Below are 55,441 nucleotides of genomic sequence, written 5' to 3'. Positions count from 1 at the left end.
GCCAGCTGCGAGCTGTCCTTCCACTGCCGCGAGCAGGCACGGGCCTGCGGCGCCGTGGAGGCGCTCGGCCGCGGGGTCCGCGCCGAACTCGGCTCGCTCACCGACGTCGAGCAGGTGCTGGCGGCCGCGCTCGGCGACCGGCCGGACGGCGGCGACGGTGAGGCCGCCGCACCCGACGATCCCGCGGTGGCCGCGCTGCGGCGTGCCGCCGCACTCCGTGCGGAGGCGCTGGGATGTCGCTGATCTCCGTGCTGGCCAGGGCGGAGGCGATGGCGACCGGGTGGGCGACCCCGCTCGCGACGGTGCGCCACCGCCATCTGTCGGACCGGCCGCTGGTCCTCGTGCCGCTCACCACCGCCGGCGAGGTCGGCGCCCCCCTGGGCGCGCTCGTCGGGACCGCGCGCGAGGAACCCCGGCTGCTGACCGTGGCGCAGCCGCGCGACCGCGACCTGCGCTTCGCCTTCCTCGCCGAGCTCGCCCAGATCGTGCTGCCCTACCTGGAGAGCTTCGCCGACGACACCGAGACCGAGCCCGCGACGCGCAACCGCGAGGAATCCGAGGTCTGCACCGACGCGCCCCAGCTGGTGGTGGCCAATTCCGCGGCCGTGGAGTACGTCCGGCTGCTCGGCCGCTCCACCCGCTTCCGCCGCACCGCCGAGGACGACCCGGACGAGCCGCACCCCGTGCCCGCCCGGGTGCCGCTGCTCGGCCGGTGGTTCACGCACTACGGGGAGCGCGCCCGCACCCCCGGCTCCTCGCTCCTGCTGTCCGCGACCGAACTGCTGACCCGGCACTGGGCCACCGGCCAGAGCAATCTGGAGGACCAGCACCTCGGCGCCTTGCTGGCCTGGATCGACCGCCCCTCGGCTCCGCCGGGGGGACCCGCGTCCGAGGGCGTGACGGGCGCCGAGGCGGCGCGCCGCGCGGAGAGCGTGCGCGGCACCGACGGACTGCTGGAGTGCCCGCCGGCCGGCCCCGCCACGGACCCCGTGTTCGACAACACGGTGCTCGCGCCCGCGACGGCCCGCTTCGACGTGGGCATCCCGGGCGCGGCGGACGAGATCGCCACGCTGCTCGCCGGGCAGATGCGGCCCACGTGGGACGCGATCTGGCGCTCCCTCGACCTGCTGCGCGAACTCCCCGAGGGCGCCCACGTCGAGGAGCGGTGGAAGCGCGACCGCTGGTCGTACACCTCGCACCGGGACCGGGTACGGGCCGGGGAACCGCCGCAGCCGCGCCGCGACGACGCGGTCTCCGCGGCCCAGAAGCTCGCCGGGCGGGAGACCGCGCAGGTGCGGCTGGAGGCGCAGGAGGCGCTGGACGACCCGCTGGAGATGGCGGGGCGGCGGCTGGCCGGCCAGGCGTTCGCGGGCGAGGTGGTGGACGTGCGGATGGCGATGAGCGAGGGCAAGATCCCCAAGCCGCGCCCGCTGGTGACCGTGGCGACCGAGGACCGGCCGCATCTCGACCCGGACGCCAAGGTCTACCGCGCCCTGCCGGACGGCCGCACCCAGCAGGCGCAGTTCCTGGAGTGGTCCGGGCCGGGCACCGTGCTCCTGCGCGTGGTGAACGGCATGGGCCGGTCCAAGGTCCCCGACCCCGGCACCGTGCCGGAGCCCGGTGACGCCACGTGCTGGACGCTGTTCGAGCACGCCCCGCGCGGCGGCGCCGGGCTGCCGGAGCCGGAGGACACCCCGTGGACCCACGGCGGCCCCCCGGGCGCCGTGACCACGGCCACCGCTGCCGCCACCGGCACCACCACCGCAGCCGCGCTCGCCGAGAGCGCCGACCCCGCGACCGCGGAGGACTACCTGTGAGCCCGAGCCCGGTGAGCGAGGCGGCCCGCGCCGCCGATGCCGCGACCGAGCGGATCCTGCACGACACCCTCCACGGCACGCACCGCGGCGTGGTCGTGGACTCCCCGCCCGGCGCGGGCAAGTCCACGCTGGTGGTGCGCGCCGCCCGCGAACTGGTCGCGGCGGGCGAGTCCCTGATGGTGGTCGCCCAGACCAACGCCCAGGTCGACGACCTCGTGGACCGGCTGGCCACGGCCGACCCCGGCCTGCCCGTCGGCCGGCTGCACGGCGGCGACTCCCCGCCTGACCCGGCGCTGGACCGGCACCCGTCCGTGCTGAAGTCGACCAAGGCCGCCGACCTGACCGGCGCCAAGGTGGTGATCGCCACCGCCGCGAAGTGGGCCTTCACCGCCGCGTCCAAGGACGTGGAGCCGTGGCGGCACGCGATCGTCGACGAGGCGTACCAGATGCGCTCGGACGCGCTGCTCCAGGTCGCCGGGCTGTTCCAGCGGGCCCTGTTCGTGGGCGATCCCGGGCAGCTGGACCCGTTCAGCGTGGTCGGCTCCGAGCAGTGGGCGGGGCTGAGCTACGACCCCTCGGCGAGCGCCGTGGTCACCCTGCTGGCCCACAACCCGGGGCTGCCCCAGCACCGGCTGCCGGTGTCCTGGCGGCTGCCCGCCTCGGCCGCGCCGCTGATCTCCCGCGCCTTCTATCCGTACACCCCGTTCCGCAGCGGCACCGAGCCCGGCGAGCGACGGCTGACCTTCGGCGTGCCGGGCGACGGCTCCGGCCCCGACCGCGTGCTGGACGAGGCGGCGCTGTCCGGCTGGGGCCTGCTGGAGCTGCCGGCCCGCCGCACCCCGCGCACGGACCCCGAAGCGGTGCGCGCGGTCGCGCTGGTGACCCGGCGGCTGCTGGACCGGGGCGGGGTGGCGCACTCCGAACGCGGCACGGCCCCGGTCGGCCCGGACCGTATCGCGGTCGGCACCGCGCACCGCGACCAGGCCGCGGCGGTCCGGGCGGCGCTGGCGGACCTCGGCGTCCAAGGTGTGACGGTGGACACGGCCAACCGGCTGCAGGGCCGGGAGTTCGACGTCACCGTGGTGCTGCACCCGCTGTCGGGGCGCCCCGACGCCACGGCCTTCCACCTGGAGACCGGCCGGCTGTGCGTGCTGGCCTCGCGGCACCGCCACGCGTGCGTCGTGGTGTGCCGGGCGGGCGTGCCGGAGCTGCTGGACGAGCACCCCTCGACGGAGCCGGTGCAGCTCGGGGTGACGGTGAAGTTCCCGGACGGCTGGGAGGCCCATCACGCGGTCCTCTCCCACCTCGCCGAACACCGCGTGACCTGGCATCCCTGACGCGTCCCCGCCCCGTCCCCGCCTCGCGGAGGTCCTCTTGCGCGAGGCGGGACAATGGAAGGCGCCGACGATCCTGGAGGTACGTTCATGTCCGAGCCGCAATCGGCTCACAGCGCGGCGGGCAAGCCGTCCGCCCCCCGGCTGAAACCCGCACAGCTGCTCTTCGAACCGGCGGCGATCGCCGAGGACGAGGAGCACTTCTTCGACCTGGAGTCCATGGAGGACCCCAGGCAGTTGCTGGCGCGCTCCACCGAGCTGGCCCTGGCCTTCCGTGCCGCCGCCGACCGCGCCACCGAGTTCCAGGCCATGGCCGCGGCCCAGCTCGCCGACCCCAAGCGCTTCGACCGGCTGGTGCCGGCGGCGATCGCCGAGCAGGCGGGCTGGTCGGAGGACTACGCGAAGCGGATGATCGAGTTCGGCCAGGGCCTGCTGCAGGGCGGTTCCACCGGCTCATAGCGCCCGCATATATGCGCGGGGCAAGGTACCCGACCACCCTCCCGCGCGTCCCACCTTCTACCGGATTGGCGTAACGAAACGTTTACGCACGGTAGTTGTATGTGTCATGAGTGATGGGCAGTGGCACACATGGCCGGGGGGCATGATCGATCCTGCTTCCTCAGGCATACCCGACGCGGCCGGCTTCGCGGCGAACCGGCACGCGCAGTACGTGACCCCCGACGGAGCGGACTGGCTGGCCTCCGCCAGCTCCTTCCCGCGCAGCGTCCGGGCGCTGTGGTCCGCCCGGCCCACGGCTCCCACCGTGCTGCCCTGCGGCACGGCCTTCGACGTGGTGAACCTGCCCGCGCTCTTCGGCCGCCGGGTCCTCGAGCAGCTGTGGTCCGCGGGCCCGGGCTCCGGACCGGCCGCCGAGTGCCGCGGGCGCATCCTGCTGCTCGTCGCACCCGGCGCCGCGCAGCGACTGCGCACCTTGCTGTCCTGGGAGGAGTGGGGCAGGGCCGTACCCTCCCCGCTCTGCCACGGCGAGGGTGACTCGGTGGCCCTGCCCCCGCCCTACGCCGACTGCACCACCGCCCGCTCCCGCTGGCTCGTCGCCCCCGACACGCTCCGCCCCTGGCTCCCGGGCGCCTCCGAGCTGCTGTGGGCCTGCGTCCGGGCGGCCCGCTGAGCGGCCGGCCGGGTCCCTGAATATCGATTTTCACCCGCCCGCAAGCGGATGCTAATCTCTACGACGTGAGCGAGCGCCGCTAGCTCAACTGGCAGAGCAGCTGACTCTTAATCAGCGGGTTCGGGGTTCGAGTCCCTGGCGGCGCACCATCATCGACGGGCGTCCTCCCTCCGGAGGGCGCCCGTCGTCGTGTGCGCGGCGGCCCGCACCTTCTCGGTCCGCCACGGGTGGCGGTTGGTGATCCGCACCGTCCAGCCGTCGTCGGCCGGGTCGTGGGCGAGGACGTCGACGGTGAGGCCGGAAGCGGGGTCGGCGAAGTGCTCGCCGGGCCGGAAGGGCGCGTCGTTGAGGGAATTGAACGAGGCGCTGCTGTACTCGCAGGCCGAAGTGGCCGGGTGGGCGTCGCGGACGGTGACGGGGCCGTGGCCGGAGTCGACGTCCGTGCGGATCTGGTAGACGAGCACCCCCTCCCGGCAGGCCTCGGCGTCGTTGCCGCGGGCGGCACGGGCCTCCACCACGTAGGCGCGGGTGCGGCCGAGCGGGATGACCGCCGCCTTGCGGCCACCGGGGACCTCGACCGGGGACAGCCGCACCAGGTGCGTCGCGGCGTCGCGGACGCAGAGGATCTGGGCGTCGTCGAGCCAGCCCAGGCGCCACTTGTGCCAGGCGAACAGGTCTCCTTGCAGTCCCCAGTCCAGGGACATGCCGTCCCACTGACCGGCCAGGACGTCGGTGCGGCCGAAGCGGTCGACGGCGTACAGGTCGGGCAGTCCGAAGGCGTGGCCGTTCTCGTGGCTGAGCACGCGCGGGCCCGACTGGTCGTGACCGTATATCAGCGACACGCGATCAAGGCGGGCGCCGTCGTCGGTGGTGGCGGCGGAGGCACCGGTCCAGGTGACGGAGAGGACCGCCTGGTCGGCGGGCGGGCCCGCGTTGGGCGTGACCAGGACGTTGACCAGGCTGTAGCCGGAGAAGTCGATCGACTTGTCGGCGACCCGCAGCAGGTCGCGCATCATGGCGGTGTGCGCGTTCCAGCCGTAGCCGCGCCCTATGCCGTACGCGGTGAAGGGGCGGGGCATGCGGATCCAGTGCAGCACCGGCGTGGAGTCGTAGCGCAGTCTGCCGTACGAGGCCCGGTGGAACCACTGCCGCACCGCGGGGAAGAACTCGCCGTAGCGCTCCTTCGCGGGGTAGGGGGCGGGCTTGTCGGGGAAGTCGACCATGAGGGTGAGGGCGCGCACGTCGCCGGTGGCGGCGGCGAAGTCGTGCCCGCCGTCGCTGAACCCCTCCGACATGGCCGTGCCCGGCGCCGCGCGGAGCGCGCAGGGCCGGTCGGCGGGCGGCAGGCCCGCGGCCGTACCGCTTTTGGTGACGGCGCCGCTGCCCGCCGCGAAGAGCAGCACGCAGGCCGATACGGCCAGCGCCCTGGATCCGCGCACCGCCTAGCCCTGCGTGACCCGGACGGTCCAGGAACCGTCCTGGTGCCGGCCGAGGACGTCGATCCGCGAGTCGGAACCGACGTCGTACCCCTCGCCCACACGGAAGGGGGCGTCGGCCAGCGGCGGATAGACCGAGGCCTGCGAGCAGCCGGAGGTGCGCGGGTGGCCGTCGATGACGTCTATCGGGCCGTCGCCGGACTGGACGTCGGCGCGCACCCGGTAGAGCAGGACGCCCTCGGCGCAGGTGAGCCGGTCGTTGCCGGTGGCGGCGCGGACCTCGGCGGCGACGACGGACTTGAGGCCGGCGGGCACGACGAGGAGCTTGGTGCCGCCCGGCCGTTCGACGGGGGTGATGCGGTAGGTGTGCGTGCCGCTGTCGACGACGCAGTGGACCTGCGAGGAGCGCAGCCAGCCGAGCTTCCACTTGTGCCAGGCGAAAAGATCCGGCGCCAGCCCGAACTGACTTCCCATGATGTCCCAGTCCCCGACGTGGGTGTCCCAGTCGGCACGGCTGCCGGCCGGCGGGCGGTAGTACAGGTCGGGCAGGTCGAAGGCGTGACCGGTCTCGTGCGCCAGGACGTTGACGTCCGGCGGGTGGCTCTCGAAGACGGTGACGAAGCGGCGCAGTTCCACGCCGTCGGCGTGCAGCGGCGAGCCGAGGCTGACCACCTTGGTGGCGTCCGGGTCGACGCCCGGGGCGTCGGGGTCGGCCACGAGGTACACGACCTTGTAGCGGCGGAAGTCCACGCGCCGGTCGGCGGCCGCCAGGGCGTCGCTGAGGAAGCGTGAGCGCACGGGGGCGTTCCAGTCGCGTGCTATCGAGTACGCGGTGGAGGGCAGCGGCATGCGCAGCCAGACCGGCACGACGTGCGGCCGCAGCCGGAAGGCGCCGTAGGAAGCGCGTTCGAAGTACTGCGCGGTGGCCGGGAAGTGGTCGGCCGCCAGCTGGTCCGGGGTGAGGCTGGGCCGGGCGTCGGGGAAGGACAGGAAGATCATCACCGCGTCGACGTCCGCGTGGGCCCGCGGGTAGGAGGGGTCCCAGGACGAGACGCCCTCGGAGTGGTGGGCGGTGCCGCGCGGCAGTACGCACACCTCGCCACCGGCACCGCCGGCGGAGGGTCCGGTGACCAGGGTCCAGGCGACGACGGCGGCGAAGACGCTCATCGCCGCGACCGCGGCGCGCAGTACGTGCCGGGCGGCGCGCCGGGAGTCACCCCTGCGAACACGCCGATGCGCACGTATGGGTAGCCCTGGCAACGGCACGTGGACCTCCCGGACGGTGTCGGGACACCCACATCACGCTGCTATGTTTTGTGGTGTTTCGCCCCGTTCTGCTGCTCCGCCCGGGTTACCGTCCGATCACTACAGTGCGTAATGAGTAACGAAAAACGATCAATTCAATTCGTGACGCGACGAGAAATGACCAACGCCACACCCCGCACACCGAGAATCACCGCTACGGCGGTGGCCTGGTCATTCGGGAAACCTCTATGATCGGCACATTTCCAGCATGAACACCGCCTCTTGGCGGTCATCCGATCCCTCCACGACCATGTGTGCGAGACGACAGCTATACGGGAGTCAGCGATGGGCGGACCCTCGGGAGGCCCCGACCTCGACCCCGAGATGACGGCCCCCACAGTCACTCAGTGTCATCCTCCGGCCCCGGAAAGATCGGCCTCGGAGGGTCACGACTACCGCGCCGCCTTCAACGTGGCGCGGTTGCCGATGGCGCTCATCGGCCCCGACGGACGGGTCCGCGAGGCCAATCCGGCGCTCGGTCAGCTGCTGGGCGCCGACCCGGTGCGGCTCACCGCGCTCACCGCCGCGGAGCTCGTCGGCCTCGCGGGGATCGGCGGTCCCGACGGTCCCGACGACCGGCCCGTGGCCACGCAGGCGGGGCACACGGCCGGCGCAGCCGCCGGGGCTCCGGATGACGCGGAGAACTCAGAGAACGCAGAACACGCAGAGCACGCGGCGGAGGCCGGGAACCCCGGGAACCCCGCGAGCGCCACGAGCTTGGAGTACGCCGAGTACGAGGCCGTACTCACCGGCCGCCGCGAGGAGTTGCGCCGCACCCGGCCGGTCCGCGGGCCGGACGGGCGCACGGTGTGGGCCGAGGTGGTCGTCGTACCGGTCCCGGGCGGCGTGCTGCTGTCCGTGGAGGACCTGGGCGAACGGCACGAACTGCGCGAGCAGTTGCGCCATCTGCGCATGCACGACCCGGTCACCAAACTCCCCAATCGCCAGCTGTTCTTCGAACGCCTGGCCACCGCGCTGGAGGGCGCCGGCAGCCGGACCGGCCGGATCGGCCTGTGCTATCTCGACCTCGACGGCTTCAAGGCCATCAACGACACCCTCGGCCACCGGACCGGCGACCGGCTGCTCAAGGCCGTCGCCGAGCGGCTGACCGACTGCGCGGCGCGCCTCGGCCGCAGCGGGACACTCGTCGCCCGGCTAGGCGGCGACGAGTTCGCCGTCCTCGTCGAGGACTCCACCGGCACCGGGCAGGCCACCGCCCTCGCCGAGTCCGTACTGACCGCGCTGCAACGTCCGTTCGACCTCTCCGGGCACCGGCTCGCGGTGTCCGCGAGCATCGGCGTGGTCGAGCGGGAGGCGTCGGGGACCACGGCCACCGGCATCATGCAGGCCGCCGACACCACGCTGTACTGGGCGAAGGCGGACGGCAAGGCGCGCTGGACGCTGTTCGACCCCGAGCGCAACGCGCACCGCATGACCAAGCAGGCGCTGTCCAGCACGCTCCGGCAGGCGGTGGAGCGCGGGGAGTTCGTGCTGGAGTACCAGCCGCTGGTCGAGCTGGGCAGCGGCAGCCTGCGCGGGGTGGAGGCCCTGGTGCGCTGGGAGCACCCGCACTTCGGGCTGCTCGGGCCGAACCGGTTCATCCCGCTGGCCGAGGAGAACGGGTCGATCGTCCAGCTCGGCCGCTGGGTGCTCGCCGAGGCGTGCCGCCAGGCGCGGCAGTGGCAGAAGGACCACCCGGACGACCCGATCTTCGTCAGCGTCAATGTGGCGGTGCGCCAGGTCTGGGACTCCGACCTGGTCGCGGACGTGGCCGAGATCCTGGACGACACCGGGCTGCCACCCGAGCTGCTGCAACTGGAGCTGACGGAGTCGGCGGTGATGGGCTCGGCGGGCCGGCCGCTCCAGGCGCTGCACGCCCTGCACGAGATGGGGGTGCACATCGCCATCGACGACTTCGGCACGGGCTACTCCAACCTGGCCTACCTGAGCCGGCTGCCGGTCTCCGCGCTGAAGCTCGACGGCACCTTCGTACGCGGCTTCCGCGACACCCTGCACCCGAACCCGGCCGACGAGACGATCGTCGAGGCGCTGGTGCAGCTCGCCCACCGGCTCGGGCTGACCGTCACCGCCGAGTGCGTGGAGAACGCCGAGCAGGCGGAGCGGCTGCGGCGGATCGGCTGCGACACCGGCCAGGGCTGGCTGTACTCGCGGCCCGTTCCCCCGGAGCGGATCGCCGAGCTGCGGCGCGACGGCACCGGGGAACGGTCGCCCGGGCAACGGGGAGAACCAGGGGAATCAGGGGAACAAGGGGAATAAGCGGAGTCGCTCTCCGGTTGTGCTTCGCCGTACGCAGCAGCGACCGGCCACAGGAGGCGACGGAGCGACGTGGAGACGAACGACCCCGTACGAGGCACCACCCACGGCACCGCACCCGTGCCCCTGTCCGTGCTCGACCTGGCGACCGTCGGCGCGGGCCTGACCGCCAGCGACGCGCTGCGCACCGGCGTCGAGCTGGCCCGGCTCGCCGAGGCCCGGGGCTACCAGCGCTACTGGGTCGCCGAGCACCACTCCATGCCCGGGGTCGCCTCGTCCTCCCCCGCCGTGATCCTCGCCCACCTCGCCGCGCACACCGAGCGCATCCGCCTGGGTTCGGGCGGCGTCATGCTGCCCAACCACGCCCCGCTCGTCATCGCCGAGCAGTTCGGCACGCTGGAGGCGCTCGCGCCGGGCCGTGTCGACCTCGGGCTCGGCCGCGCGCCGGGCACCGACGGCGCGACCGCGGCCGCGCTGCGCCGCACCGACCGGCTGAACGAGGGCGCCGACGACTTCCCGCAGCAGCTCGCCGAGCTGGTGCGCTTCCTGGACGACGACTTCCCCGCCGGCCACCCCTACGCGCGCATCCACGCCATCCCCGGCCCCGTGCAGGGCACCGCCCCCGGTGGCGTGCAGTCGACCGCGCGGCCGTCGGTGTGGCTGCTGGGTTCCAGCGGCTTCAGCGCCCGGCTGGCGGGCGCCCTCGGTCTGCCCTTCGCCTTCGCGCACCACTTCTCGGCGGCGAACACGGTCCCCGCGCTGGAGCTGTACCGCGAGTCGTTCCGGCCCTCCGCGGTCCTGGACAAGCCGTACTCCGTCATCGGCGTCGCCGCGCTCGCGGCGGACGACGAGAAGGAGGCCGCCCGCCAGGTGCTCACCGGGGCGCTGTCGATGCTGCGACTGCGCATGGGACGTCCCGGACTCGTCCCGACCCCCGAAGAGGCCGAGGCCTACGAATTCAGCCCCGCCGAGCGGGAGTTCGTGGACTCCTGGCTGGTCAACATCGTCCACGGCACGCCCGAGCAGGTCCGCGACGGACTGAACGCGCTGGTGGAGCGCACGGGCGCGGACGAGCTGATGCTCACGGCCAACGCGCACAGCCCGCAGGCCCGCCTGCGCTCGTACGAACTGGTCGCCGACGTGTACGGGCTGCCCAAGGCCTGATCCGCGGCGGAACGGCCGAACAGGACGGGCCGGGGGGGGCCACCCCCGGCCCGCGTCACACGTCGACGGCGACGTACTTGATCTCCAGGTACTCGTCGATGCCGACGAAGCCGCCCTCGCGCCCGGTCCCGGACTGCTTGACGCCGCCGAAGGGCGCCGCGGGGGTGGACACCACCCCCTTGTTGAGGCCGAGCATGCCAGTCTCCAGCTCCTCGGCGTAGCGGATGCCGCGCCGCAGGCTCTCGGTGAAGACATAGGAGACGAGGCCGAAGACCGTGTCGTTGGCCAGCCGGATCGCCTCGTCGTCGTCGGTGAACGTGACGACAGGTGCGACGGGCCCGAAGATCTCCTCGCGGAGCATCGCCGCGTCGGCGGGGACGTCGGCCAGCACCGTCGGCGGGTAGAAGTAGCCCGGCCGGTCGGAGAGCGGCTCACCGCCGGTGATGACCCGGGCCCCACTGGCCACCGCGTCGCGCACCAGGCGGTCGACCTTGCCGAGGCCGGCGCTGTCGATGAGCGGCCCGACCTGCGCGCCGGGCTCGGTGCCCCTGCCGACGACCATGGAGCCCAGTTTCTCGGCCAGCCGCCCGGTGAACGCCTCGGCCAGGTCCCGGTGCACGTACATGCGGTTGGCGGCGGTGCAGGCCTCGCCGATGTTGCGCATCTTGGCGATGGCCGCGCCCTCCACCGCCTTCTCCAGGTCCGCGTCCTCGCAGACGATGAGCGGCGCGTTGCCACCGAGCTCCATGGAGGTGCGCAGCACGCCCTTCGCGCTCTGCCCGATCAGCTTCTGCCCGACGCCGGTGGAGCCGGTGAAGGAGAGCTTGCGCAGCCGCGGGTCCTCCAGCAGCGGGGTGGACACCTCGCCCGGCCGCGAGGTGGTGAGCACGTTGAGGACGCCGTCGGGGAGCCCGGCGTTGCCGAGGATCTCGGCGAGGGCGAGCATGGACAGCGGCGTCTGGTGCGCCGGTTTGACGATCATCGTGCAGCCGGCGGCGACGGCGGGCCCGATCTTGCGGGTGCCCATGGCCATCGGGAAGTTCCACGGGGTGATCAGCAGGGCGGGTCCCACCGGCTGCCGCATCACCCAGATCCGGCCGTTGCCGTCCGGAGCGGTCGCCCAGCCGCCGTCGATGCGGACCGCCTCCTCGGCGAACCAGCGGAAGAACTCGGCTGCGTAGAGGATCTCACCGCGGGACTCGGCGACCGGCTTGCCCATCTCCAGGGTCATCAGCAGCGCGAGGTCGTTCTGCCGTTCGACGATGAGCTCGTAGGCGCGTCGCAGGATCTCCCCGCGCTCGCGCGGCGCGGTGGCCGCCCAGCCGGCCTGCGCGGCGGCGGCCGCGTCCATCGCGGCGCGCGCGTCCTCGGCGCCGGCGTCCGGCACCGCGCACAGCGCCTGCGCGGTCGAGGGGTCCTCCACCTCGTACTCCCGGCTGTCGTTCGCCGGCCGCCACCGGCCGCCGATCAGCAGCCCCTTCGGCACCCGTTCCACGACCAGTTGCTCGCGCTTGCCGTTCCGGTCGGTGCTGTCACTCATCGCGGCTCCCTGCCTCTCGCGGACGTCCGGGCAGTCGGGTACCCCTCCACATTCGCATGAATGCCTCCCGTACGCCGGGGTAGGCGCGGCCCTCGTGTGGTCGGCGTACCGCACGGAGACGAACTACCGGAGGTCTGGCACATGACGGAGCGCAGCGACAGTACCCGGCGGGGATTCCTCACCCGCACCGCGGCGGCGGGCGGCCTGGCGATGGTCCCCGGGCTGCTGTCCGCGTGCAGCCGCACGCAGGTGGGGACGGGCGCGCCCGTCGGGGACGGGGACCTGCTCGCGAAGCTCAGAAAACAGGGGTACGTGCGGGTGGGCTTCGCCGGCGAGGCCCCGTACGGCTACCAGGACGGCGGCAGGCTGGCGGGCGAGGCCCCGACCCTGCACCGGGAGATCTTCAAGGCCCTGGGGGTGCCCGAACTGCGGCCCACCCTCACCGACTTCGGGGCGCTCATACCCGGACTGAGCGCCGACCGCTTCGACGTGGTGAGCGCCGGGATGGCCATCACCCCGGACCGCTGCCACAAGGTGATCTTCTCCGAGCCCGAGTTCGTCTCGCCGACCTCGCTGATGGTCCGCGAGGGCAACCCCAAGGGGCTGAGCGACCTGGCCTCCTGCGCCCGCGAACAGGCCACCGTCGGCGTCCTGACGGCGGCGGTCGAGGCGGACTACGCCGACGCCGCGGGGGTCCCCTCGTCCCGGGTGAAGGCGCTGGCCAAGCAGCAGGACGGGGTGGACGCGCTGCTCGCCGGGCGGATCGACGCCTTCGCGCTGACCGGCATCTCACTGCGCTGGCTGGCCCGGACCAACAAGGGAGCGGCCGTCGAGGTGCTGGACCCCTTCCTTCCGGTGGTCGGCGGCAAGAAGCAGTACAGCCCGGGCGGCGCGGTGTTCCGGCCGGACGCGACGGGGCTGCGCGACGCGTTCAACGGGCAGCTGAAGAAGATCACCTCCGACCCGGACCACTACACCTCGCTGATCGGCCGGTACGGCTTCACCAAGGCGGAGGTGCCACCGGCGAACCTGCGGACCGCCCAGCTGTGCAAGGCGTGAGGCCCGCCTGTGATCACCGAGGCAAGTGAGTCCCTGTCCGTCCTGACGGAGGTCACGCGGTCGCTGCCGAGCATCGGCGCCGGCCTGTGGGTCACCGTGCAGGCCACCGTCCTGGGGGCGCTGACCGCGCTGGTGCTCGCCTTCGTCCTGGGCTTCATGGCGCGCTCGCGCCGGGGCCTGGTGCGCGGGGCGTCCCGGGTCGTCGTGGAGTTCTTCCGCGGCACCTCCCTTTATGTGCAGTTGTTCTGGCTGTTCTTCGCGCTGCCCATCCTGGGCTTCAAGCTCGCGCCGCTGGCCTGCGCGGTCGTGGCGTTCGGGCTCAACTACGGGGCGTACGGCTCCGAGGTGGTGCGCGGGGCGATCGACGCGGTGCCGAAGGGACAAGCGGAGGCGGCCGTGGCGCTGAACATGACGCCGTGGCAGCGGATGCGGCTGGTGGTCCTGCCGCAGGCGTGGCCGCAGATGATCCCGCCGTTCGGCAATCTGCTGGTCCAGCTGCTGAAGTGCACCCCGCTGATGTCGCTGATCACCATCTCGGACGTCACCTTCCAGATGGATCAGCTGCGTTCGACCACCGGTGACACCGCGACGGTGTACCTGCTGCTGCTCGTCGTCTACTTCGTCCTGGCCTATGTCCTGACGCTGGCCATGAACGGACTGGAGTCCGTGGCCAAGGCGCGGCTCGGGCAGCCGGCGGGAGGTCGTGCCTGATGTGGGACTGGGAGACGGCCCGCGAGGGCCTGCCGCTGATCCTGCGCGGCTTCGAGGTGACGCTGCTGGCGACCGTGCTCGGCTCGCTGCTGGCGATCGTGCTGGGCCTCGGCATCGCGGTGCTGCGGCGCACGGCCGGCCCCTGGGTCACGGTGCCGCTGCGCGCGGTCGTGGAGTTCGTGCGGTCGACGCCGGTGATGATCCAGCTCTTCGCCGCCTGGGTGCTGCTGCCCGCGCTGCAACCGCTGGTCATCGGCATCACCGTGCTCGGCGTGCACTACGCGACGTACACCTCCGAGGTGTACCGGGCGGGCATCGACGCGGTGCCGGAGGGTCAGTGGGAGGCCGCCAGAGCGCTGTCGCTGTCCCGGGCGCGCACCTGGTTCGCCGTGGTGCTGCCGCAGGCGGTGCGGAAGATCGTGCCGGCCCTGGGCAACTACGTGATCTCGATGTTCAAGGAGACGCCCTTCCTGTCGGTGATCACCGTCAACGAGATGGTGCACGAGGCCAACACCTTCGGCAGCGACCACTTCGCCTACCTGGAGGCGTTCACCCTGGCCGCCGCGATCTTCCTGATCGCCAGCACCCCCACCTCGATCCTCATGCGGAAGCTGGAGAAGCGCCTTGCTCACTGACGAGACCCACCACCCCGCCAGGACCTCCGTGTCCCCGGCCGTCCGCTTCGACCAGGTGGTCAAGCGCTACGGGGACCACACCGTCCTGGACCACCTCGACCTGGAGGTCCGCCGCGGCGAGCGGGTGACGCTGATCGGCCCGAGCGGCAGCGGCAAGACCACCATCCTGCGGCTGCTGATGACCCTGGAGCGGGTCACCGAGGGCGTCATCCAGGTGGACGGCGAGCCCTTCTCGCACATGCCGGGCCGCGGCGGCCGGCTGGTGCCGGCGGACGAGAGGCACATACGCGCCAAACGACGCCGTATCGGCATGGTCTTCCAGCACTTCAACCTCTTCCCCAACATGAAGGTGCTGGAGAACGTCACCGAGGCCCCGGTGCACGTGCTGGGCATGGACCGCGACGAGGCCGCCGAGCGCGGCCGCGAACTGCTGGAACTGGTGGGCCTGGCCGACAAGCAGGACGCCCACCCCACCCGGCTCTCCGGTGGCCAGCAGCAGCGGGTGGCCATCGCCCGCGCGCTCGCGATGCGGCCGGACATCCTGCTGCTGGACGAGGTGACCTCGGCGCTCGACCCCGAACTGGTGGCCGGAGTGCTGGACGTGCTGCGGGACATCGCCCGCAGCACGGACATCACCCTGCTGTGCGTCACCCACGAGATGGGGTTCGCCCGGGACGTCTCCGACCGCGTGCTGATGTTCGACGGCGGGAAGGTGGTGGAGTCGGGTGCGCCGGAGCGCATTTTCGGCTCCCCGGAGCACCGCAGGACCCGGGAATTCCTCGGTGCGGTGCTCTGACGGAAAGTGGGCCGTGCCGGGGGCATATGCCAGAGTGGCGCGTTCCTGCATATACGTCCGAAGGCGTTCAGACAAAGCTTCAACGGGCTCTACTCGAAACCGCTTTGAGGCTATCGTGGAATGCGGCCCGGCTGCCGGGTCCCGTCCGCCGTGCGCGGTGGCCGTGACCAGCAGCCACAGCAAGGACGCAAACGGTCACACCTGTAGGGGGACACCGTGGCGCTTGAGCACCGACAGGTCGCGCCGGTCTACGCCGTCCAGCACGCGCTGCGCGTGCTGGAGACCGTGGACAAGCACCGGCACGGCGTCAGCGCCGAGCAGCTCGCACGCGAGGTCGGCGTGCCCATCGGTTATCTATCGCAACTCCTCGCCATGCTCAATCGGGAGCGTTATCTCAACGCCCTGCCCGGTGGGGGGTACGCGGTCGGTGAATCGCTGGTCCTGCTGGGCAGCGCCAGCCGCGACACGGCGCTCGCCGAGAGGATCAAGAACGTACTGATGGCCCTGCGCGACGAGGTCGGCGCGGCGGTCTACTTCAGCCGGTACGACGACGGCGAGGTCAAGATCGTCGACTTCGCCGACGGCCCCGCGGCGCCCAAGGTCAACGAGTGGGTCGACTTCCGCTCCGCCGCGCACGCCAGCGCGGTCGGCAAGTGCCTGCTCACCCAGCTCGACCACAACGGCCGCCGCGACCACCTGTCGCGGCACAAGATCGTGCGGCTGACCTCCAAGACCACGATCAGCGAGAAGGTGCTGCTGACCAAGCTGGAGAGCCAGCCGGCCAGCGCGCCCACCCTGGACCTGCAGGAGTACGCGATCGGCACCGTCTGCGCCGCCATCCCGGTGACCATCGGGGCGACGGTCGGCTGCCTGGCGCTCTCCCTGCCCGTCACCCAGGCCCACCGCCTCAAGGGCGCCGCCGACACCCTCAACGAGCGGGCGGCCCCCGTGCTGCTCTCGCTCGCCCTCTGACAGCACACAAAAGGGCGCCCCTCCCGGAGGAGGGGCGCCCTTGTTCTGTGCGCCGCCAGGGACTTGAACCCCGAACCCGCTGATTAAGAGTCAGCTGCTCTGCCACTTGAGCTAGCGGCGCCTGCGAACGGGACAATCATACGGGGTCGGAGGGGGTGCTCACGACCACCCCCTGGCGCGGCCCGGAGTTCCCGGACGATCTCCTGGCCCACCGCGCCGCCCCTGCCGCCGGAGGCGTGGCGGATTCCCGCCACCCCACTGTTTCCGGACATGCTGAAGGGCCCGGCAAGAGGGGGGAGGTATGCCGGGCCCATCAGCGTGGGGGGAGGGGTGTGGCTCTTGGGGGGTGGGTGCAACGGTGTAGCTCTTGGGGGGGTGTTGTGTTGTCTTTGTGGAACGGCCCAGGGTGCTACCAGACGATGTCGTTGGCGGTGTGCCAAACGATGTCGCCCGGCGCCGGCTGCGCAGAGGCAGTGGTCGCGCCGATCAGCCCCAATGAAATGGCGGCTACGACGCCCAGAACTGCACGAAGGGCGTTGCGACGGAAGGTTGTCATGGCAGGCCTGTCCTGGGGGTGTGAGCTGGGTTGGTGCTTTTTCGGGGGTGCCGCTCCGGCTTGGGGGAACCGTACGACTGACTGAATTCTGTCGGACGCCAAGCCGGTGGTCTTCACTTTTCACGGTCCGGATTCGGACATGGCCCTATGCGGACACATGGGACCGGATGGCCCCCGATGGGTCCATACACGAGCGGCGACCCTTAATCTGATCGGAGCCGGGGGTGACGTGAAGCATTGGGGGTGCGAGCAGTGACCGACGACCTTCTGCGCGCCCGGGCGCAGGAACTCTACGCTCTGGCGCTCGCCGACGCCGACTGGACACCAGAAAGCGTCTGTACGCTCACCGGCTGGTCACAAACCGAACTCGACGCGGCACTCGTCTCGTTGGCGTCGCTCGGCCTGGCTGCACGGTTCCCCTCCGCACGCAGCGGGTGGGCGGTCCACTCCCCCGCGACGGCCATGGCGCAGCTCACCGAGGGCAGCCGGCGCAGGACCGAGGAACTGGTGAACACCATCACCGCCGCCCACACCGCGCTGAGCCAGCTCGCGGCGGAATTCCAGCCGGTCCACATACGGCAGCTCGCGGAGGCCCGCATCGAGGTCGCCGCCCAGCCCGCGCAGATAGCGGCGATCCTCGACGAGGCCGCCAGCACCGTGACCGCCGAGATCCTCTCCATGCACGCGAGCGTGCAGGAGGAGCACCTGGGTGACGACCGCAACCGCGAGGCACTCGGACGCGGCGTCCGCCAGCGCTCCATCTACCTCGCCACGGCGGCAGCGGTACCGAACATCCGCACCCATCTGCGGACCTTCGTCAATGACGGCGGCGAGGTGCGGACCACGGCCACGCTCCCCATGAAGATGATCATCGTCGACCACTCACTCGCCGTGGTACCGGCCCTCGGGCTGGACGACCGGGGCGGCGAGGGCTCCGCGATGGTCCTGCGCAGCCCCGCCATGGTGGCCGTCCTGCGGCAGATGTTCGAGCACTGCTGGGCGTCCGCGTCGGACCTGTTCACCGACGACGTGGGCGCCGCGCCCGCCGCCCGGCACCGGGAGGTCGTCCGGCTGCTGGCCTCCGGGCTGACCGACGAGGCGATAGGCCGCAAGCTGGGCCTGTCCGACCGGACGGTACGGCGGATCGTGGCGGAGCTCATGCAGCAGATAGGGGCCGACAGCCGCTTCCAGGCCGGGGTGAAGATGGTCCGCCTCGGGTGGCTGGACGACGACCCCGCGCTGCTGGAGGACGTGGTCGGGGGCACCCCCGGTGGTCAGGTAGGATCCTCTCTGTCGGTGAGCGCCGCTAGCTCAACTGGCAGAGCAGCTGACTCTTAATCAGCGGGTTCGGGGTTCGAGTCCCTGGCGGCGCACAGACACGAAGGCGTCCCTCCTCCGGGAGGGGCGCCTTCGTTCGTTTGCCCTCGAACGAACAGGCGGCATCCTTGGGGACTCGGTGCGAAAATATGCCGTAACGACGAGGTAGGGCCTCCAGCGGGGCTCCGCCGGGGCGTACGAGGAGGCCATGCACGCACACGACGCAACGCCGCCCGGTACGGACGGGGAGGCCCGGCCGCGTCCTGGGACCCCCACGCCCGGGGGCCTGCTCGACCTTCTCGCGGTCGCTGCGATGGTCCTCGACCGGCACGGCCGGATCGTCCTGTGGAGCCCCGAGGCCGAGCGGCTGTTCGGCTACAGCGCGGCCGAGGCGCTGGGCCAGAACGCCGGCCTGCTCATGGTGGAGCCCGCGAAGCTTGAGCTGGTCACCGAACTGTTCAAGCAGGTCAGGGCGGGTGCGGTGTGGCAGGGCGTGTTTCCGATCGTGCACGCGGACGGCACGGTCCGGGACATCGAGTTCCGCAACATGCGCATGCTCGACGTGGACGGCGGGGTCTTCGCGCTGGGACTGGGCGCCGATCTGGCGACCGTCCGCCGGGTCGAGACGGACATGGGGCTGTCGAGCAGCCTGGTCGACCAGTCGCCCATCGGGCTGGCGGTCTTCGACAACGAGCTGCGCATCGTGCGGGTCAACGAGGCCCTGGAGGGCATGTACGGCCTGTCGGCCGCCTCGATGCTCGGGCGCACCGTGCGGGAGGTCTCACCGGGCATCGACGCCGCGGGGATCGAGACGGCGATGCGGCGCGTGCTGGAGACCGGCGAACCTCTGCTGGACCTTGAGACGATCGGCCGCACCTATGCCGACCTGGGGCGCGACCACGCGTGGTCGATCTCGTACTACCGGATCGAGGACCCCACCGGGCGGGTGCTGGGCCTGGCCACCTCGGTGGCGGATTTCACCGAGCGGCACCACGCCGCCGAGGAGATCGCGATGGCCCGCGGCCGGCTGGCGGTGATCGCCGAGGCGGGCACCCGCATCGGCACCACCTTGGACCTCCAGCAGACCGCGCGGGAGCTGGCCTCGGTCGTGGTGCCGACGCTCGCCGACATCGCCACCGTCGACGTGCTGGACTCGGTGATGCGCGGCGAGACGGTGTCCCGGGTGGCCACGGGCGAGACCGCCGACTTCCGGGCCCTGGCCATCGCCGCGGCCGACCCGAACGAGACGATCGGGGCCGTCGACCCGGTGGGCGAGCCGGCCTCGTACCCGACCGACCGGCTGATCACCCGGGCGGTGCGGGAGGGGCAGCCGGTGGTGGTGCACCGGGTGAGCAGCCGCATGCTGCGCCGGATCGCCCGGGACGACCGGGCCGCCGCGCTGCTGCGACGGGCGGGGGTGCACTCGTACATGGCCGCGCCGCTGATCGCGCGCGGCGAGGTGCTCGGCGTGATCGGCCTCTTCCGCACCCGCAACCAGAAGCCCTTCGACGACCAGGACCGCACCCTGGCCGTGGAGCTCGCCGCCCGGGCCGCGATATCCATCGACAACGCGCGGCTGTACGCGGGCGAGCGCATGGCCGCCCTCACCCTCCAGCGGAGCCTGCTGCCGCACGAGCCCCCGACGGTGGACGGGATGGAGACGGCCGCCCGCTACATACCCGCGGTCCGTGAGGTCGGCGGGGACTGGTTCGACGTGCTGCCGCTGAAGAACGGCAAGGTCGGCCTGATCGTCGGCGACGTGATGGGCAAGGGCCTGCACGCCGCCGCGATCATGGGGCAGCTGCGCACCGCCACCCGGGCCTTCGCCCGGCTCGACCTGGCCCCCGACGAGCTGCTGTGGCATCTGGACGACATCATCGGCGGCACCGAGGGGGACTTCATCGCCACCTGCGTCTACGCGGTGTGCGACCCGGCCACCGGCCGCTGCCAGTTCTCCACCGCCGGGCACCTGCCGCCGGTACTGGTGCCCCCCGGCGGCCGCGCCGAACTGATCGACATCCCGAACGGCGTGCCGCTGGGCGTGGGCGGGATCAAGTTCCGCACCGTGGAGCGGGAGCTCACCGAGGGGACGGTGCTCGCGCTGTTCACCGACGGGCTGGTGGAGGACCGCCGGCAGTCCCTCGACGTGGGCCTGCGGGCGCTGATGCGCGTCCTCAAGCTCAAGACCCGCCACCGGTCCCTGGAGGAGACCTGCGACCTGGTGCTGGGCACCATGCAGCAGTCGGCGGACGACGACGTCGCCCTGCTGCTGGCCCGCATGGGCTCCGGCGCCACGGCGGGGCTCTAGGCGTACTGCCCTGTCGGCGGAGCCCGGCACGGCATCCGACGCCGCCCGGTTTCCCACTGCCCGTCTTGTCTGTCTATGTTCGAAAGATGAGGTCATCACGCCGGGTGCCGCCCCACAGCGGCGCACCCGCCCTGCGGAGTTTCGATGCGGTCGTACCGGTCGGCAGCGGGATCCTGCTGCCCCTGGTGCTGATCGTCGGGATCTCGCTGACCGACTGGCTGAGCGGCCCGCAGACCTATCTCGCGCCACTGATGATCATGGCTCCGGCACTGGCGGGCGTCTCCACGACCTGGCGGCGCACGCTGGGCATCGGCGTCGCCGGGCTCGTCGCGCAGCTGGCCCTCCTCCCGTACGACGAGGTGCGCCTGCCGGACAGCGGCACCCTCCTGTGGTCGCAGCTCATCGCCTATGCCGTGGGCTCGCTCTTCGCCGCCTACATGGCGTGGCACTACGAACAGAGCCGACGGGTGTTCGCCGCCGTCCACTCGGTCGCCGAGGCCGCCCAACGGGCGCTCCTGCTGCCTCCCGGGCCGGAGGTGGGCGACCTTCGGCTGGCGGTGCGCTACGTCTCGGCGGCCGACACCGCGAAGATCGGCGGCGACCTGTACACGGTGGTGGAGACGCCGCACGGTGTGCGCGCGCTCATCGGTGACGTGCGCGGCAAGGGGCTGGACGCGGTGCAGACGGCCTCGGTGACACTGGGGTCCTTCCGGGAGGCCGCGTACGACGAGGAGGCGCTGACCCGGGTCGCGCAGCGGGTGGACGCGAGCGTCGCGCGGCACATGGCCCCGGGCGAGTTCACCACGGCGCTGTTCCTCCAGTTCAACGACCCCGGGCAGGTGGGACTGCTGCACTACGGGCACGTGCCCCCGCTGCGGGTCGCCACGGACGGCACGGTCACCTCGCTCGACCCACCCGATCCGTGGGTGCCGCTCGGGCTGTCCCAGTTCGCGACGGGTGCACCGCCCCGGCCCTGGCAGGAGACGCTGGGAGCCGACGACGTCCTGGTGCTGTGCACGGACGGGGTGATCGAGGCGCGCAGCGCCGTGGACGGCTCGTTCTACCCGCTGGCCGAGCGTGCCGGGGTGCTGGCCGCCGCATCGGCCGACAACCTCGAGGCCGCCGTCGAGCGGCTCTACGCGGACCTGTTGCGGCACACCGGCGGCAGCCTCTCCGACGACGCGCTGCTCATGCTGGTCGCCCGCTCCTGAGCGAAGCCGGGCGACGACCGATCGAATGACCGAATATCCCTCCCAAATCGCTCATTTGACCGGTTAACAACTCGTTTCCCGCCTTGCGATCAAGACGGGCATTCGGGGAGGCTGGGACCGCAAGTCATGTAAGCGCCAAACGGAATCTATCCTCCCTAAGCGGGAGGACCGGGATCCGTTTCGGCGCCTTTCGCCGATCGGGGCCAAGGGGAGACGGTCCCGGCAAGGGGGTGGGCCACCGGCGTGACCCAGCGCGGTCCGGTCGTCGACGAGCTGCAGCGAGCATCGTCCGATCCGGGAGCAGACCGCACACGCATGTACACCCCGGGGGGCGGGGGGCCGCAACGCCCGGGACACCATCGCCGCGCGAGCGGCGCACATGCTTCGGGGGGAGCATTCCCATGCCGCCGACACCGACCGGCGCCCAGCAGTACACCACCGATCACTCCCGCGCCGGCGCGCCCGACGCCGCGCCCGTCATCCCGCACCAGACCCGCCCCGGCCCGTCCCGGCCGCGGCCCGGCGCGGTGGCACCCCGGTACGACTACGAGCACTACAGCAGACTCGCCGGCCCGCTCACCGAGCCGGAGCCCGGCGTCGCGTACCGGGTGCGCTACCGCAGCCTGCTCGCCGAGGAGCCCCACCGGATCCGCGCGGCGCTGCTGCTCGGCGCGGCTCCGGTGCTCTCCGCGGTGCTGCTCACCTGGCTGTTGCAGCCGGCCCACTGGACCCGCCGGGAGAACGCGCCCGGCTGGATGACGGCCTGCGACACCGTGATGCTGATATCCATCGGCCTGATCGAGGTCTTCCGGCTGATCAACGTCACGTCGAACGCGCACGCCACGCTCGTCGCGCGCGACCCGGTGCCCGTGATCCCCGAGGAGGGCACCAAGGTCGCCTTCCTGACCACCTTCGTCCCGGGCAAGGAGCCCCTGGAGATGGTGCGGGCCACCCTGGAGGCCGCGATCCGGCTGCGCCACCGCGGCACGCTGGACGTGTGGCTGCTGGACGAGGGCGACGACCCCGAGGTCCGGCGGCTGTGCGACCGGCTGGGGGTGCACCACTTCTCCCGCAAGGACGTCGAGAAGTGGAACCGGCCCAGCGGCTCCTTCCGCGCGAAGACCAAGCACGGCAACTACAACGCCTGGCTGGACGCGCACGGCGACGACTACACGTTCTTCGCCTCGGTCGACACCGACCACGTCCCGCTCCCCAATTTCCTGGAGCGGATGCTCGGCTACTTCCGCGACCCCGACGTCGCCTTCGTCGTCGGGCCGCAGGTCTACGGCAACTACGACTCCGCCGTGACCAAGGCCGCCGAGAGCCAGCAGTTCCTCTTCCACGCCCTCATCCAGCGGGCCGGCAACCGCTACGGCGCCCCGATGTTCGTGGGCACCAACAACGCGGTGCGGATCAGCGCCATCAAGGGCATCGGCGGTCTGTACGACTCGATCACCGAGGACATGGCCACCGGCCTGGAGCTGCACCGCCGGCGCAATCCGGCCACCGGCCGCAAGTGGCGCTCGGTCTACACCCCGGACGTGCTGGCCGTCGGGGAGGGCCCGTCCTCGTGGACGGACTTCTTCACCCAGCAGTTGCGCTGGAGCCGCGGTACGTACGAGACGCTCATCAAGCAGTTCTGGAAGATGCCCTTCACGCTGTCCCCGGGCAGGCTGCTCAACTACACGCTGATGGTCGTCTACTACCCGATGACGGCGGTCAACTGGATGCTGGGCGGCCTCAGCTGCGCCCTGTTCCTGGGGCTCGGCGCCTCCGGCGTCCAGATCGACTCCGAGGTCTGGATGATGCTGTACAGCGACGCCGCGGCCCTGCAGATCGGCCTGTACGTCTGGAACCGGCGGCACAACGTCAGCCCGCACGAGCCCGAGGGCTCCTCGGGCGCGGCCGGCATGGTGATGTCGGCGCTGTCGGCGCCGATCTACGCCCGCTCGCTGATCGACGCCGTACTGCGCCGCAAGAGCCGCTTCGTGGTCACGCCCAAGGGCGACTCGGCCAGCCCCGACCGGCTGCTGTCCACCTTCCGCACCCACATCCTGTGGACGCTCGTGTTCGGCGGGTCGCTGGCCGCGAGCTTCTTCAACGGCCACACCCATGTCGCGATGCGCACCTGGGCGGTGCTCGCGCTGCTGCTCGCCGTCGCGCCGATCGCCGTCTGGTGGATGTCGCTCGCCCGCACCAGGAGCGCCGCCCGATGACCTACCGACCCAGCCGCAGACTGCGGAAGATCGCCATCGGGAGCACCGCCGTGAGCGTCCTGGCCGGGATGAACGCGCCCGCACTCTACGGCTGGACCGCGGCGACCTACCACGACTACAAGATCAACCAGCCGGAGTACAAGGCCGCCCACGGCCACTGGGATCGGCTCGAGGTCCCGGAGAAGTACCGGATCAACGCCATCCACGCCGCGCTGCTGCACACCGGGAAGGTGCTGCTCATCGCCGGTTCCGGCAACGACGAGACGAACTTCGAGGCCAAGTCGTTCAAGAGCGTCCTGTGGGACCCGGTGAAGAACACCTTCAAGGAGATCGACACCCCCAAGGACATGTTCTGCGCCGGCCACACCCAACTGCCCGACGGCCGGCTGCTGGTGGCAGGCGGCACGGCCCGCTACGAGAAGCTCGAGGAGGCGGTGGACCGGGCGGGCGGCGCGATGCTGGTCAAGAACGAGAACCCGGACGCGCCCCGGACGTTCCCCCAGGGCACGGTCTTCGTCAACAACGAGAACGGCCGCACCTTCCGCTCGGAGTTCCCGGTCACCGCCCCGCGGGCGAAGAAGACCGTCGACAAGAAGAGCGGCAAGGTCACGGTCACCGCGAGCGAGGTCCGGGTCTTCGTCCAGTCGCTGGTCAAGGGCGAGGCGGGGATCGTCAACACCGCGGCGCAGTACGAGATCCGGGGGCTCGCGGGCCAGGACCGCAACAACCTCTACGGGCTGGCCACCAAGCTCGGCCTGGACAAGAAGGACTTCCAGGGGATCAAGGAGGCCTACGAGTTCGACCCGGTCGCCGAACGCTACATCCCGGTCGACCCGATGAACGAGGCCCGCTGGTACCCCACCCTGGTCACCCTCGCGGACGGCCGGGTGCTGTCGGTCTCCGGCCTCGACGACATCGGCCAGGTCGTCCCCGGGAAGAACGAGATCTACGACCCCAGGACGCGGAAGTGGACCTACACCACCACGCGCTACTTCCCGACCTACCCGGCGCTCTTCCTGATGCAGGGCGAGAAGATCTTCTACTCGGGCGCCAACGCCGGCTACGGCCCGGCCGACGAGGGCCGCGTCCCGGGCGTGTGGGACCTGCGGACCAACCGCTTCACCGCGGTGCCCGGGCTCAGCGACGCGAAGGACCTGGAGACGGCCAGTTCGGTGCTGCTGGCGCCCGCGCAGGACCAGAAGGTGATGGTGCTGGGCGGCGGCGGGGTCGGCGAGTCCCACTCCTCGACCGCGCGCACCGCCGTGGTGGACCTGAACGCGGTCAGCCCGGCGTACACCGACGGCCCGGACCTGCCGGAGCCCACGCGGTACCTGAACAGCGTGCTGCTGCCGGACGACACCGTCTTCACCACCGGCGGCTCCCGCGACTACCGAGGGCGCGGCGGCAGCGACATCCTCAAGGCGCAGATCTACGACCCGGTGCGCGACGTCTTCCGGGACGCCGCCGATCCGGCCGTGGGACGCAACTACCACGCCGAGGCGCTGCTGCTGCCCGACGGCCGGGTGGCGGTCTTCGGCTCCAACCCGCTGTTCGGGGACAAGGCCGACACCACGCCGGGCTTCTTCGAGCAGCGCGTGGAGATCTACACCCCGCCCTATCTGTACCGGGACTCCAAGCCCTCGCTGGGCGAGGGCCCGCGGTCGGTCGAGCGCGGCGGCTCGATGTCGTTCCCCACCCGGTACGCCGGCCAGATCGACACGGCGCGGCTGATCCGGCCGAGCGCCGTCACCCACGCCACCGACACCGAGCAGCGGTCGATCGCGCTGGACATCGAGCGCGGCAAGGGGTCGGTGCGGCTGACCGTGCCGCAGGACCCGTCGCTGGTGCCACCGGGCTGGTACATGGTCGTGGTCACCGACGAGGAGGGCACGCCGTCCGTGGCGCGCTGGGTCAAGGTGTCCTAGGGCGTCTGCCCTGCTCAGGGCCCGGCGCGCGGTGTCTCAGGACGCCGCGCGCCGGGCCAGCCCCAGGGCGTATTCGGGCCACCACTGGCCTGCCTTGGGGCCGCCCTTGCAGGTGCCGTCGGAGTCGCCGGGGCGCTTGATCCACAGATAGGCGTCCACGAGTTCGTCGCCGGTGTCGGTGGTCGGCGGGGTGCCCAGGCCCCGGCCGGGCGGGTTGCACCAGGCCTCGTCGTGACCGCCCTGGAGCGGGCCGCGGCCGTTGCGGCTGGTGTCGATGACGAAGTGCTTGCCGTCGAGCCGCTCCGACAGCTCGGTGCCGTAGGCCGTGTTGGCCTCGGTGGTGTAGAAGTTCGAGGTGTTCAGGGCGAAGCCGTCGGCCCGCTCGATGCCGGCCCGCCGCAGCGGATCCACCACCCGTGCGGGGTCGCGCACCCACCCGGCGTTGCCCGCGTCGAGGTAGACGGCGGTGTGCGGCAGCCCGCTCAGGGTGTCGACGGCGTGGCCGAGCAGGGCGTAGCGCTCCTGCGCGAAGCGGCCGGGGGTGCAGCCGTCGACCAGGTGGGTGAGCGCGTCGGGCTCCAGGACCACCAGTGCCTCACGGTCGCCGATGCCGGCCGCGACCCCGTCCACCCAGTTGCGGTAGGCGTCCGCGTCGGCGGCGCCGCCGCTGGAGTACTGGCCGCAGTCGCGGTGCGGGATGTTGTAGAGGACCAGGACGGGGGTGCGGCCGGCCTTCTCGGCGGCCCTGGTCAGGCCCTCGGCCTGGCCGCGGGGGTCGTCGGGGCCGATCCACTCGGCGACCGGCCGCCCCGCGATCCGTTCCAGCAGCGCGGCGTCCGCGTCGCGGCCGTCCTCGCGCCACTGGCCGGCCTGTCGGGCGGCGGCGGTGTCCGGGTTGACCCAGAAGGGGGCGCCGGCCATGGGTGTGCTCTGCGGCGCGCCCTTGTCCCGCCCGGAATTCGCGGTGCCGTCGCCGCGGGAACAGCCGCCGAGGGCCACCGCGACCACGGCGGCGATCGACGCCGCGCGGGCGGCCTTGCGCAACGGGCCGGTGGAGGTGCCGTACATCCACTCCCCCTTGGATGGCGGACGGGACCGGTCTGCGTCAATCCTGACATACCGCACCGTCAAAGCACTGTCAGATCAGGTCAGTTGCCGTTTTCCCGCCGAAAGCCGCGGATCGCCGGCATGGCAGAATCCCGGCGGAGCCGTGGCCGACGATGGCTGGAGCAGGACGTGACCGAACACCCGCACCACATCCCGCGCGAACGGCGGCTCGCCGAAGTCCTCGTGGGGCTCGCCGACACCCTCGGCGGGGACTTCGACATGGACGCCCACCTCGGCCGGCTGGCCGCCGCCTGCGTGGAGCTCCTGGACGCCCGCGCGGCAGGGCTGCTGCTGGCGGGGCCGGACGGCGCGCTGCGCGCAGCCTCCTCCGGGGCGGTCCCGGAGCTGCTGCCCGCCCTCGACGAGGAGGGGCCGTGCCTGGACTGCTACGTGTGCGCGGCCACGATAGACGTGCCCGACCTGGCACGCTGCGACGAGCTGTGGCCGCGGTTCGCGCCTCGCGCGCGCGAGGCCGGCCTGCACGCGGCGTACGCGGTACCACTGCGCCGGGGCGCGGAGGTGATCGGCGCGCTGGGGGTGCTGCGCGCGGACCCGGGGGAGCCGCCCGCGGGGGACGTGGAGCTGGCCCGCGCGCTGGCGGACGCGGCGGCCGTCGGGGTGCTGCAGCGCCGGGCCCGTCGTGAACAGGAGCTGCTGGCCGAGCAGTTACAGGGCGCGCTGGACAGCCGGGTGGCGGTCGAGCAGGCCAAGGGGGTGTTGGCGGAGCGGTGGGGTGTGGGTGTCGACGAGGCGTTCGGCGCGCTGCGCCGGTACGCCCGCAGCCACCGGCTGCGGGTGGCGGAGCTGGCGACCGGCGTGGTGGCCGGCAGCTTCGACACCGACCGGCTGCGGGACGACGCGACCTGACGCATGCGGTCGCGGATTGTCAAGTCCTGGCCTGAGAAGAAGGTGTGACGGCCCGTCTGCCCTAGGGTGGTGCCCATGTCCGAGACCTCCCTCCTGACGAGCACCCCGTCGATCGCCTCGGTCCGCCGCCGCGCGGAGGGCGACAGCACCGTGGTCACGCTCGACGGTGAGGTGGACGTGCTCACCGCGCCCCGGGTGTCCGCCGCGCTGGACCTGCTCACCGGGACGGACCGCCCCGACATCGTGGTGGACCTGCGGCCGGTCGACTTCATCGACTGCAGCGGGCTGTCCGCTCTGGTGCGCGCACGCCGTCGCGCGGAGCAGCAGCAGGGGCGCGTACGGCTGGTCTGCCGGGACGAGTTCACCCTGCGGACCCTGCGGGCGACGCGGCTGGCCCAGTACTTCACCATCCTGCCGGACTGGCCGGATCCCACGGCCTGACGCGCGCCACGTCCGCGCGCCCCCAACGCGCCCTGGCAGGGCCGAGATCGCCTGTTCTAGCCTGACAGGGCGGCCCAGGACCCCGGTCGTCGGCAGTCAGAGCAGCAGCAGCCTCCTACGCGCACAGGACGTGGTCCGGCCATGGCCAAGCTCGCGGCCTCCTCAGCCTCCTCACGACTGTCCCTGTCCGATCCGAAGAGATCCGCCCTCGACGTCTCCTGGACCTGCTCGCTGCGCAGCGCACCCGGCAGCGACGCGCTCGCCGCGCGCATGAGCCATGCGGCGCTGGAGATCCTCGCCTGCGGTACGGCCGGCGCCCGGATCTCCCAGGCCGTGCTGGTGGCCTGCGGCTACGTCGTCACGCACGGCCAGGCGCGGCGTTTCCGCGTCACGCTCGGCGTGGAGGACGGGCACTGCTCGGTGTGCGTCACCGACACCGGTTACGACCAGCCGCCCGCGCTCGCCGGCGCGGCGCCGCCGGAACCGCCGTCCTCCTCCGAGACCACCCGGCTGTGCCGTCAGCTGACGGACGCGGGGGACGCGGAGCCGCTGGACGGCGTGCAGGTGCACCACACCGCGGACGGCGCCGTGCTGGTCCGCTTCCGCGCCCGGCTGCCCGAGCCCGGCGGAACGCCGCGGCCCCACCGCCCTCCCCCGGACGCGCCGGACCACTCCCGCGGTCCAGGCACCCGAGGGTGAGGAGCGCCCGGCCGGCGGCCGTGAGGGGAGCGCGCCGCGGGCCGGGCGATCGGGTCGCCGTCACCGCCACGCGGCACGGCCGGGGCCCGCGGTGACCCGGGGACTCGCCGCCGTGCGTGACGGCACCCCGCAGAACGCCGCGAATCCACCGCCGAGGCCGCGAGGGACGCGCAGCGCGCCGTCCCCCGGGCAGCGCAGGCCGCGGTGACCGACGGCGGCGATGGCCGTGTAGTACGCGAAGTGGTCACCGAGCAGCGCCGACTCGGGGCGCACGCTGTCCCGCCCGACGCCCGACCGGCGGCTTTCGCGATCGGGTCGCCGTCAGCGGCACGGCAGCGTGGGCCGCGGTGACCAGCGGCTCGGTGCCGTCACGCAGGCCCGCGGCCGAGCGTCGTACGCGGGGTGGCCACCAGGCAGCATCGGCTCGGGGCGCACGCCGACCCCGACGCCCGGACCGCTATGCGGCGGCCTCCTGCACCGACAGGGCCGCGCCGACGGGGGCGCTGTGGTCCCGTAACGCAGGACCGCAGCAACAGCCCCGTCGTACGCAAGATGGCCACCAGGCAGCGCCTCGAGGCGCACGCCGACGCCCGGACCGCTCCGGCGGACCAGGCGACCGGAGCCGTCAGCCGCGGGGCGCGAGCGACACCGTGCGACCCTCACGGGCCGAAAGGACACCGCCTCAAGCACCCCCAGCATCACGACAGCCTGGGCCGCGCCGACCGGCGGCTGCGGTCCGTCACGCAGGACCGCCGCAACAGCCGCGCCGTACGCAGGATGGTCACCAAGCAGCCTCGCCTCGAGGCGCACGCCGACGCCCGGACCGCTCCCGCGGACCGGGCGACCGGAGCCGTCAGCCGCGGGGCGCGAGCGGCACCGTGCGGCCCTCGCGGGCCGAGAGTGCCGCGGCCTCAAGTACCGCCAGGGTCGCGGCGGCCTGGGCCGCGGTGACCGGGGGCTCGGTGCCGTCGCGCAGGGCGGCGGCGACGGCCGCGTAGTAGGCGGGGTAGTCGCCGGGCAGCGTCGGCTCGGGGCGTACGTCGTCACCGGCGCCCAGCAGACCCCACGCGGACTCCGGTTCGGTGCCCCACGCGGCGCCCGGCGCGGGGCGGGCGCCCTCGCGCAGATCGGCCTCCTGGGGGTCGAGGCCGTGCTTGACGTAGCCGGCGGTGCTGCCGAGCACGCGGAAGCGCGGGCCGAGCTGGGCGGTGGTGGCGGTCATCCACAGGTGGGAGCGGACTCCGCCGGCGTGGGTGAGGGCCACGAACGTGTCGTCGTCGGCCTGGGCGCCGGCGCGGCGCACGTCTCGCTCGGCGTACACGCTCACGGCCGGGCCGAAGAGGGTCAGCGCCTGGTCGACCAGGTGGCTGCCGAGGTCGTAGAGCAGACCGCCGATCTCCGCGGGGTCGCCGGACTCGCGCCAGCCGCCCTTCAGGTTCGGCCGCCACCGCTCGAAGCGGGACTCGAAGCGCCACACCTCGCCGAGCTCGCCGCGCTCCAGCAGCCCGCGCAGGGTGAGGAAGTCGTTGTCCCAGCGGCGGTTCTGGAAGACCGAGAGCAGCAGTCCGCGCTCCGCGGCGAGGGCGGCGAGCGCGTCCGCCTCGGCGGCGGTGGCGGCGAGCGGCTTGTCGACGACGACCGGCAGCCCGGCCTCCAGCGCGGCCGTGGCGAGCGGGACGTGGGTCTTGTTCGGCGAGGCCAGGACCACCAGGTCCAGCTCGTCCGCGCGCTTCCACAGCTCGTCCGCCGCTGAGGCGAGGCGGACGTCCGGGTACGCGGCGCGGACCTGCGCCTGGCGCTCGGGGTCGCCGGTGACGACGGTGTCCAGGGCGAGGCCGTCGGTGGCGGCGATCAGCGGGGCGTGGAAGACCGAGCCGGCCAGGCCGTAGCCGACCAGTGCGACGCGAAGGGGTGCGGAAGCCATGCGACCCACTTAAGCAACGCTGTTGCGAAAGCGCAAGCGTGCCCGACAATGGGCAGGTGAACAACGGAACCGCCGGAGCCAATCTGCCCGCGCTGCGCAGCCACAACACCGCGCTGGTGCTCGGGTTGCTGCGCACCGCGACCGTCGCGGACGGCGAGGGGATCAGCCGGCTGGAGCTCGCCGAGCACACCGGCCTCACCCCCCAGGCGGTCAGCAAGATCGTGGCGCGGCTGCGCGCGGACGGCCTCGTCGACGCGGCCGGCCGCGGCGCCCCCACCGGTGGCAAGCCGCGCACCCTGCTCCGGCTGGCCCGCCGCGCCCGGTACGCCGTCGGGGTGCACCTGGACCGCGACGAGGTCACCGTGCTCCTGGCCGACCTGGCGGGCGAGACCACCGACGCGCGCACCGCCCCCCTCGACCTCGGCCGGCCCGCCGCCGAGGTGCTGTGCGCGGTCGCGGACCTGGTGCGCGCGACCGTCGCGGACACCCCCGGCGCGAGCGGCGCGGTGCTTGGCGCCGGGATCGCCTCCCCCGGCCCGCTGGACCACGGGACCGGCGCGCTGCTGCGGATCACCGGCCTCCCCGCCTGGGACGGCTACCCGCTGCGCGAAGCGCTCGCCGACCGCCTGGGGCTGCCCGTCGTCCTGGACAAGGACACCAACGCCGCCGCCCTGTCCGTGCTGTCGCCGCCGGACCGCACCGGCACCGGGGACTCCTTCGGCTATCTGCACCTGGGCAGCGGGCTCGGCGCGGGGCTGGTCCTCGGCGGCACGCTGCACCGCGGGGCCAGGACCGGCGCCGGGGAGTTCGGGCACCAGGCGGTCGCCCTCGACGGGCCGCGCTGCGCCTGCGGCAACCACGGCTGTCTGGAGGCGCTCTGCCTGGCCGCCGTCGGCGACCGCGACCACGCGGGAGCGGCCCGGCTCCTCGGACTCGGCGCGGCGAACCTGGTCTCGCTGCTCGACATCGACCGCGTCGTGCTGGGCGGGCGCACCGTGCTGGCGCGGCCCGAGCTGTTCCGCCGCGAGGTCGCCGCCGCCATGGACGCCCGTACGCGCCGGTCGGCGGGCCGCACCGTCCCCGTCACCCTCGTCCCGGACGGGGCGCGCGCCGTCGCCCGGGGCGCGGCCCTGCTGGCGCTCGCCCCGCTGTTCGGCCAGACGGCGGGGGGCTGACCGCCCGTACGGGTAGCCGCCGGCGACCGCCCCGCGCCCCGCGGGCATACGACCGTACGAACGTGAGAGCTTCGGTGCCCATGAGGTGGCGCAGCGCTCTTGCCATGACGGCGGCCTCGGTCGTGCTGACCTCGGCCCAGGCGACCGGTGAGCCGTTCCCCGTGCGCGCCCGGCTGCAGGACGGCCCGCGCTCCTTCGTGGCGGGCGCCGCGGCGCGGGAGTTCCGCGTGGAGCTGGAGAACACCACCCGGCAGGCGCGGCGGAACGTGCACCCGGTCATCGTCTTCGTGGACCGCGACCGCAAGTTGACGGCCCGCCACATTCGTCTGGAGTACAAGGAACTCACGACCGGTGGGACGAAGGGCGCCGGCAGGTCCGGCACGCCGCGCTGGCGGCCGGTGCCGGTGGTGCACACCGACAACGACGAGAACGTGGCCGTGGTGGGCGAGCACGACCCCGGCGCGGTCCTGCCCGCGCGCCGCACGGTGCGCATCTCCCTGCGGCTGCGCTTCACCGCGGACGCGCCCCCGGAACCGGTCGCGGCCTCGGCCACCGTCGTGCAGCGGCGCGGCGCGGACGGCGACTGGGTCGGTGAGTCCGCGCCGTACCGCTTCTCCATCACACCGCCGAGGGACGCCTCCGGCGCCGTGCCGCCGACGGCCCCGGGGGCGGTGCCGGGTGCGCCGCTGCCGGACGGCACGCCCCGGGAAAGCGCCGGCGGCCGGAAACCGGACGGCGCCGCGACGGCCCCCGGCACGAGTGGCGGCGCGGGCGGCGGCCACCCCGGCGAACGCCCCGGCGGCCAACCCGGAGCGCACCCCGGCGAGGACGGCAGCACGGGCCCCGGCACCCGCCCCGGAAAGGCCCCCGGCGCGGCCCCCCACACCGGCAGCCCGGTCCCCGGCAAGGGCGACGAGGGCGAGGCGGTGGGCGGGGCGGACCGGCAGGACGCGGGGCGCGGCGACGCCGCGGGCACCCCCGCCGCCTCCGCCGCGCCACGCCCCCGCACCCGCCCGTCCGGCCTGGCCGACACCGGCCCCGTCCAGGACCCCGCGCCCGCCCTGCTGCTCATGGGCGCCGGGGCCCTCCTGCTCGCGGGCGGGATCGCCCTGAGGGCCGGCCGCCGGAGGTGAGCCGGGCGCGGGCCGCGAACTCCCGCCGCCCGGCGGGCGACCGGCCGGTGAACGGTGTCCGGCGCGGCGCCCCCGGCCGCCTCCCGCGCCCCGCGGCGGCGACCGCCGGCCCCGTTCCGATCTGCGAGGATTCACGATGTGAACGACAGCCAGGCAGGCGCGCCGACCCGCGCCGGCATCCCCGAGCACGGCCGGCTTCCCAAGTACTTCGTCGTCAAGACGCGCCTGGAGGAGCTGCTCGGCGAGCTCGGCGAAGGGGTGCCGCTGCCGACCGAGCGGGAGCTCGCCGCCCGCTTCGGAGTGGCGCGGGAGACCGTACGGCAGGCGCTGCGCGAACTGCTGATCCAGGGACGGCTGCGACGGCGCGGCCGCGCCACGGTGGTCGCGGGCCCCAAGCTGGAGCAGCCGCTGTCGCTGGCGAGCTACACCGAGGGGGTGCGCCGCCAGGGCCGGGTGCCGGGCCGCAACCTCACCGCGCTCGACCGGATCGCGGCGGACGAGGTGCTGGCCGGCCAGCTGGGCATCGCCACCGGCGGCACGGTGTGGCACATGGAGCGCGTACTGCTCGCCGACGAGGAGCGGGTGGGCCTGGAGAGCACCTACGTCGCGGTGGAGCGCGTACCGCGCCTTGACGTGGAGTTCGACCCGGACTCGTCCTTCTACGCCTATCTGCGCGAGCGCGTGGGCGTGGAGTTCGGCGACGCGGACGAGCGGATCGAGACGGTGCTGGCGACCCCGCGCGAGGCGCTGCTGATCGGCACCCCGCCCGCGCTGCCGATGCTGCTGCTGCACCGGCACAGCCGGGACACCGGGGGCGCGCCGCTGGAGCGGGTGCGGTCGCTGTACCGCGGGGACCGCTTCAGCTTCACGACCCATTTGTCCCGTACGTAGCCGCAAGAACCTTTTGAACCCCCTCTCATGGAAGCCCTGTTATCACGGAAAGATAACGGGTCTAGTCCAAGATTGCGGGTCCGTTCACGGCCGGTTCAGAAACCGGACCCGATCGCGTCCGCGGGCCGCACGACCGTGGTCCGCATGAGAGTCCTGATCGTGGGCGCCGGAGCACTCGGCACCCTCCACGCCTGGCACGCCGTCGACCGCGGACACGAGGTCGTCCACCTGGAACGGGAGACCGAGGCCCGCGGCGCCTCCGTCCGCAACTTCGGCCTGGTCTGGGTCGGCGGCCGGGCCTCCGGCGCCGAGCTGGAGACGGCGCAGCGCGCCCGCGAGTTGTGGCAGCGCATCGGCAGCCGCGTGCCCGGCGTCGGCTTCCGCGCCAACAGCTCGCTGACCGTGGTGTGCACCGAGGCCGAACGCGCCGTCGCCGATCAGGTCCTCGCCTCCCCCGAGGCCGCCGCGCGCGGGCTGAAGTGGCTCGACGCCGCCGAGGTCCGGCTCCGCAACCCGGCGCTGCGCGGCGAGTTCACCGGCGCCCTGCTGTGCGAGCGGGACGCCGCCGTCGAGTCCCGGGTCGCGCTGCCCGCGCTGCGCGCGCACCTGGCCGCCACCGGCCGCTACACGTTCCTGCCCGGCCGCGAGGTCCGCGACGTCGCCACCGGCACCGTCCGCGACGACCACGGCGAGACCCACCGCGGTGACACCGTCGTCCTCGCCACCGGCGCCCACCTGACCGGGCTGGTCCGCGAACTGGCGGGGCCCGCCCTGCCGGTGCGCCGCGTCCGCCTGCAGATGGCGCAGACGGACCCGCTGGACGAGCCGCTGACCACCTCGGTCGCCGACGCCGACAGCTTCCGCTACTACCCCGCCTACGCCGGCACCGCGCTCGACGCCCTGCGCGCCGGGCAGCCGCAGGCGCCGGTCGCCGCCGAGCACCGCATGCAACTGCTCATGGTGCAGCGCCTCGACGGCGGACTGACCATCGGCGACACCCACGAGTACGACGAGCCCTTCGCCTTCGACGTCACCGAGGCCCCGTACGACCACCTCACCGCCACCGCCGAGGCGCTGCTCGGCCGCCCCCTGCCGCGCGTGCGCCGCCGCTGGGCCGGGGTGTACGCGCAGTGCACCGACCCGTCCCTGGTGGTGCACCGGCAGCGCGTCGCCGACGGCGTGTGGCTGGTCACCGGACCCGGTGGCCGCGGCATGACCTGCTCCCCCGCCATCGGCGAGGACACCGCCAACGAGATCGGCTGGTAACGAAGATGACAGACACTCACCCCAGCGCTTCCCCCACGCTCGTCGTGCTCGACATGGCCGGCACCACCGTCGCCGACGACGGCCTGGTCGAGCGGGCCTTCGTCCGGGCCGCCGAACGCCTGGGCGTCGAGCCCGACCTGGACTACGTGCGCCGCACCATGGGCGAGTCCAAGATCTCCGTCTTCCGCGCCCTGTTCGGCACCGAGGAGCAGGCGCAGCGCGCCAACACCGAGTTCGAGTCCGCCTACGCCGAACTCGTCGACTCCGGCGCCTGCGCGCCGCTGCCCGGCGCCGCCGAGGCCATCGCCGCGCTGCGCGAGCAGGGCCGCACCGTGGTGCTGACCACCGGCTTCTCGCGGACCACCCAGGATGCGATCCTGGCCGCCCTGGGCTGGCAGGACATCGCCGACCTCACCCTGAGCCCGGCCGAGGCCGGTGGCCGCGGCCGTCCCTACCCGGACATGGTGCTCACCGCGCTGCTGCGCACCCGCGCCGCCGACTCCGTCCAGCAGATCGCGGTGGCCGGCGACACCGCGTACGACATGCTCTCCGGCGTCCGCGCCGGCGCCCCCGTGGTCGCGGGCGTACTGACCGGCGCCCACGACGAGAAGGCGCTGCGCGCCGCGGGCGCCACCCACGTCCTGCCCTCGGTCGCCGGACTGCCCGCCCTGCTGGCGGAGTTCTGAGATGGGCATACGGTTCGAGGATGTGACGGTGGCCTACGGCCGCACCACCGTCCTGGATTCCTTCGACCTCACCGTCGAACCCGGCGAGGTGATGGCCCTGCTCGGCCCCTCGGGCTCGGGCAAGACCACCGCGCTGCGCGCCGTCGCCGGATTCGTCAGCCCGGCCCGCGGCCGGGTGTGGATCGACGGCCGCGACGTGACGAAGCTGCCGCCGTACAAGCGCGGCATCGGCATGGTCGTGCAGAGCTACGCCCTCTTCCCGCACCTGCGGGTCGACAAGAACGTCGGCTTCGGGCTGCGGGCGCAAGGTGTGCCGCGCGCCGAGACCGCCGAGCGGGTCGCGCAGGCCCTGGAGCTCACCGGCATGGGCGAGTTCGCGCGCCGCTACCCGCGCGAGCTGTCCGGCGGCCAGCAGCAGCGCGTCGCCATCGCCCGCGCCCTGGCCGTACGCCCCCGGGTGCTGCTGCTCGACGAGCCGCTCTCCGCGCTCGACGCGAAGCTGCGCTCGGGGATGCTGGCCGAACTCGCGCGCCTGCACCGCGAACTGCCCGACGTCTCGATGCTGTACGTCACCCACGACCAGATCGAGGCCCTGACCCTGGCCGACCGCATCGCGGTGATGGACCGGGCCCGGTTGCAGGACGTCGGCACCCCGCAGGAGCTCTACCGGCGTCCGCGCACCGAGTTCACCGCGTCCTTCGTCGGCAACGCCAACCTGCTGCCGGTCACCGTCGGCGAGGACGGCGGAGTCCGCTTCGCCGGCCACGACCTGCGCGCCCCGACCGGCGACGCGGCCCCCGGCGCCGAGGCCACGCTGTGCGTGCGCCCGCACGCGGTCGGCCTGGGCGACGGACCCAACCCGCTGCCCGGCACCGTCACCGGTATCCAGTGGCGCGGCGCCACCCACCGTCTGCTGGTGGAGACCGCCGGCCACCGGCTGATGGCCGACGTCAGCGAACTGCGCGACCCGCCCGCCCCCGGCGACGCGGTGACCCTGCACTTCGCGCCCGGCGACGCCGTCCTGCTGCCCGCGGGCACCGGGGGCGGTGACCGCGATGGCTGAGACGGCAGAAACAGCCGCCGGGGCGGCCGGGATGCGCCCCGCGACGGCCCGCCTGCTGTGGGCGGGCGTGCCGGTCGCGCTGCTCGCGGCGGCCTTCCTCTACCCGCTGGTGCTGCTGGTGTGGCAGTCGGTGTCCCCCGACACCGGCGGGCACTCCTTCGCCGTGTACGAGGACGTCTTCGGGTCCGAGGTCTTCCGGCGGGCGCTGGGCAACACCGTGTGGATCGCGGCCGCCTCCACGGCGGGCTGCCTGGTGCTGGGCTTCGTCCTCGCCCTGGTGATCGCCTTCGTGCCGTTCCCCGGCGCCCGCGCGGTCGCCCGCTTCGTGGACGTCTTCCTCTCCTTCCCGTCCTTCCTGATCACGCTGGCGCTGGTCTTCGTGTACGGGTCCGCGGGCATGGCCAACGGGCTGTGGACGGACGCCACCGGCGCCGCCGAGGGGCCGTTCGCCTTCCTGACCACGCCGTGGGGCGTGATCCTCGCCGAGGTCACGTACTTCACGCCCTTCGTGATGCGCCCCCTTCTGGCCGCCTTCGGGCAGCTGGACCCCGCGCAGATCGAGGCCGCCTCGTCGCTGGGCGCCCGCGCCCCGCGCATCGTGCGGCAGGTGATCCTCCCCGAAGCGCTGCCGGCGCTGGCGGCCGGCGGGAGCCTGGTGCTGGTCATGTGCCTCAACGAGTTCGGCATCGTGCTCTTCACCGGCGCCAAGGGCGTCACCACACTGCCGATGCTCGTCTACACCAAGGCGATCCTGGAGTCCGACTACCCCGCGGCCTGTGTCGTCGCCGCCGTCAACGTCGCCGTCTCACTGGCGCTGTACGGCATCTACCGGGCGGTGAGCCGACGTGCTGGTGCATAGCCGCGGCGGCCGCTGGGCCGTGTGGGCGCTGTTCGCCCTGCTCTTCCTGCCGCTGTTCGCGCTGCTGGTGCTGGTGGCCGCGTCCTTCGCGGGCCACTGGAGCGGCGCCCTGCCGTCCGGCCCGACCCTGGACCACTACGACGCCGCCGTGCGCGGCGAGTCCCTGCAGGCCCTGACGACCAGCCTGCTCACCGCGGCCGCCGCGAGCGCGCTGGCGCTGGCCGCGGGCACCTGGGCGGCGCTGTCCGCGCACGCGCTGGGCCGCCGGGCCCGGCGCGTGATGGACCTGCTGTTCATGCTGCCGGTCGCGGTGCCGTCGGTGGTCGCGGGCCTCGCGCTGCTGGTCGCCTTCAGCAAGCCGCCGGTGCTGCTCAACGGCACCCGGTGGATCGTGATCCTGGCCCACACCGTCCTGGTGACGGCCTTCGCCTACCAGTCCGTGACGGCCGCGCTCGGCCGCCTCGACCCCGCCTACGAACAGGCGGCGGCCAGCCTCGGCGCGCGCCCCTGGTACGTGCTGTGGCGGGTCCGCCTGCCCCTGCTGCTGCCCTCCCTGGGGGCGGCCGCCGGGCTCTGCTTCGCCCTGTCCATGGGCGAGTTGAGCGCCACGATGATGCTCTACCCGCCGGACTGGCTGCCCCTGCCGGTCCTCGTCTTCAGCGCCACCGACCGCGGCTCGCCGTTCACCGGCTCCGCGCTCGCCGTGGTCCTCATGGGCACGACGCTCCTCGTCCTGCTCGCGCTCTCCCGCATCCGCACCAAGGCCTCCTACCGATGACCCTCAAGGAGATCAGTCCCGCCATGTCCCCCCTGTCCCGCGCCTCCCGCGTCCCCCGCGTCCCCCGTCGCGCCCTGCGCGCCCCGATCGCCGTCCTCGCCTCCTCCCTCGTGCTCGGCGGCGCCCTCACCGCCTGCGGCGGCGACTCCTCCGCCTCCGACGCCAAGGAGGTCACCGTCTACAGCGCCGACGGCCTCAAGGGCGAGAACGGCGACGGCTGGTACGACCGGATCTTCAAGGACTTCGAGAAGCAGACCGGCATCAAGGTCCGCTACGTCGAGGGCGGTTCCGGCGAGGTCGTGCAGCGCGCCGTCCGCGAGAAGTCCAACACCCAGGCCGACGTGCTGGTGACCCTGCCGCCGTTCATCCAGCAGGCCGACGCCAAGGGCCTGCTGGAGAAGTACGCCCCGCAGGGCGCCGACAAGGTCGCCGCCGCCGACAAGTCCACCGACGGCACCTGGACCTCGGTCGTCAACAACTACTTCGGCTTCGTCTACAACAAGCAGCAGCTGAAGACCGCCCCCACCACCTGGGACGAGCTGCTGGACGCGAAGTACAAGAACAAGCTCCAGTACTCCACCCCGGGCGTCGCCGGCGACGGCACCGCGGTCGTCATCAAGGCGATGCACGACTTCGGCGGCAAGGACCAGGCCATGGAGTACCTGAAGAAGCTCCAGGCCAACAACGTCGGCCCGTCCTCCTCCACCGGCAAGCTGGCGCCGAAGGTCGACAAGGGCGAGATCCTGGTCGCCAACGGCGACGTCCAGATGAACTTCGCGCAGGCCAAGTCGATGCCGAACCTCGGTATCTGGTTCCCCGCCGCCGAGGGCGGCAAGCCCACCACCTTCGCGCTGCCGTACGCCGGCGGCCTGATCAAGGGCGGCCCACACTCCGAGAACGGCAAGAAGCTGCTGGACTTCATGCTCGGCGAGGAGGCCCAGCAGCAGGTCAGCTCCATCGGCGGCGGCTTCTCCGCGCGCACGGACGTGAAGGCCGACGACGCCAACGCCAAGGCGCTGTCCGGAATCCTCCAGGGCGTCGAGGTCTTCGAGCCCGACTGGGCCGACATCGACGCCAACCTCGACTCTTACGTCAAGGCCTGGCAGGACGCGACCGGCAGCTGATCCCGGCGCCGCCCACGCCACCACTCCCTCGCGACCCGAACGCCCCTGCGCCGTCAGGGGCGTTCGGCTGCCCGCGGCAGGGTCACCACCGCCGACGGGGCGCGCGGGGTACGGGGTCAGATCTCGTCGACGAGATCCGCGATGGAGTTCACGACCCGGGTCGGCCGGTAGGGGTATCGCTCCACGTCGCTCGCATGGGTCAGACCGGTGAGCACCAGCACCGTTTCCATGCCGGCCTCCGTGCCGGACACGATGTCGGTGTCCATTCGGTCGCCGATCATCGCGCTGGTCTCGGAGTGGGCCCCGATCGCGTTCAGCCCGGCCCGCATCATCAGCGGGTTCGGCTTGCCCACGAAGTAGGGCTGCACACCCGTCGCCTTGGTGATCAGCGCCGCGACCGCCCCAGTGGCCGGCAGTGCGCCCTCGGGCGACGGCCCTGTCTCGTCCGGGTTCGTGGCGATGAAGCGGGAACCCGCGTTGATGAGCCGCACCGCCTTCGTCATGGCCTCGAAGGAGTACGTCCGCGTCTCACCGAGGATCACGAAGTCCGGGTCCGTATCGGTCAGGACGTACCCGATGTCGTGCAGGGCCGTCGTCAGGCCCGCCTCGCCGATGACGTACGCGGTGCCGCCGGGACGCTGGTCGGCGAGGAACTTCGCGGTGGCCAGCGCCGACGTCCAGATGTTCTCCACCGGCACGTCCAGCCCTATCCGCGCCAGCCGGGCGTGCAGGTCGCGCTGGGTGTAGATGGAGTTGTTCGTCAGCACCAGGAAGGGCTTCCCGGACTCCCTCAGCCGCTTGATGAAGGCGTCCGCGCCCGGGATCGCGACCCCCTCGTGGATCAGCACGCCGTCCATGTCGGTGAGCCAGGACTCGATGGACTTGCGCTCTGCCATGGTCGGACTCTCCTGCGGGCAAGGGGCTTGCGGTACGGCCCAAGGGTAACGATCGCGATCGGACCGCACCGGGTGGGGTGGAGATCCCGGCCGGCAGGTGCCGGCCGAGGCCGCGCACGCCTTCACGCTCGGGAACGCACTGTTCTCATCGCGGCGCCCGCGGCCCCACATCGCGGCGAAGTGGTTTATCATTCAACAAATAACGGGCGTCGCTCCGGGTTGCCGGTCCACCGCCCTGTCGTACGGCGACAGCCGTCCGGTGCCGGCGGCAAGCACCTCACTGCCACCAGCCGAGCCAAGGAGTCACACCATGACGACCACCAACGACCTTGCCGCGCTCGAGACGGAGCGGAACCGGATCCGTGCGGAGTATCTGAGTCCCGCGGACCGGCGCCCGGCCTCCTCCGCGCGCGGCCTGCACCACACCGCCCTGCTGAGCAGCGATGTGCTCAGCACCGTGCGGTTCTACCAGGACATCCTGGAGTTCCCGCTCACCGAGCTCATCGAGAACCGGGACTACCCCGGCTCCTCCCACTTCTTCTTCGACATCGGCAACGGCAACCTGCTGGCGTTCTTCGACTTCCCCGGGCTGGATCTCGGCCCGTACGCCGAGGTACTCGGAGGACTTCATCACGTCGCCATCTCGGTCGACCCCGAACGCTGGCAGCACTTGGTCGACAAGCTGAAGCAGAACGGCATCGACCACGTCGTCCACAGCGAGGTCTCGGTCTACTTCAAGGATCCGGACGGAGCCCGGCTGGAGCTCATCGCCGACCCGCTCGGCGAGATGTACGGCCACCGGGTGCTCTGACCACAGGAAGGCCGGACACCCTGCCCCTGCCCTTCGCTCGCCGGCCACCGGCCTGACGCGGTCCGCCGACTTCCACCGATCCGGTGGACCTCGTCTGACCCAACCGGAGCAACCCCGCATGCGGCGGCCCGCCGGAAACGAGACCTTCGGAGTACCAGGGCCGACCGATTCCGACGACGTGAGCCCGGGTGAGTGGAGGTTTTCGTCATGGGCTCTGTCATGGACGCCGCCCGCGTGCCCCTGTGCGCCGCCGCGGCGGTGACGGTGATCGCGATCTGCGGACCCGTCGCCGTGGCCGACGACGGCCCCGCCGGGAGCGGGGACGCCACCAGCCGGCTGTGGGAGCGCGCCGGCGGCGGGGGCGGTGGCGGCGGAGACCAGAGCGGCGACCGCCAGGAGTTCGGCAAGCAGGACGGTGGCCGGGACAACGGCGGCCGGGACAACGGCGGACGCGACAACGGGGACCGGGACGACAGCGGCCGGGACAACGGTGGACGCGACGACAGCGGACGTGACAACGGGGATCGCGAGGACGGCGGCCGGGACAACGGCGGGCGCGACAACGGGGACCGGGGCGACGGCGGGCGCGACAACGGCGGCGAGGGCCGCGGCGGCGATGAGGGCGGCGGAGGCGGCCGCGGTGGGGGCGGTGGCGGCGGAGGCGGCGGAGGCGGCGGCGGTGGGGGCGGTGGCGGTGGCGGCGTGACCGTCAACCCGGGTTCGGTCGGCCCGGGCGGCGACGTCGACGTACGCACCCAGGACTGCGACCGGGCCCGCTCCGGCACCGTCAGCTCCTCCGCCTTCGTCACCCCCGTGAGCCTCGCCCCCGCCTCCGACGGCGGCATGTACGCCTCCGCCGTGGTGCGCTCCGGCCTCGCGTCCGGCTCCTACAAGGTCTCCATCGAGTGCAACGGCCAGTCCCACGAAGGCGAGGTCCAGGTCGGCGACGAGGCCGGGGACGGGGACGGCGGCTTCCCGTCCGCTCCGGTGCCCGCGGGCGGCGGAGCGATGGCCGGCGTGGCACGGCACGCGGCACCCGCCGCGCAGCCGGCCGGGGTACCGGGCGCCGTTGTGGCGGGCGTGCTGGCCGTGGCGGGGGCGGCGGGCCTGGTGATGCACCGGCGCCGCGCCCGGGACTGACCGCGGTGCAGGGACGGACCGTCGCGGCCGCCACGGCCGCGGTCGTGCTCTTCGCGGCGTGGCTCAAGGGCTACGTCCACCCGGCCCCCGGGGACGCCATGGGCGCCCCGGGGGTCACCGCCACGTCCGCGGCCGAGGGGGCCGGCGCGGACGGACGCCCCACCCCGGTCTACGCCGCGCACACCCCGCTCGGCCATGCCCGGCCGCTGAGCATCGAGATCCCCTCGGCCGGCATCGACGCCCCGCTCGTCACGCGCGGGCTCACCGCCGACGGGGCCGTCGACCCGCCGCCGTTCAGCTCCCCCGAGGTGGCGGGCTGGTTCGGCGCGGGCCCGGCGCCCGGCGACGCGGGCGCGGCGCTGATCGTCGGCCATGTGGACACCCGCACCCGGGCCGCGGTGTTCTACAACCTCAGCACGGTGACGCCCGGCACCCTCGTGGAGATCAACCGCTCGGACGGCTCGGTCGCGGAGTTCACCGTCGAGGGCGTGGAGATCGTCCCGAAGGAGGGCTTCCGCCCCGACCGGGTGTACGGGTCGGGCGTCCGCCCCGAACTACGGCTGATCACCTGCGGCGGCACCTTCGACCACACCACCCAGAGCTACTCGGCCAACGTCGTGGTCTACGCGGCGCTGACCGGCTCGCACACCCGGGCCTGAGCCGGTGGCGCCGCACCGGCCCGACAGGACGTCAGACGCCCAGGTCGCGGATGAGTTTGGCCACGTGCCCGGTGGCCTTGACGTTGTACCAGGCGTGCTCGACCTTGCCCTGCTCGTCCACGACCACCGTGGAGCGGATCACCCCGGTCACCACCTTGCCGTACAGCTTCTTCTCGCCGAAGGCGCCGTACGCGGTCAGGACCGACTTGTCGGGGTCGGCCGCCAAGGTGACCTTCAGCGACTCCTTCTCACGGAACTTCGCGAGCTTCTCGGGCTTGTCGGGCGAGACGCCGATGACGTCGTAGCCCGCGCCCGCGAGCAGGTCGAGGTTGTCGGTGAAGTCGCAGGCCTGCTTGGTGCATCCCGGGGTGAGCGCGGCGGGGTAGAAGTACACGATGACCTTGCGGCCGGCGTGACCGGCGAGGGAGACCTCGTTCCCGTCCGCGTCGGACAGGGTGAAGGCGGGGGCTGTGTCGCCGGGCTGGAGGCGCTCGCTCATGGTGCAGTTCTCCGGTTCGGGGTGCCGACAAGCGCCGGCACGGGCGGACTGACAGACTGTCTGCACGGTACCGGTCGAGACGACGATGGAGGCTGCGCGGTGTCGGATGGCAGGAGCCCTGCTCAGATCGAGGCGGACATCGCACTGAAGCGGCGGGAGCTGGCCGCCACCCTGGACGAGATCGCCGTACGCGTGCACCCGAAGACGATCGCCGCGGACACGAAGGCGAAGGTCGCGTCGGCCGTGGACCGCACCGCCGGAAGGGCGTACGTGGCGGTCAACCGGGGCGTGACGGAGATCCGCGGGCACTTCGTGACGGAGGACGGCGCACCGCGGGTGGAGCGCATCGTGCCGGTCGCGGTCGCGGCGGTGGCACTGGTCACAGTGGTGGCCGGGCTCTCGCTGCGCAGACGGCGCCGGTAACGTCGTACCTGTGAGTTCGCCATCGCATGACAAGCTTCCGATCCGCATGCTGCACGACCGTGTGCTGGTCCGTTCCGACACGCCCGAGGGCGAGCGCCGCTCCGGCGGCGGCATCCTGATCCCCGCCACGGCGGCGGTCGGGAAGCGGCTGGCCTGGGCCGAGGTGGTCGCGGTCGGCCAGAACGTGCGCACCGTGGAGGTCGGGGACCGGGTGCTGTTCGACCCGGACGACCGGGCCGAGGTCGAGGTCCGCGGCACGGCCTATGTGCTGATGCGGGAGCGGGACCTGCACGCGGTGGCCGCCGAGCGGCTGCAGGGCTCGGAGGATTCCACCGGTCTCTACCTTTGATTTGCTATCGTCGCTTTCGTCCCTGACGAGACGCGCCGTACCAGGGCCCATGCAAAGACGACGCACCACCTGAGTCTTCAATGATCATGGAGGTGCCCGTCATGGCATGGGTCCTGTTGTGTGTGGCCGGCCTGCTCGAGGTCGGCTGGTCGGTCGGCATGAAGTACACCGACGGCTTCACCCGGCTGTGGCCGAGTCTGGGCACCGGGCTCGGGATCGTCGCCAGCATGCTCCTGCTGTCGTACGCGACGAGGACGCTGCCGATCGGCACCGCCTACGGCGTGTGGGTCGGGATCGGCGCGGCCGGGGCGGCGATGCTCGGCATGGTGGTGCTCGGTGAGCCGGCGACCGCCGCCCGGATCTTCTTCATCTGCCTGCTGCTGGTGGCCGTCGTCGGGCTGAAGGCGACCTCCGGTCACTGAGGCCGCCCGCCGCCCCGCGCGGGCGCTACTGGAAGCCGCCCCCGCCGTCGCCCTCCGGGCCGCCGATCGGCAGCTCGCCGCCCTGGCCGCCGGCCCCGTCGGTCGGGGGCGGGGAACTCGTGGGCGGCGGCTCGGAGGACGCCGGAGGAGGCTCGGACGAGGCCGGCGGGGGCTCGGAGGACGTCGGCGGCGGCGGCTCGGACGAGGCCGGCGGGGGCTCGGAGGACGTCGGCGGCGCGGAGCTGCTCGGCGGGGCCGAGGTGGCCGGCGGGGCGGAGGCACCCGGCTCCAGCCGCAGGTCGAAGCCCCGCACCGGCGTGCCCTTCAGCGCGCCCGCGGTGTACTCCGCCCAGATCTGCGTCGGGAAGCCACCGCCGTTGACCCGGTCCAGGCCCGCGGCGCCGTACAGCTGCTTCTGGGCGCCGGTCTGCGAGTCCTGCCCCATCACGGCGACCACGGTGGCCAGGTTCGGGGTGTACCCGGCGAACCAGGCGGCCTTGTCCTCCTCCGCGGTGCCGGTCTTGCCCGCCGCGGGGCGGCCGGACGCCTGGGCGGCGGTGGCGGTGCCGCCCTGCACCACCGAGCGCAGGATCGAGGTCGTGGTGTCGGCCGCCTCGCGGGCGATCGCCTGCCTGGGCGTCCGCTCGGGCAGCCTCAGGTCCTCGCCGTTCTTGGTGACCTTCACCACCATGGTGTAGGGGATGTAGCGGCCGTGGTTGGCGAGGGTCGCGTAGGCCTGGGCCATGTCCAGCGGGCTGGCCCCCATGGTGCCGAGCGCCATCGCCGGGGTGCTGACCAGCTTGACCTGCTCCGGGACGCCGAGCGCGCGCACCGTGCTGTTGACGTCGTCCGCGCCGACGTCCTGCGCCATCTGGGCGTAGACGGCGTTGACGGACTTGTCCATGGCGCGGCTGGCCGTGATCGGCCCGTAGGAGACGTCGTCCTCGTTGGCCGGGGCGTAGCCGGTGGGGCCGTTGTGGCCGACGACCTCGCGCTTGTTGGTGCCGTCGTAGACCGTGTACGGCGTGATGCGCCGGCCGCTCTGCGTGGTGGAGTCGTTCTGGACGGCGGAGGCGAAGATGAACGGCTTGAAGGTGGAGCCGACCTGGTAGTCGCGGCGGGTCGCGTTGTTGACGAACTGCTTGGTGTAGTCGATGCCGCCGTACATGGCGACGACCTTCCCGGTCGCCGGGTCGATGGAGGCGCCGCCGGCCCGCACGTACTGGTCGGTCTTGTGGGCCTTGGGGTCGAGCCGGTCCAGGAGCTGGTTCTCGGCCGCCTTGACGAAGGCGTCCTCCTTCTTGCGGTCGATGCTCGTGGTGATGCGGTAGCCGCCGGAGCGCAGCGTCTCCTCGTCGAGGATGTGGTTGACGGCCAGGTAGTCCTTGACCGCCTCGACCAGGTAGCCGCGCTGGCCGGACAGGCTGGTGGCGGGCTTGGCCTTCAGCGGGGTCGGGAACTTCAGCGACGCGCGCTCGGCCGCGCTCAGCCACCCCTCCTTGACCATGCCGTCCAGCACGTAGTTCCAGCGGGCCTCCGCCTGGGGCGCGTTCTCCGGGTGGGCGATCACGTCGTACTCGCTGGGGGCGTTGAGCAGCGTGGCGAGGTACGCGCCCTCGGCGGTGTCGAGTTGGTCGGCGTCCTTGCCGAAGTACGCCTGTGCGGCGGCCTGGATGCCGTAGGCGTTGCGGCCGTAGTAGCTGGTGTTGAGGTAGCCCTCGAGGATCTCGCTCTTGCTCTTCTCGCGGTCGAGCTTGATCGCGATGAAGAACTCCTTGGCCTTGCGGACCGCGGTCTGGTCCTGGTTCAGGTAGTAGTTCTTCACGTACTGCTGGGTGATGGTCGAACCGGACTGCTTTCCCTTGCCGGTGACGGTGTTCCAGGCGGCGCGGATCATCGCCTTGGGGCTGACCGCGGATTCGTTGTAGAAGTTGCGGTCCTCGGCGGCGAGCGTGGCGTACTGGGCGGTCTTGGCGATCTGGCTCAGGTCGACGTTCTCCCGGTTGACCTGGCCGTCGCGCGCCAGCTGACTGCCGTCGGAGTACAGGTAGACGTTGCTCTGGGCGACCGCGCCCGCGTTGGCCTTGGGGATCTCCACCAGCTGGTACCCGACGATGAAGGCGCCGGCGCAGGCCAGCACGACCAGCAGGAAGGTACCGATCACCGTCTTCCAGCTCGGGATCAGTCTGCGGACGCCGGTGCGCTTCGGCTTCGATCCGGACGGCGCGGTTCCCCCGCCGCCGGGGGAAGCGTTGCTGCTGCTCATGTCTGTACTGACTCCTCCGCGGCCGCCGAGGGTTGTGCCGCGGCGGAACATCTTGGGTCAATCGTGCCGTACGACCCGACGGACACACGCGCACCTTCGGGACAAAACGACTCAATGGCGCGCATCCGTGACAGCCCTGTGACAGCACTGGGGCACGTCGCGGACCTCACCACGGGGTGAAAATGCCGTGGCAGCGCGTGACGGCGGCCGGTAGCGTCGTGCGCTTGCGCCCGCTTCGGGCGGCGCGCCCGGGAACGGGAGAGCGGGCACGAGAGGAGAGCCGGTACCAGGATGCGCCTGTACACCGCCGTGGCGGCGAGCGGCTTCCGCCGGCACGCGACCTACCGGATGGCGACCGTGGCCGGGGTCTTCACCAACACCGTCTTCGGCTTCGTCATCGCCTACACCTACATCGCCCTCTGGGACGAACGGCCCCACCTCGGGGGGTACGACCAGTCCATGGCGTTGACGTACGTCTGGATCGGCCAGGCCCTGATCGCCACATGCGCGCTGCTGGGCGGCGGCTTCCAGGACGAGCTCATCGAACGCATCCGCACCGGCGACGTCGCCGTGGACCTGTACCGCCCGGCCGACCTGCAGGGCTGGTGGCTCGCCGCCGACCTCGGCCGGGCCGCCTACCAGCTCCTCGCCCGCGGCGTCGCGCCGATGGCCTGCGGTGCCCTCGCCTTCGACCTCGCGCTGCCCGCCTCGCCCACCACCTGGGCGTTCTTCCTGCTGTCGGTGCTCCTCGGAGTGATCGTCAGCTTCGCGCTGCGCTACCTCGTGGTCCTCAGCGCCTTCTGGCTGCTGGACGGCACCGGCGTGGTCACCGTCGTCACACTCGCCACGCTGTTCTTCTCCGGCTCACTGCTGCCGCTCAACGCCTTCCCCCCGGGCCTGGGCGCGGTCGCCCGCGCACTGCCCTTCTCCTCACTGCTCCAGGTCCCCGCCGACATCCTGCTCGGCCGCAGCACCGGCGCGGGGCTCGCCGGCGGCCTGGCCTTCCAGGCGGGATGGGCGGCGGCACTGCTCGGCGCCGGCCGGCTCCTGCAGTCCGCGGCGACCAGAAAGCTGGTGGTCCAAGGTGGCTGAGGCACTGCGCGGTTACGGGCTGATCGTCGGGATGTGGATCCGTTCGACCATGGCCTACCGGGCGTCCTTCGCGATGACGGCGCTCGGCAACTTCGCCGCGACCGCGCTGGACTTCGTCGTCATCCTGCTGATGTTCTCCCAGATCGACCGCCTCGGCGGCTACACCCTTCCCGAAGTGGCCCTGCTCTACGGCACCACCGGCACCTCCCTCGGCCTCGCCGACCTCGCCATGGGCAGCATGGAACGGCTCGGCCGCCGCATCCGCGACGGCACGCTCGACACCCTGCTGGTACGGCCCGTGCCCGTCCTGGCACAGGTCGCCGCCGACCGGTTCGCGCTGCGCCGCGTCGGCCGCGTCGCACAGGGACTGCTCGTGCTCGGCTGGGCACTCGGCCGCCTCGACGTGGCATGGACCCCGCTGAAAATCGCCCTGCTGCCGCTCAGTGTGCTCAGCGGCGCCGCCATCTTCGCGGCGATCTTCATCGCGGGCGCCGCCTTCCAGTTCTGGGCCGGCGACGCCTCCGAGGTGCAGAACGCCTTCACCTACGGCGGCAACACCGTGCTCCAGTACCCGCCCTCGATCTTCGCCAAGGACCTCGTGCGCGGCATCACCTTCGTCGTGCCCCTCGCCTTCGTCAACTGGCTGCCCGCCCTGCGCATCCTCGGCCGGGACGACCCCCTCGGCCTGCCGGGCTGGGCCGACTTCGCCCCGCCACTGGTCGCCGCCGCGAGCTGCGCGCTCGCCGGCGCGCTGTGGCGGACCGCCCTGCGTTCGTACCGGAGCACCGGGAGCTGACACCGCCATGACCACCGCCGTCATCGAACTCGACCACGTCGAAAAGGTCTTCGACGTCCGCCGCAAGACCGGGCTGATGCGCCGCGAACGACACCAGGTGCGCGCCGTCGACGGCCTCACCTTCAGCGTCCCCGCCGGCGAGATGATCGGCTACATCGGCCCCAACGGCGCCGGGAAGTCCACCACCATCAAGATGCTCACCGGCATCCTCACCCCCAGCGCCGGCCGGCTGCGCGTCGCGGGCATCGACCCCTCCCGCGAACGCGCCCGCCTGGCCCGGCGCATCGGCGTCGTCTTCGGCCAGCGCACCACCTTGTGGTGGGACCTGCCACTGCAGGACTCCTACGAACTGGTGCGCCGCATGTACCGCATCGACGCGCCGCGCTACCGCCGCAACCTCGACCGCTGCGTCGAACTGCTCGACCTCGCCCCGCTGCTGGACGTCCCCGTGCGGCAGCTCTCCCTCGGCCAGCGCATGCGCGGCGACATCGCGGCCGCCCTGCTGCACGACCCCGAAGTCCTCTACCTCGACGAGCCCACCATCGGCCTCGACGTCGTCAGCAAGGCCAAGGTCCGGCAGTTCCTGCGCGGCGTCAACACCGAACAGGGCACCACCGTCCTGCTCACCACGCACGACCTCACCGACATCGAGCAGCTGTGCCGCCGCGTCATGGTCATCGACCACGGGCGCCTGATGTACGACGGCGGACTCGCCGGACTGCACGCGATCGGCGAGAGCGAACGCACCCTCGTCGTCGACTTCGAACACGAACTGCCGCCCGTGGAGCTCCCCGGCGCCCGCTGCGCACGCGTCGACGGGCCCCGCCAGTGGATCGCCTTCCCCGCCTCCGCGAGCGCGGCACCCCTGGTGGCGGAGCTCGCCGCCCGGCACGGCGTCGTCGACCTGTCGGTGCGCGAACCCGTCATCGAGGACGTCATCGCCCGCATGTACGCCGCCGGCGGCGCGCCCGTGTGACACCGCCGGCGCGCCCGGCGGCCCGGCTCAGCGCAGCGAATCCAGCGCCGCCCGCACCCGCTCGACCGCGCCCGACGTCGTGGAGGCGTGCGCCGACAGCCGCACCGAGTCCGCGCGCACCGAAGGGGTCACGCCGTGCTCGTGCAGCGCCTTGGCGATCCGCGCGGGATCGGTGCCGGGCACCGCGAACGACACGATGCCCGCCCGCTCCCCCGGCGCGACCGGCGACAGCAGCTCACCGCCCGCCGCGCCCACCACCTCGATCAGCTCGTCCACCCGCCGCGCCACGTGCGCCTCGATCGCGGCCATGCCGCTCGACTCCACCAGCTCCAGCGCCACCGCGAAGGCGGCCGCCGTCACCGGGCTCAGATTGGTGATGCTCCAGCGCAGCGCGTCAGGGGCCGGCGGATGCTCGGCGTCGTCGAAGACGGCGACGTCCCGCACCCCCGTCCAGCCCGACAGCGTCGGCTCCAGCCGCTCCAGGGCCCGGTCCGACAGCGCGGCGAATCCGGTCGCCCAGCTGGCCCGCAGCCACTTCTGACCGCCGGCGACCACGACGTCCGCGGCCTGCCAGGGCATCTCCACGACACCGAAGGCCTGCATGGCGTCGACGATCAGCAGCCGGTCGCCGATCACCTCGCGGAGCGCGGCCAGGTCGGCGCGGTAACCGGTACGGAAGTCCACGGCGCTGATCGAGACCGCGACCACCTCGTCGGTCAGCGCCGCCCGCACCGCGTCCGGGGTGGGCGCGGCATCCAGCCAGCGCGGCACCGCCCGGCCCAGGGCCGCGGTGCGCCGCCACGGGTAGTGGTTGGCCGGGAAGTCCGCGGCCGGCACCAGGACCGCGCCCGCGGCCAGGCCGAAGGCCGCGTGGAACAGCCCCGTGGAGGCATTGGGCAGCAGCGCCACGTGCGCGGCATCCGTGCCCGCCAGCCGGCCGGCCGCGGCGCGGGCCCGCGGCTCGGCGCGCATCAGCTCATCGACGGTGGTGTGGTCGGCTTCGGCCGACGTGGCCAGCGCGGTCGCCGTCGCCTCCAGGACATCACGCGAGGGCGGCCCGTAACGGGCGAAGTCCAGGTAGCCCTCCGGCGCGGTGAAGCGCTCGGCGTAGCCGGGCAGTCCGCCCGCGTGATCCGTCATCGCCGTCCTTCGAAATCCTCGTCGAGCCCGCCCCGGTCGCCGTCACACCTTCGCGGCGGCGGAACCCAGCAGCAGGGCCGGACGGACGGCCTCGGCCATCCGGCGGAAACCCGCGTCGCCGGGGTGCAGATGGTCACCGGAGTCGTAGCCGTATCGCATCCTCGTCGGACGGTACGGGTCACGCAGCGCCTTGTCGAAGTCGATCACCGCGTCGTACACCGTGCCCGCCCGGATCGCCGCGTTGACCTGCTGCCGAACGGCCTCGGTGGCCGGGCTGAAACCCACATGGCCCTCGAAGGGCAGCAGCGTCCCGCCGATCACCCGCATCCCGCGGGCGTGGCCCCGCGCCACGATCTGCCGCAGCCCGGAGACCACCGCGTCCGCACTGGTCTCCTGCGGCGGCCGCAGGATGTCGTTGATACCCAGTTCCACGATCATCGCGCGCGCCCCGGTCTGGGACAGCGCGTCGCGGTCCAGCCGGTCCAGAGCGCTGGGATTGGCTCCGGCGCCGTCGTCGCGCAGCACCCGGTTGCCGCTGATGCCCTGGTTGAGAACGCCCAGGCGCAGCCGCCGGTCGCCCGAGGCCAGCAGACGGTCCGCCAGGTAGTCGGGCCAGCGGTGGTTCGCGCCGACGGTGGAGGTGACGCCGTCGGTGATCGAGTCGCCCAGGAACACCACCGAACCGGCCGCCTGCGCGGTGAAGACGTCCACCGCGCTGACGTACCGCCAATACGGGCTCGGCGTCGTGTACGACCGGCCCGAGGTCTCCGCGGTGCGCTCGCCCCGCGCCATGAACGAGATCTGCCGGGCGCGCGCGTGATAGGTCACCGGGCCGGAGGACAGCGCCGCGTAGGTCGTGACCAGCAGATCGGACTGCTGCGGCAGGGCCAGTTGCACCGGGTCGCTGACGACCCCTCCGCCCGCCGGGATCGTCACCGACTCCCGCTCGGCGAAGGTCAGCGCCCGCATGGTGTCCTCGACGGCCGCCGCACCACCGGCCCCTGCCGCGCGGGCGACGGTGGCGCGCCCGATCACCAGTGGCGTGGTGCCGAAGGCGTTCGACAGGTGCACCCGCACCGACGTGCCGCCGACGCTGGTGTGCACCACGTTGCGGATCGACCATCCGGGGTATCCGTCCGGTGTGTTGGGCTCACCGCCGACGGGAGAGGTGGACCACGTGCCGACCCAGGAACCCGCGGCCGCCGGCGCGGCGGTGCGGGCGCTCCCGGCCGCCAGGGACGGATGCCCCGCGCGGGCCGTGACATCCGCACGGCCGATGACGACGAAGATCGCCGCCGAGACGACCGCCACCAGGGCGGTGAGTCCGGCGAGCAGGGCATAACCGGTCGATCTGGCCATGCGGTGCTCACTCCTGGGCTGGGGGGTGTCGGAAACCGGCGCGATCCGCCCGCACTCATGATCCCATGGAGAAGGCCGGACCTGTCCGTCTGCTCTGTCGGACGCCGGGAACCCGTTGTTCGTTCCAACTGGTGAGTGTGGCGTGCGCGATACGCGGAAGGGAGACGGGTGCGACGGATGGAGAGGACTCCGGTGACCGGAACGGGTGAGAGCGCCACTCCGGCGTTCTCGTACAGCCCCGCCGACGAGGACAGGCGGCGCGGCGTCCGCCGCATGAAAGTGATCGCCACCGGGCTGCTGCTGGTCGCCACGCTGGTGTACGGCCTCGCGAAATGGGCGGAGTCGGCGGGCGCGGGCGTCTGGAGCGGCTACGTCGCGGCGGCCGCCGAGGCGGGCATGGTCGGCGCGCTCGCCGACTGGTTCGCGGTGACAGCGCTCTTCCGCAGGCCGCTCGGCCTGCCCATCCCGCACACCGCCATCATCCCCACCAAGAAGGACGCCCTCGGCCGCACGCTCGGCGACTTCGTCGGCGACAACTTCCTGTCCGAGACCGTCGTACGCACCCGGCTGCGCAAGGTCGGCATCGCCCACCGCCTCGGCACCTGGCTGGAGGACCCCGAACACGCCGACCGCGTCACCGAACAAGGCGCCGCGGCCCTGCGCGGCGCCCTGACGGTACTGCGCGACTCCGACGTCCAGGCCGTGGTCGGCGAGGCCATCACCCGCCGCGCGGACGCGCAGGAGATCGGCCCCGGCATAGGGAAGATGCTGGAACGGATCGTCGCCGACGGCGGCCACCGGCGCATGGTCGACCTGGTCTGCGTACGGGCCTACGACTGGCTGACCGAGCACGGCGACTCGGTGATGAACGCCGTCCAGGGCGGCGCGCCCGGCTGGACCCCGCGCTTCGTGGACCGCAAGGTCGGCGAGCGGGTCTACAAGGAACTGGTGCGGTTCACCGCCGAGATGCGCGACATGCCCGAGCATCCCGCGCGCGGCGCCCTCGACACCTTCCTCGCCGACTTCGCCACCGAGCTCCAGTCCGACCCCGACACACGCAGGCGGGTGGAACGGCTCAAGAAGGACCTCATCGAGCGCCACGAGGTGCAGGACCTCATCGAGTCCGCGTGGGGCTCGGTACGCGGCATGATCGTCGCCGCGGCCGAGGACGAGCACAGCGAACTGCGGCTGCGCGCCCGCGCCTCGCTGCTGTCACTGGGCGCCCGGATGACCGAGGACCCGCGGCTCACCGCCAAGATCGACGGCTGGCTGGAGGACGCCGCCACCTACGTCGTCACCACCTACCGCGACGAGATCACCGCGCTGATCACCGACACCATCGCCGGCTGGGACCCCGAGCAGACCACCCGCAAGATCGAGGCCAACGTCGGCCGGGACCTGCAGTTCATCCGGATCAACGGCACGGTCGTCGGCGCCCTGGCGGGCCTGGCCATCTACACGGTGTCGCGGCTCCTCGCCGGGTAGCACGCACGGCCAGACATCGGAGGAATCCCCCGTACGGTCGGCGGAACTCCGCCGCCCCCACGAACGTCATCACCTCACGAGACCCACCCGGCGGACCGGAAGGCAGACCGGAAGCAACACCGGAAGGAGGACCCGGTGACCCGCACCCTGGCCACGGCCCTGCGGGCGCACACCGTCACGGCCCTCGTCGCCCTCACCCTCCCCGCCGGCCTGCTCCTCACCCACACCGGGCTCACCCCCGCACTCGCCGCGGCCGCCACCACCGCCGAGCGCGCCTGGCTGCACCGTCCGCACCCTGGGAAGGGGGTTGCGAGCGACACCCCCTCCGCTGGAGGATCAGCCAAGACCTCCGATGACCGTCCCCATCGGAAATGACCATCCGCATTCCCTCGACCCACCGGAGAGTCTCGTGAAGCTGCTGCGAGTCGGCCCCGCCGGAGCCGAACGCCCGGCCCTTCTCGACCAGGACGGCGTCCTGCGCGACCTGTCCGCCCTCACCCCCGACATCGACGGCACCCTGCTCGCCGACCCCGCCGCCCTCGACCGCATCCGCGAGGCCGCCGCAGCCGGCACCCTGCCCCTCCTCGACGCCGACGACCTGCGCACCGGCCCCCCGCTCGCCAGCATCGGCAAGATCGTCTGCATCGGCCTCAACTACCACGACCACGCCACCGAGACCGGCGCCGCCATCCCCACCGAGCCGATCCTCTTCATGAAGGCCCCCGACACCGTCGTCGGCCCCGAGGACACCGTCCTCGTCCCCCGCGGCAGCCTCAAGACCGACTGGGAGGTCGAACTCGCCGTCGTCATCGGCCGCGAACTGCGCTACGCCGCCTCCCCCGAGGAAGCCCTCGCCGCCGTCGCCGGCTACGCCGTCGCCCACGACGTGTCCGAACGGGCCTTCCAGATCGAACGCGGCGGCCAATGGGACAAGGGCAAGAACTGCGAGACCTTCAACCCCCTCGGCCCCTGGCTCGTCACCCCCGACGAGGTCCCCGACCCCCAGGCCCTCGGCCTGCGCCTGTGGGTCAACGGCGCCCTCCAGCAGGACGGCACCACCGCCGACCAGATCTTCCCGGTCGCCGAAGTCGTCCGCTACCTCAGCCAGTTCATGACCCTCTACCCCGGCGACGTCATCAACACCGGCACCCCGGCCGGCGTCGCCCTCGGCCGCCCCGAGCCCAAGCCGTACCTCCGGGCCGGCGACGTCGTCGAGCTCGAGATCGAGGGCCTCGGCCGCCAACGCCAGGTCCTCAAGGACGCATAGGCCTCCCGGCCCTCCCCCAGGGGCGGCCCGGGCCCCCGGGGGCCGGCCCCCCCGCGGGTATTCCCGGCGCCGGGAACCGCCGACGCAACGGGGGGTTTTTAAGTGGGAAATTGGAAAAACAAAAGACAAGGGGGGTTTTGGGG

At 72.7% G+C, this 55,441-nt stretch carries 55 protein-coding genes, 3 tRNA genes and 1 riboswitch (1 of these 59 running past the window's edge); of the genes, 43 read left to right on the top strand and 15 right to left on the bottom strand.

Features of this window, described 5'->3' with window-relative positions; all coding sequences use genetic code 11:
* From ACFWVC_RS01915 to ACFWVC_RS01890, 6 genes are all read left to right on the top strand, one after another.
* Nucleotides 1-243, top strand: the final stretch of a protein-coding gene (locus tag ACFWVC_RS01915; protein WP_384274018.1) for a hypothetical protein. Its footprint begins 936 nt before the window's first position; the window shows 243 of its 1,179 coding nt (coding positions 937-1,179); its start codon lies beyond the left edge, outside the window; the stop codon is at nt 241-243.
* Nucleotides 234-1,817: a hypothetical protein gene (locus tag ACFWVC_RS01910; RefSeq protein ID WP_384274010.1), complete on the top strand. Its 1,584-nt coding sequence runs from the start codon at nt 234-236 to the stop codon at nt 1,815-1,817. Before ACFWVC_RS01915 ends, ACFWVC_RS01910 begins: the two co-directional genes overlap by 10 nt.
* A complete protein-coding gene (locus ACFWVC_RS01905; protein ID WP_384274002.1) occupies nt 1,814-3,154 on the top strand; it encodes an AAA domain-containing protein in 1,341 nt (446 codons plus the stop codon). The genes ACFWVC_RS01910 and ACFWVC_RS01905 overlap by 4 nt, the downstream gene beginning before the upstream one ends.
* Nucleotides 3,155-3,241: 87 nt before the next feature.
* Nucleotides 3,242-3,610, top strand: coding sequence for a hypothetical protein (locus ACFWVC_RS01900; protein ID WP_384273993.1), 369 nt, complete (start codon nt 3,242-3,244; stop codon nt 3,608-3,610).
* Nucleotides 3,611-3,752: 142 nt separating this feature from the next.
* The gene (locus ACFWVC_RS01895; protein WP_384273990.1) at nt 3,753-4,280 is read left to right on the top strand and encodes a bifunctional DNA primase/polymerase; all 528 of its coding nucleotides are present in this window, start codon (nt 3,753-3,755) and stop codon (nt 4,278-4,280) included.
* A gap of 73 nt (nt 4,281-4,353) precedes the next feature.
* Nucleotides 4,354-4,429, top strand: a tRNA-Lys gene (locus tag ACFWVC_RS01890).
* On the opposite strand, the gene ACFWVC_RS01885 is transcribed toward ACFWVC_RS01890, so the two are convergent.
* Both ACFWVC_RS01885 and ACFWVC_RS01880 read right to left on the bottom strand, forming a co-directional pair.
* The gene (locus ACFWVC_RS01885; RefSeq protein WP_384273988.1) at nt 4,430-5,719 is read right to left on the bottom strand and encodes a M6 family metalloprotease domain-containing protein; all 1,290 of its coding nucleotides are present in this window, start codon (nt 5,717-5,719) and stop codon (nt 4,430-4,432) included. It abuts the tRNA gene before it with no gap.
* A 3-nt stretch (nt 5,720-5,722) separates the two neighbouring features.
* Nucleotides 5,723-6,883, bottom strand: coding sequence for a M6 family metalloprotease domain-containing protein (locus ACFWVC_RS01880; RefSeq protein WP_384273985.1), 1,161 nt, complete (start codon nt 6,881-6,883; stop codon nt 5,723-5,725).
* A 462-nt stretch (nt 6,884-7,345) separates the two neighbouring features.
* Between ACFWVC_RS01880 and ACFWVC_RS01875 the strand changes: the two genes are divergently transcribed.
* Both ACFWVC_RS01875 and ACFWVC_RS01870 read left to right on the top strand, forming a co-directional pair.
* Nucleotides 7,346-9,298 (top strand): EAL domain-containing protein, encoded by a 1,953-nt coding sequence (locus tag ACFWVC_RS01875; protein ID WP_384274965.1) that lies wholly within the window; start codon nt 7,346-7,348, stop codon nt 9,296-9,298.
* Nucleotides 9,299-9,367: 69 nt separating this feature from the next.
* Nucleotides 9,368-10,459 carry an LLM class flavin-dependent oxidoreductase gene (locus tag ACFWVC_RS01870; protein WP_384273982.1) on the top strand — a complete coding sequence of 364 codons (1,092 nt, stop codon included), beginning with the start codon at nt 9,368-9,370 and terminating at the stop codon, nt 10,457-10,459.
* Between the two features lie 55 nt (nt 10,460-10,514).
* Here ACFWVC_RS01870 and ACFWVC_RS01865 read toward each other — a convergent pair whose 3' ends face one another.
* Nucleotides 10,515-11,999: an NAD-dependent succinate-semialdehyde dehydrogenase gene (locus ACFWVC_RS01865; RefSeq protein WP_384273979.1), complete on the bottom strand. Its 1,485-nt coding sequence runs from the start codon at nt 11,997-11,999 to the stop codon at nt 10,515-10,517.
* 141 nt (nt 12,000-12,140) lie between these two features.
* Between ACFWVC_RS01865 and ehuB the strand changes: the two genes are divergently transcribed.
* The 5 genes from ehuB to ACFWVC_RS01840 all read left to right on the top strand — a co-directional run bounded on the left by ehuB (nt 12,141) and on the right by ACFWVC_RS01840 (nt 16,172).
* On the top strand, nt 12,141-13,058 hold the full coding sequence (gene ehuB, locus ACFWVC_RS01860) for an ectoine/hydroxyectoine ABC transporter substrate-binding protein EhuB (RefSeq protein ID WP_384273976.1): 918 nt from the start codon (nt 12,141-12,143) through the stop codon (nt 13,056-13,058).
* 12 nt (nt 13,059-13,070) lie between these two features.
* Nucleotides 13,071-13,769, top strand: a complete 699-nt coding sequence (gene ehuC / locus ACFWVC_RS01855; RefSeq protein ID WP_384274960.1) for an ectoine/hydroxyectoine ABC transporter permease subunit EhuC — start codon at nt 13,071-13,073, stop codon at nt 13,767-13,769.
* Nucleotides 13,769-14,404, top strand: coding sequence for an ectoine/hydroxyectoine ABC transporter permease subunit EhuD (gene ehuD / locus ACFWVC_RS01850; RefSeq protein ID WP_384273973.1), 636 nt, complete (start codon nt 13,769-13,771; stop codon nt 14,402-14,404). The genes ehuC and ehuD overlap by 1 nt, the downstream gene beginning before the upstream one ends.
* Complete coding sequence (ehuA, locus tag ACFWVC_RS01845; RefSeq protein ID WP_384273966.1) at nt 14,394-15,200, top strand: ectoine/hydroxyectoine ABC transporter ATP-binding protein EhuA; 807 nt, start codon at nt 14,394-14,396, stop codon at nt 15,198-15,200. Before ehuD ends, ehuA begins: the two co-directional genes overlap by 11 nt.
* A 216-nt stretch (nt 15,201-15,416) precedes the next feature.
* Complete coding sequence (locus ACFWVC_RS01840) at nt 15,417-16,172, top strand: IclR family transcriptional regulator (RefSeq protein WP_384273960.1); 756 nt, start codon at nt 15,417-15,419, stop codon at nt 16,170-16,172.
* A gap of 48 nt (nt 16,173-16,220) precedes the next feature.
* On the opposite strand, the gene ACFWVC_RS01835 is transcribed toward ACFWVC_RS01840, so the two are convergent.
* The 4 genes from ACFWVC_RS01835 to ACFWVC_RS01820 all read right to left on the bottom strand — a co-directional run bounded on the left by ACFWVC_RS01835 (nt 16,221) and on the right by ACFWVC_RS01820 (nt 17,750).
* Nucleotides 16,221-16,293: transfer RNA gene (locus ACFWVC_RS01835), tRNA-Lys, on the bottom strand.
* Nucleotides 16,294-16,581: 288 nt separating this feature from the next.
* Nucleotides 16,582-16,728, bottom strand: a complete 147-nt coding sequence (locus ACFWVC_RS01830) for a hypothetical protein (protein ID WP_384273956.1) — start codon at nt 16,726-16,728, stop codon at nt 16,582-16,584.
* 290 nt (nt 16,729-17,018) lie between these two features.
* Entirely contained in the window at nt 17,019-17,408 is a 390-nt protein-coding gene (locus ACFWVC_RS01825; RefSeq protein ID WP_384273952.1) for a hypothetical protein, read from the bottom strand.
* A gap of 81 nt (nt 17,409-17,489) precedes the next feature.
* Nucleotides 17,490-17,750, bottom strand: a complete 261-nt coding sequence (locus ACFWVC_RS01820; RefSeq protein ID WP_384273945.1) for a hypothetical protein — start codon at nt 17,748-17,750, stop codon at nt 17,490-17,492.
* Between ACFWVC_RS01820 and ACFWVC_RS01815 the strand changes: the two genes are divergently transcribed.
* From ACFWVC_RS01815 to ACFWVC_RS01790, 6 genes are all read left to right on the top strand, one after another.
* Nucleotides 17,668-18,066, top strand: a complete 399-nt coding sequence (locus ACFWVC_RS01815; RefSeq protein WP_384274953.1) for a LuxR C-terminal-related transcriptional regulator — start codon at nt 17,668-17,670, stop codon at nt 18,064-18,066. The genes ACFWVC_RS01820 and ACFWVC_RS01815 overlap by 83 nt on opposite strands.
* Nucleotides 18,029-18,101 (top strand) — tRNA-Lys (locus ACFWVC_RS01810). Before ACFWVC_RS01815 ends, ACFWVC_RS01810 begins: the two co-directional genes overlap by 38 nt.
* A gap of 152 nt (nt 18,102-18,253) precedes the next feature.
* Entirely contained in the window at nt 18,254-20,353 is a 2,100-nt protein-coding gene (locus ACFWVC_RS01805; RefSeq protein ID WP_384273942.1) for a SpoIIE family protein phosphatase, read from the top strand.
* Between the two features lie 86 nt (nt 20,354-20,439).
* On the top strand, nt 20,440-21,564 hold the full coding sequence (locus ACFWVC_RS01800; protein WP_384273935.1) for a PP2C family protein-serine/threonine phosphatase: 1,125 nt from the start codon (nt 20,440-20,442) through the stop codon (nt 21,562-21,564).
* A gap of 401 nt (nt 21,565-21,965) precedes the next feature.
* Nucleotides 21,966-23,780 carry a glycosyltransferase family 2 protein gene (locus ACFWVC_RS01795; protein WP_384273930.1) on the top strand — a complete coding sequence of 605 codons (1,815 nt, stop codon included), beginning with the start codon at nt 21,966-21,968 and terminating at the stop codon, nt 23,778-23,780.
* Nucleotides 23,777-25,705, top strand: a complete 1,929-nt coding sequence (locus ACFWVC_RS01790) for a galactose oxidase-like domain-containing protein (RefSeq protein WP_384273923.1) — start codon at nt 23,777-23,779, stop codon at nt 25,703-25,705. The genes ACFWVC_RS01795 and ACFWVC_RS01790 overlap by 4 nt, the downstream gene beginning before the upstream one ends.
* 36 nt (nt 25,706-25,741) lie before the next feature.
* On the opposite strand, the gene ACFWVC_RS01785 is transcribed toward ACFWVC_RS01790, so the two are convergent.
* Nucleotides 25,742-26,773, bottom strand: a complete 1,032-nt coding sequence (locus ACFWVC_RS01785) for a glycoside hydrolase family 6 protein (protein ID WP_384273917.1) — start codon at nt 26,771-26,773, stop codon at nt 25,742-25,744.
* A 168-nt stretch (nt 26,774-26,941) separates the two neighbouring features.
* Between ACFWVC_RS01785 and ACFWVC_RS01780 the strand changes: the two genes are divergently transcribed.
* From ACFWVC_RS01780 to ACFWVC_RS01770, 3 genes are all read left to right on the top strand, one after another.
* A complete protein-coding gene (locus tag ACFWVC_RS01780) occupies nt 26,942-27,679 on the top strand; it encodes a GAF and ANTAR domain-containing protein (RefSeq protein ID WP_384273914.1) in 738 nt (245 codons plus the stop codon).
* Between the two features lie 75 nt (nt 27,680-27,754).
* Nucleotides 27,755-28,120, top strand: coding sequence for an STAS domain-containing protein (locus ACFWVC_RS01775; RefSeq protein ID WP_384273908.1), 366 nt, complete (start codon nt 27,755-27,757; stop codon nt 28,118-28,120).
* A 141-nt stretch (nt 28,121-28,261) separates the two neighbouring features.
* Nucleotides 28,262-28,819, top strand: a complete 558-nt coding sequence (locus ACFWVC_RS01770; protein WP_384273902.1) for a hypothetical protein — start codon at nt 28,262-28,264, stop codon at nt 28,817-28,819.
* A gap of 60 nt (nt 28,820-28,879) precedes the next feature.
* Here ACFWVC_RS01770 and ACFWVC_RS01765 read toward each other — a convergent pair whose 3' ends face one another.
* On the bottom strand, nt 28,880-29,092 hold the full coding sequence (locus ACFWVC_RS01765; RefSeq protein ID WP_384273895.1) for a hypothetical protein: 213 nt from the start codon (nt 29,090-29,092) through the stop codon (nt 28,880-28,882).
* 580 nt (nt 29,093-29,672) lie between these two features.
* Complete coding sequence (locus ACFWVC_RS01760; RefSeq protein ID WP_384273886.1) at nt 29,673-30,743, bottom strand: Gfo/Idh/MocA family oxidoreductase; 1,071 nt, start codon at nt 30,741-30,743, stop codon at nt 29,673-29,675.
* Nucleotides 30,744-30,799: 56 nt separating this feature from the next.
* Here ACFWVC_RS01760 and ACFWVC_RS01755 point away from each other — a divergent pair, with 56 nt between their 5' ends.
* The 9 genes from ACFWVC_RS01755 (at nt 30,800) to ACFWVC_RS01715 (ending at nt 39,718) form a co-directional block, all read left to right on the top strand.
* A complete protein-coding gene (locus ACFWVC_RS01755; protein ID WP_384273883.1) occupies nt 30,800-31,918 on the top strand; it encodes an ROK family transcriptional regulator in 1,119 nt (372 codons plus the stop codon).
* Nucleotides 31,919-31,998: 80 nt separating this feature from the next.
* Entirely contained in the window at nt 31,999-33,051 is a 1,053-nt protein-coding gene (locus tag ACFWVC_RS01750; protein WP_384273880.1) for a hypothetical protein, read from the top strand.
* A gap of 138 nt (nt 33,052-33,189) precedes the next feature.
* Nucleotides 33,190-33,942, top strand: a complete 753-nt coding sequence (locus ACFWVC_RS01745; protein ID WP_384273877.1) for a GntR family transcriptional regulator — start codon at nt 33,190-33,192, stop codon at nt 33,940-33,942.
* A gap of 144 nt (nt 33,943-34,086) precedes the next feature.
* On the top strand, nt 34,087-35,208 hold the full coding sequence (locus ACFWVC_RS01740; protein WP_384273875.1) for a TIGR03364 family FAD-dependent oxidoreductase: 1,122 nt from the start codon (nt 34,087-34,089) through the stop codon (nt 35,206-35,208).
* Between the two features lie 5 nt (nt 35,209-35,213).
* Nucleotides 35,214-35,894: a phosphonatase-like hydrolase gene (locus ACFWVC_RS01735; RefSeq protein ID WP_384273871.1), complete on the top strand. Its 681-nt coding sequence runs from the start codon at nt 35,214-35,216 to the stop codon at nt 35,892-35,894.
* 1 nt (nt 35,895) lies between these two features.
* Nucleotides 35,896-36,957: an ABC transporter ATP-binding protein gene (locus ACFWVC_RS01730; RefSeq protein ID WP_384273867.1), complete on the top strand. Its 1,062-nt coding sequence runs from the start codon at nt 35,896-35,898 to the stop codon at nt 36,955-36,957.
* Nucleotides 36,950-37,816, top strand: a complete 867-nt coding sequence (locus ACFWVC_RS01725; protein ID WP_384273864.1) for a 2-aminoethylphosphonate ABC transporter permease subunit — start codon at nt 36,950-36,952, stop codon at nt 37,814-37,816. The genes ACFWVC_RS01730 and ACFWVC_RS01725 overlap by 8 nt, the downstream gene beginning before the upstream one ends.
* Nucleotides 37,803-38,594, top strand: a complete 792-nt coding sequence (locus tag ACFWVC_RS01720; RefSeq protein WP_384273861.1) for an ABC transporter permease subunit — start codon at nt 37,803-37,805, stop codon at nt 38,592-38,594. Before ACFWVC_RS01725 ends, ACFWVC_RS01720 begins: the two co-directional genes overlap by 14 nt.
* A gap of 23 nt (nt 38,595-38,617) precedes the next feature.
* Nucleotides 38,618-39,718 carry a 2-aminoethylphosphonate ABC transporter substrate-binding protein gene (locus ACFWVC_RS01715; protein WP_384273859.1) on the top strand — a complete coding sequence of 367 codons (1,101 nt, stop codon included), beginning with the start codon at nt 38,618-38,620 and terminating at the stop codon, nt 39,716-39,718.
* Nucleotides 39,719-39,834: 116 nt separating this feature from the next.
* Here ACFWVC_RS01715 and ACFWVC_RS01710 read toward each other — a convergent pair whose 3' ends face one another.
* Nucleotides 39,835-40,614, bottom strand: a complete 780-nt coding sequence (locus ACFWVC_RS01710; protein ID WP_384273856.1) for an HAD-IIA family hydrolase — start codon at nt 40,612-40,614, stop codon at nt 39,835-39,837.
* A gap of 310 nt (nt 40,615-40,924) precedes the next feature.
* On the opposite strand from ACFWVC_RS01710, the gene ACFWVC_RS01705 reads away from it, so the two are divergent.
* The 3 genes from ACFWVC_RS01705 (at nt 40,925) to ACFWVC_RS01695 (ending at nt 43,224) form a co-directional block, all read left to right on the top strand.
* A complete protein-coding gene (locus tag ACFWVC_RS01705) occupies nt 40,925-41,425 on the top strand; it encodes a VOC family protein (RefSeq protein WP_384273852.1) in 501 nt (166 codons plus the stop codon).
* Nucleotides 41,426-41,632: 207 nt separating this feature from the next.
* Nucleotides 41,633-42,565 carry a hypothetical protein gene (locus ACFWVC_RS01700; protein ID WP_384273849.1) on the top strand — a complete coding sequence of 311 codons (933 nt, stop codon included), beginning with the start codon at nt 41,633-41,635 and terminating at the stop codon, nt 42,563-42,565.
* Between the two features lie 5 nt (nt 42,566-42,570).
* A complete protein-coding gene (locus ACFWVC_RS01695) occupies nt 42,571-43,224 on the top strand; it encodes a class F sortase (protein ID WP_384273846.1) in 654 nt (217 codons plus the stop codon).
* Between the two features lie 31 nt (nt 43,225-43,255).
* Here the strand turns inward: ACFWVC_RS01695 and bcp are convergent, their stop codons facing one another.
* The gene (gene bcp, locus ACFWVC_RS01690; protein WP_384273843.1) at nt 43,256-43,723 is read right to left on the bottom strand and encodes a thioredoxin-dependent thiol peroxidase; all 468 of its coding nucleotides are present in this window, start codon (nt 43,721-43,723) and stop codon (nt 43,256-43,258) included.
* A gap of 99 nt (nt 43,724-43,822) precedes the next feature.
* Here bcp and ACFWVC_RS01685 point away from each other — a divergent pair, with 99 nt between their 5' ends.
* The 3 genes from ACFWVC_RS01685 to ACFWVC_RS01675 all read left to right on the top strand — a co-directional run bounded on the left by ACFWVC_RS01685 (nt 43,823) and on the right by ACFWVC_RS01675 (nt 44,917).
* Nucleotides 43,823-44,146, top strand: coding sequence for a DUF3618 domain-containing protein (locus tag ACFWVC_RS01685; protein ID WP_384273840.1), 324 nt, complete (start codon nt 43,823-43,825; stop codon nt 44,144-44,146).
* Nucleotides 44,147-44,156: 10 nt separating this feature from the next.
* Entirely contained in the window at nt 44,157-44,495 is a 339-nt protein-coding gene (locus ACFWVC_RS01680; RefSeq protein WP_319664422.1) for a co-chaperone GroES, read from the top strand.
* 3 nt (nt 44,496-44,498) lie between these two features.
* A riboswitch (guanidine-III (ykkC-III) riboswitch) is annotated at nt 44,499-44,562 on the top strand.
* A gap of 34 nt (nt 44,563-44,596) precedes the next feature.
* The gene (locus ACFWVC_RS01675; RefSeq protein WP_384273837.1) at nt 44,597-44,917 is read left to right on the top strand and encodes a DMT family transporter; all 321 of its coding nucleotides are present in this window, start codon (nt 44,597-44,599) and stop codon (nt 44,915-44,917) included.
* A gap of 25 nt (nt 44,918-44,942) precedes the next feature.
* Here the strand turns inward: ACFWVC_RS01675 and ACFWVC_RS01670 are convergent, their stop codons facing one another.
* Complete coding sequence (locus ACFWVC_RS01670; protein WP_384273834.1) at nt 44,943-47,183, bottom strand: transglycosylase domain-containing protein; 2,241 nt, start codon at nt 47,181-47,183, stop codon at nt 44,943-44,945.
* 291 nt (nt 47,184-47,474) lie between these two features.
* On the opposite strand from ACFWVC_RS01670, the gene ACFWVC_RS01665 reads away from it, so the two are divergent.
* The 3 genes from ACFWVC_RS01665 to ACFWVC_RS01655 are packed head-to-tail and all read left to right on the top strand — an operon-like array spanning nt 47,475 to nt 50,047.
* Nucleotides 47,475-48,275, top strand: coding sequence for an ABC transporter permease (locus ACFWVC_RS01665; protein ID WP_384273832.1), 801 nt, complete (start codon nt 47,475-47,477; stop codon nt 48,273-48,275).
* A 31-nt stretch (nt 48,276-48,306) separates the two neighbouring features.
* Entirely contained in the window at nt 48,307-49,071 is a 765-nt protein-coding gene (locus ACFWVC_RS01660; RefSeq protein ID WP_384274947.1) for an ABC transporter permease, read from the top strand.
* Between the two features lie 7 nt (nt 49,072-49,078).
* Complete coding sequence (locus ACFWVC_RS01655; protein WP_384273829.1) at nt 49,079-50,047, top strand: ATP-binding cassette domain-containing protein; 969 nt, start codon at nt 49,079-49,081, stop codon at nt 50,045-50,047.
* Nucleotides 50,048-50,074: 27 nt separating this feature from the next.
* Here the strand turns inward: ACFWVC_RS01655 and ACFWVC_RS01650 are convergent, their stop codons facing one another.
* Complete coding sequence (locus tag ACFWVC_RS01650) at nt 50,075-51,187, bottom strand: aminotransferase class V-fold PLP-dependent enzyme (RefSeq protein ID WP_384273826.1); 1,113 nt, start codon at nt 51,185-51,187, stop codon at nt 50,075-50,077.
* A 42-nt stretch (nt 51,188-51,229) separates the two neighbouring features.
* Nucleotides 51,230-52,546, bottom strand: a complete 1,317-nt coding sequence (locus ACFWVC_RS01645) for an SGNH/GDSL hydrolase family protein (protein WP_384273824.1) — start codon at nt 52,544-52,546, stop codon at nt 51,230-51,232.
* A 177-nt stretch (nt 52,547-52,723) separates the two neighbouring features.
* On the opposite strand from ACFWVC_RS01645, the gene ACFWVC_RS01640 reads away from it, so the two are divergent.
* The 3 genes from ACFWVC_RS01640 to ACFWVC_RS01630 all read left to right on the top strand — a co-directional run bounded on the left by ACFWVC_RS01640 (nt 52,724) and on the right by ACFWVC_RS01630 (nt 55,298).
* Nucleotides 52,724-54,031, top strand: a complete 1,308-nt coding sequence (locus tag ACFWVC_RS01640; protein ID WP_384273821.1) for a DUF445 domain-containing protein — start codon at nt 52,724-52,726, stop codon at nt 54,029-54,031.
* A 135-nt stretch (nt 54,032-54,166) separates the two neighbouring features.
* Nucleotides 54,167-54,406, top strand: coding sequence for a hypothetical protein (locus ACFWVC_RS01635; RefSeq protein ID WP_384273819.1), 240 nt, complete (start codon nt 54,167-54,169; stop codon nt 54,404-54,406).
* 34 nt (nt 54,407-54,440) lie between these two features.
* Complete coding sequence (locus ACFWVC_RS01630) at nt 54,441-55,298, top strand: fumarylacetoacetate hydrolase family protein (protein ID WP_384273816.1); 858 nt, start codon at nt 54,441-54,443, stop codon at nt 55,296-55,298.
* Nucleotides 55,299-55,441 lie beyond the last annotated feature (143 nt).

The sequence above is a fragment of the Streptomyces sp. NPDC058691 genome (assembly GCF_042714775.1).
Lineage (GTDB): Bacteria > Actinomycetota > Actinomycetes > Streptomycetales > Streptomycetaceae > Actinacidiphila.
This window is presented reverse-complemented; position numbering and strand designations above follow the sequence as displayed.

Bases quoted from the DNA above. Each gene is read 5' to 3' on its own strand.
- ACFWVC_RS01910 (WP_384274010.1), top strand. From the start codon at position 234: ATGTCGCTGATCTCCGTGCTGGCCAGGGCGGAGGCGATGGCGACCGGG.
- ACFWVC_RS01900 (WP_384273993.1), top strand. From the start codon at position 3,242: ATGTCCGAGCCGCAATCGGCTCACAGCGCGGCGGGCAAGCCGTCCGCC.
- ACFWVC_RS01895 (WP_384273990.1), top strand. From the start codon at position 3,753: ATGATCGATCCTGCTTCCTCAGGCATACCCGACGCGGCCGGCTTCGCG.
- ACFWVC_RS01880 (WP_384273985.1), bottom strand. From the start codon at position 6,883: ATGAGCGTCTTCGCCGCCGTCGTCGCCTGGACCCTGGTCACCGGACCC.
- ACFWVC_RS01875 (WP_384274965.1), top strand. From the start codon at position 7,346: ATGACGGCCCCCACAGTCACTCAGTGTCATCCTCCGGCCCCGGAAAGA.
- ACFWVC_RS01865 (WP_384273979.1), bottom strand. From the start codon at position 11,999: ATGAGTGACAGCACCGACCGGAACGGCAAGCGCGAGCAACTGGTCGTG.
- ehuB (WP_384273976.1), top strand. From the start codon at position 12,141: ATGACGGAGCGCAGCGACAGTACCCGGCGGGGATTCCTCACCCGCACC.
- ehuD (WP_384273973.1), top strand. From the start codon at position 13,769: ATGTGGGACTGGGAGACGGCCCGCGAGGGCCTGCCGCTGATCCTGCGC.
- ACFWVC_RS01830 (WP_384273956.1), bottom strand. From the start codon at position 16,728: ATGACAACCTTCCGTCGCAACGCCCTTCGTGCAGTTCTGGGCGTCGTA.
- ACFWVC_RS01825 (WP_384273952.1), bottom strand. From the start codon at position 17,408: ATGGAGAGGATCTCGGCGGTCACGGTGCTGGCGGCCTCGTCGAGGATC.
- ACFWVC_RS01815 (WP_384274953.1), top strand. From the start codon at position 17,668: ATGGTCCTGCGCAGCCCCGCCATGGTGGCCGTCCTGCGGCAGATGTTC.
- ACFWVC_RS01805 (WP_384273942.1), top strand. From the start codon at position 18,254: ATGCACGCACACGACGCAACGCCGCCCGGTACGGACGGGGAGGCCCGG.
- ACFWVC_RS01800 (WP_384273935.1), top strand. From the start codon at position 20,440: ATGAGGTCATCACGCCGGGTGCCGCCCCACAGCGGCGCACCCGCCCTG.
- ACFWVC_RS01795 (WP_384273930.1), top strand. From the start codon at position 21,966: ATGCCGCCGACACCGACCGGCGCCCAGCAGTACACCACCGATCACTCC.
- ACFWVC_RS01790 (WP_384273923.1), top strand. From the start codon at position 23,777: ATGACCTACCGACCCAGCCGCAGACTGCGGAAGATCGCCATCGGGAGC.
- ACFWVC_RS01785 (WP_384273917.1), bottom strand. From the start codon at position 26,773: ATGTACGGCACCTCCACCGGCCCGTTGCGCAAGGCCGCCCGCGCGGCG.
- ACFWVC_RS01775 (WP_384273908.1), top strand. From the start codon at position 27,755: ATGTCCGAGACCTCCCTCCTGACGAGCACCCCGTCGATCGCCTCGGTC.
- ACFWVC_RS01770 (WP_384273902.1), top strand. From the start codon at position 28,262: ATGGCCAAGCTCGCGGCCTCCTCAGCCTCCTCACGACTGTCCCTGTCC.
- ACFWVC_RS01760 (WP_384273886.1), bottom strand. From the start codon at position 30,743: ATGGCTTCCGCACCCCTTCGCGTCGCACTGGTCGGCTACGGCCTGGCC.
- ACFWVC_RS01750 (WP_384273880.1), top strand. From the start codon at position 31,999: ATGAGGTGGCGCAGCGCTCTTGCCATGACGGCGGCCTCGGTCGTGCTG.
- ACFWVC_RS01740 (WP_384273875.1), top strand. From the start codon at position 34,087: ATGAGAGTCCTGATCGTGGGCGCCGGAGCACTCGGCACCCTCCACGCC.
- ACFWVC_RS01735 (WP_384273871.1), top strand. From the start codon at position 35,214: ATGACAGACACTCACCCCAGCGCTTCCCCCACGCTCGTCGTGCTCGAC.
- ACFWVC_RS01730 (WP_384273867.1), top strand. From the start codon at position 35,896: ATGGGCATACGGTTCGAGGATGTGACGGTGGCCTACGGCCGCACCACC.
- ACFWVC_RS01725 (WP_384273864.1), top strand. From the start codon at position 36,950: ATGGCTGAGACGGCAGAAACAGCCGCCGGGGCGGCCGGGATGCGCCCC.
- ACFWVC_RS01715 (WP_384273859.1), top strand. From the start codon at position 38,618: ATGTCCCCCCTGTCCCGCGCCTCCCGCGTCCCCCGCGTCCCCCGTCGC.
- ACFWVC_RS01710 (WP_384273856.1), bottom strand. From the start codon at position 40,614: ATGGCAGAGCGCAAGTCCATCGAGTCCTGGCTCACCGACATGGACGGC.
- ACFWVC_RS01705 (WP_384273852.1), top strand. From the start codon at position 40,925: ATGACGACCACCAACGACCTTGCCGCGCTCGAGACGGAGCGGAACCGG.
- ACFWVC_RS01700 (WP_384273849.1), top strand. From the start codon at position 41,633: ATGGGCTCTGTCATGGACGCCGCCCGCGTGCCCCTGTGCGCCGCCGCG.
- bcp (WP_384273843.1), bottom strand. From the start codon at position 43,723: ATGAGCGAGCGCCTCCAGCCCGGCGACACAGCCCCCGCCTTCACCCTG.
- ACFWVC_RS01675 (WP_384273837.1), top strand. From the start codon at position 44,597: ATGGCATGGGTCCTGTTGTGTGTGGCCGGCCTGCTCGAGGTCGGCTGG.
- ACFWVC_RS01670 (WP_384273834.1), bottom strand. From the start codon at position 47,183: ATGAGCAGCAGCAACGCTTCCCCCGGCGGCGGGGGAACCGCGCCGTCC.
- ACFWVC_RS01665 (WP_384273832.1), top strand. From the start codon at position 47,475: ATGCGCCTGTACACCGCCGTGGCGGCGAGCGGCTTCCGCCGGCACGCG.
- ACFWVC_RS01660 (WP_384274947.1), top strand. From the start codon at position 48,307: ATGTGGATCCGTTCGACCATGGCCTACCGGGCGTCCTTCGCGATGACG.
- ACFWVC_RS01655 (WP_384273829.1), top strand. From the start codon at position 49,079: ATGACCACCGCCGTCATCGAACTCGACCACGTCGAAAAGGTCTTCGAC.
- ACFWVC_RS01650 (WP_384273826.1), bottom strand. From the start codon at position 51,187: ATGACGGATCACGCGGGCGGACTGCCCGGCTACGCCGAGCGCTTCACC.
- ACFWVC_RS01645 (WP_384273824.1), bottom strand. From the start codon at position 52,546: ATGGCCAGATCGACCGGTTATGCCCTGCTCGCCGGACTCACCGCCCTG.
- ACFWVC_RS01640 (WP_384273821.1), top strand. From the start codon at position 52,724: ATGGAGAGGACTCCGGTGACCGGAACGGGTGAGAGCGCCACTCCGGCG.